At 60.6% G+C, this 56,524-nt stretch carries 54 protein-coding genes and 1 pseudogene (2 of these 55 only partly in view); 36 read left to right on the forward strand and 19 right to left on the reverse strand.

Going from position 1 to position 56,524, the window contains the following annotated elements:
• From AC07X9_RS20095 to AC07X9_RS20105, 3 genes are all read right to left on the reverse strand, one after another.
• Positions 1-477, reverse strand: partial view of a TonB-dependent receptor gene (locus tag AC07X9_RS20095; protein WP_086486077.1) — the start only. 2,097 nt of this gene lie to the left of the window's left edge; 477 of the gene's 2,574 nt are visible here — the first part of the coding sequence; it begins with the start codon at positions 475-477; the stop codon falls past the left edge of the window.
• Between the two features lie 87 nt (positions 478-564).
• Entirely contained in the window at positions 565-1,611 is a 1,047-nt protein-coding gene (locus AC07X9_RS20100) for a FecR family protein (protein WP_086486076.1), read from the reverse strand.
• Positions 1,601-2,161, reverse strand: coding sequence for an RNA polymerase sigma factor (locus AC07X9_RS20105; RefSeq protein WP_086486075.1), 561 nt, complete (start codon positions 2,159-2,161; stop codon positions 1,601-1,603). The genes AC07X9_RS20100 and AC07X9_RS20105 overlap by 11 nt, the downstream gene beginning before the upstream one ends.
• 567 nt (positions 2,162-2,728) lie before the next feature.
• On the opposite strand from AC07X9_RS20105, the gene AC07X9_RS20110 reads away from it, so the two are divergent.
• The 3 genes from AC07X9_RS20110 (at position 2,729) to AC07X9_RS20120 (ending at position 7,394) form a co-directional block, all read left to right on the forward strand.
• A complete protein-coding gene (locus AC07X9_RS20110; RefSeq protein WP_217884268.1) occupies positions 2,729-3,085 on the forward strand; it encodes a hypothetical protein in 357 nt (118 codons plus the stop codon).
• A 377-nt stretch (positions 3,086-3,462) separates the two neighbouring features.
• On the forward strand, positions 3,463-5,553 hold the full coding sequence (locus AC07X9_RS20115) for an ATP-dependent nuclease (protein ID WP_086486074.1): 2,091 nt from the start codon (positions 3,463-3,465) through the stop codon (positions 5,551-5,553).
• Between the two features lie 2 nt (positions 5,554-5,555).
• Positions 5,556-7,394, forward strand: a complete 1,839-nt coding sequence (locus AC07X9_RS20120) for a UvrD-helicase domain-containing protein (protein ID WP_086486073.1) — start codon at positions 5,556-5,558, stop codon at positions 7,392-7,394.
• Positions 7,395-7,505: 111 nt separating this feature from the next.
• On the opposite strand, the gene AC07X9_RS20125 is transcribed toward AC07X9_RS20120, so the two are convergent.
• The gene (locus tag AC07X9_RS20125; protein ID WP_086486072.1) at positions 7,506-8,480 is read right to left on the reverse strand and encodes a DUF3800 domain-containing protein; all 975 of its coding nucleotides are present in this window, start codon (positions 8,478-8,480) and stop codon (positions 7,506-7,508) included.
• 350 nt (positions 8,481-8,830) lie between these two features.
• On the opposite strand from AC07X9_RS20125, the gene AC07X9_RS20130 reads away from it, so the two are divergent.
• Together AC07X9_RS20130 and AC07X9_RS20135 are read left to right on the forward strand one after the other, a co-directional pair.
• The gene (locus AC07X9_RS20130) at positions 8,831-9,412 is read left to right on the forward strand and encodes an alpha/beta hydrolase (RefSeq protein ID WP_239018963.1); all 582 of its coding nucleotides are present in this window, start codon (positions 8,831-8,833) and stop codon (positions 9,410-9,412) included.
• A 62-nt stretch (positions 9,413-9,474) separates the two neighbouring features.
• Positions 9,475-10,071 carry a 3'-5' exonuclease gene (locus tag AC07X9_RS20135; protein WP_239018962.1) on the forward strand — a complete coding sequence of 199 codons (597 nt, stop codon included), beginning with the start codon at positions 9,475-9,477 and terminating at the stop codon, positions 10,069-10,071.
• A 202-nt stretch (positions 10,072-10,273) separates the two neighbouring features.
• Here the strand turns inward: AC07X9_RS20135 and AC07X9_RS20140 are convergent, their stop codons facing one another.
• Positions 10,274-11,449: a T6SS phospholipase effector Tle1-like catalytic domain-containing protein gene (locus AC07X9_RS20140; RefSeq protein ID WP_495197997.1), complete on the reverse strand. Its 1,176-nt coding sequence runs from the start codon at positions 11,447-11,449 to the stop codon at positions 10,274-10,276.
• A 27-nt stretch (positions 11,450-11,476) separates the two neighbouring features.
• Entirely contained in the window at positions 11,477-12,505 is a 1,029-nt protein-coding gene (locus AC07X9_RS20145; RefSeq protein ID WP_130752822.1) for a DNA/RNA non-specific endonuclease, read from the reverse strand.
• A gap of 146 nt (positions 12,506-12,651) precedes the next feature.
• On the opposite strand from AC07X9_RS20145, the gene AC07X9_RS20150 reads away from it, so the two are divergent.
• Together AC07X9_RS20150 and AC07X9_RS20155 are read left to right on the forward strand one after the other, a co-directional pair.
• Positions 12,652-13,464: a S1/P1 nuclease gene (locus tag AC07X9_RS20150; protein WP_086486069.1), complete on the forward strand. Its 813-nt coding sequence runs from the start codon at positions 12,652-12,654 to the stop codon at positions 13,462-13,464.
• A gap of 1 nt (position 13,465) precedes the next feature.
• A complete protein-coding gene (locus AC07X9_RS20155; RefSeq protein ID WP_086486068.1) occupies positions 13,466-13,666 on the forward strand; it encodes a DUF5818 domain-containing protein in 201 nt (66 codons plus the stop codon).
• A 310-nt stretch (positions 13,667-13,976) separates the two neighbouring features.
• On the opposite strand, the gene AC07X9_RS20160 is transcribed toward AC07X9_RS20155, so the two are convergent.
• On the reverse strand, positions 13,977-14,996 hold the full coding sequence (locus AC07X9_RS20160) for an IS110 family RNA-guided transposase (RefSeq protein ID WP_086485900.1): 1,020 nt from the start codon (positions 14,994-14,996) through the stop codon (positions 13,977-13,979).
• Between the two features lie 121 nt (positions 14,997-15,117).
• On the opposite strand from AC07X9_RS20160, the gene AC07X9_RS20165 reads away from it, so the two are divergent.
• The 8 genes from AC07X9_RS20165 (at position 15,118) to AC07X9_RS20200 (ending at position 21,885) form a co-directional block, all read left to right on the forward strand.
• Entirely contained in the window at positions 15,118-15,309 is a 192-nt protein-coding gene (locus AC07X9_RS20165; protein ID WP_086486399.1) for a hypothetical protein, read from the forward strand.
• Positions 15,310-15,522: 213 nt separating this feature from the next.
• A complete protein-coding gene (locus AC07X9_RS20170) occupies positions 15,523-16,278 on the forward strand; it encodes a hypothetical protein (RefSeq protein WP_086486067.1) in 756 nt (251 codons plus the stop codon).
• 185 nt (positions 16,279-16,463) lie between these two features.
• Positions 16,464-17,480 (forward strand): M48 family metallopeptidase, encoded by a 1,017-nt coding sequence (locus AC07X9_RS20175; protein WP_489009450.1) that lies wholly within the window; start codon positions 16,464-16,466, stop codon positions 17,478-17,480.
• Positions 17,477-18,076 (forward strand): hypothetical protein, encoded by a 600-nt coding sequence (locus AC07X9_RS20180; RefSeq protein ID WP_254908116.1) that lies wholly within the window; start codon positions 17,477-17,479, stop codon positions 18,074-18,076. Before AC07X9_RS20175 ends, AC07X9_RS20180 begins: the two co-directional genes overlap by 4 nt.
• Before the next feature lie 214 nt (positions 18,077-18,290).
• Complete coding sequence (gene hxsB, locus AC07X9_RS20185; protein WP_086486064.1) at positions 18,291-19,703, forward strand: His-Xaa-Ser system radical SAM maturase HxsB; 1,413 nt, start codon at positions 18,291-18,293, stop codon at positions 19,701-19,703.
• Between the two features lie 95 nt (positions 19,704-19,798).
• Complete coding sequence (hxsC, locus tag AC07X9_RS20190; protein WP_239018959.1) at positions 19,799-20,776, forward strand: His-Xaa-Ser system radical SAM maturase HxsC; 978 nt, start codon at positions 19,799-19,801, stop codon at positions 20,774-20,776.
• A complete protein-coding gene (hxsA, locus tag AC07X9_RS20195; RefSeq protein WP_165418739.1) occupies positions 20,773-21,354 on the forward strand; it encodes a His-Xaa-Ser repeat protein HxsA in 582 nt (193 codons plus the stop codon). The genes hxsC and hxsA overlap by 4 nt, the downstream gene beginning before the upstream one ends.
• 111 nt (positions 21,355-21,465) lie before the next feature.
• Positions 21,466-21,885 (forward strand): TfoX/Sxy family protein, encoded by a 420-nt coding sequence (locus tag AC07X9_RS20200; RefSeq protein WP_235209612.1) that lies wholly within the window; start codon positions 21,466-21,468, stop codon positions 21,883-21,885.
• Positions 21,886-22,024: 139 nt separating this feature from the next.
• On the opposite strand, the gene AC07X9_RS20205 is transcribed toward AC07X9_RS20200, so the two are convergent.
• A complete protein-coding gene (locus AC07X9_RS20205) occupies positions 22,025-23,383 on the reverse strand; it encodes an alginate export family protein (protein ID WP_086486061.1) in 1,359 nt (452 codons plus the stop codon).
• A 50-nt stretch (positions 23,384-23,433) separates the two neighbouring features.
• Here AC07X9_RS20205 and AC07X9_RS20210 point away from each other — a divergent pair, with 50 nt between their 5' ends.
• The 3 genes from AC07X9_RS20210 to AC07X9_RS20220 all read left to right on the forward strand — a co-directional run bounded on the left by AC07X9_RS20210 (position 23,434) and on the right by AC07X9_RS20220 (position 26,533).
• A complete protein-coding gene (locus tag AC07X9_RS20210; RefSeq protein ID WP_081764061.1) occupies positions 23,434-24,387 on the forward strand; it encodes a chromate resistance protein ChrB domain-containing protein in 954 nt (317 codons plus the stop codon).
• Positions 24,384-25,787, forward strand: a complete 1,404-nt coding sequence (gene chrA / locus AC07X9_RS20215) for a chromate efflux transporter (protein ID WP_174827277.1) — start codon at positions 24,384-24,386, stop codon at positions 25,785-25,787. Before AC07X9_RS20210 ends, chrA begins: the two co-directional genes overlap by 4 nt.
• Positions 25,788-25,858: 71 nt before the next feature.
• Entirely contained in the window at positions 25,859-26,533 is a 675-nt protein-coding gene (locus tag AC07X9_RS20220; RefSeq protein ID WP_043150357.1) for a superoxide dismutase, read from the forward strand.
• 12 nt (positions 26,534-26,545) lie between these two features.
• Here AC07X9_RS20220 and AC07X9_RS20225 read toward each other — a convergent pair whose 3' ends face one another.
• A complete protein-coding gene (locus tag AC07X9_RS20225) occupies positions 26,546-26,818 on the reverse strand; it encodes a metal-sensing transcriptional repressor (RefSeq protein ID WP_130752821.1) in 273 nt (90 codons plus the stop codon).
• Positions 26,819-26,902: 84 nt separating this feature from the next.
• On the opposite strand from AC07X9_RS20225, the gene AC07X9_RS20230 reads away from it, so the two are divergent.
• The 12 genes from AC07X9_RS20230 to AC07X9_RS20285 all read left to right on the forward strand — a co-directional run bounded on the left by AC07X9_RS20230 (position 26,903) and on the right by AC07X9_RS20285 (position 38,856).
• The gene (locus tag AC07X9_RS20230; RefSeq protein ID WP_441347669.1) at positions 26,903-28,261 is read left to right on the forward strand and encodes an MFS transporter; all 1,359 of its coding nucleotides are present in this window, start codon (positions 26,903-26,905) and stop codon (positions 28,259-28,261) included.
• Between the two features lie 67 nt (positions 28,262-28,328).
• A complete protein-coding gene (locus tag AC07X9_RS20235) occupies positions 28,329-28,724 on the forward strand; it encodes a hypothetical protein (RefSeq protein ID WP_043150358.1) in 396 nt (131 codons plus the stop codon).
• Between the two features lie 55 nt (positions 28,725-28,779).
• Entirely contained in the window at positions 28,780-30,048 is a 1,269-nt protein-coding gene (locus AC07X9_RS20240; protein ID WP_086486057.1) for a TolC family protein, read from the forward strand.
• Entirely contained in the window at positions 30,045-31,202 is a 1,158-nt protein-coding gene (locus AC07X9_RS20245) for an efflux RND transporter periplasmic adaptor subunit (RefSeq protein WP_043150359.1), read from the forward strand. Before AC07X9_RS20240 ends, AC07X9_RS20245 begins: the two co-directional genes overlap by 4 nt.
• Positions 31,199-34,426, forward strand: coding sequence for an efflux RND transporter permease subunit (locus tag AC07X9_RS20250; protein ID WP_086486056.1), 3,228 nt, complete (start codon positions 31,199-31,201; stop codon positions 34,424-34,426). Before AC07X9_RS20245 ends, AC07X9_RS20250 begins: the two co-directional genes overlap by 4 nt.
• A gap of 186 nt (positions 34,427-34,612) precedes the next feature.
• Positions 34,613-35,086, forward strand: coding sequence for a hypothetical protein (locus AC07X9_RS20255; protein WP_130752820.1), 474 nt, complete (start codon positions 34,613-34,615; stop codon positions 35,084-35,086).
• 17 nt (positions 35,087-35,103) lie between these two features.
• Positions 35,104-35,583, forward strand: coding sequence for a hypothetical protein (locus AC07X9_RS20260; protein WP_239018957.1), 480 nt, complete (start codon positions 35,104-35,106; stop codon positions 35,581-35,583).
• A gap of 15 nt (positions 35,584-35,598) precedes the next feature.
• Complete coding sequence (locus AC07X9_RS20265; RefSeq protein WP_470427316.1) at positions 35,599-35,847, forward strand: DUF4198 domain-containing protein; 249 nt, start codon at positions 35,599-35,601, stop codon at positions 35,845-35,847.
• Positions 35,848-35,879: 32 nt separating this feature from the next.
• Positions 35,880-36,260 (forward strand): hypothetical protein, encoded by a 381-nt coding sequence (locus AC07X9_RS20270; protein ID WP_043150362.1) that lies wholly within the window; start codon positions 35,880-35,882, stop codon positions 36,258-36,260.
• A gap of 10 nt (positions 36,261-36,270) precedes the next feature.
• Positions 36,271-36,999, forward strand: a complete 729-nt coding sequence (locus tag AC07X9_RS20275) for a HupE/UreJ family protein (protein WP_043150364.1) — start codon at positions 36,271-36,273, stop codon at positions 36,997-36,999.
• A 1-nt stretch (position 37,000) separates the two neighbouring features.
• Positions 37,001-37,618: a hypothetical protein gene (locus AC07X9_RS20280; protein ID WP_043150366.1), complete on the forward strand. Its 618-nt coding sequence runs from the start codon at positions 37,001-37,003 to the stop codon at positions 37,616-37,618.
• Between the two features lie 23 nt (positions 37,619-37,641).
• Positions 37,642-38,856, forward strand: a complete 1,215-nt coding sequence (locus AC07X9_RS20285; protein WP_043150450.1) for an acetyltransferase domain-containing protein — start codon at positions 37,642-37,644, stop codon at positions 38,854-38,856.
• A 279-nt stretch (positions 38,857-39,135) separates the two neighbouring features.
• On the opposite strand, the gene AC07X9_RS20290 is transcribed toward AC07X9_RS20285, so the two are convergent.
• From AC07X9_RS20290 to ku, 4 genes are all read right to left on the reverse strand, one after another.
• The gene (locus tag AC07X9_RS20290) at positions 39,136-40,029 is read right to left on the reverse strand and encodes an SDR family oxidoreductase (protein WP_086486055.1); all 894 of its coding nucleotides are present in this window, start codon (positions 40,027-40,029) and stop codon (positions 39,136-39,138) included.
• 151 nt (positions 40,030-40,180) lie between these two features.
• Positions 40,181-42,658 (reverse strand): DNA ligase D, encoded by a 2,478-nt coding sequence (gene ligD, locus AC07X9_RS20295; RefSeq protein ID WP_086486054.1) that lies wholly within the window; start codon positions 42,656-42,658, stop codon positions 40,181-40,183.
• 71 nt (positions 42,659-42,729) lie between these two features.
• Complete coding sequence (locus tag AC07X9_RS20300) at positions 42,730-43,557, reverse strand: GNAT family N-acetyltransferase (protein WP_086486053.1); 828 nt, start codon at positions 43,555-43,557, stop codon at positions 42,730-42,732.
• A gap of 18 nt (positions 43,558-43,575) precedes the next feature.
• Positions 43,576-44,463, reverse strand: coding sequence for a non-homologous end joining protein Ku (gene ku, locus AC07X9_RS20305; RefSeq protein ID WP_043150451.1), 888 nt, complete (start codon positions 44,461-44,463; stop codon positions 43,576-43,578).
• Positions 44,464-45,248: 785 nt separating this feature from the next.
• On the opposite strand from ku, the gene AC07X9_RS20310 reads away from it, so the two are divergent.
• Positions 45,249-46,187 carry a DnaJ domain-containing protein gene (locus tag AC07X9_RS20310; protein WP_161774242.1) on the forward strand — a complete coding sequence of 313 codons (939 nt, stop codon included), beginning with the start codon at positions 45,249-45,251 and terminating at the stop codon, positions 46,185-46,187.
• A 9-nt stretch (positions 46,188-46,196) separates the two neighbouring features.
• Positions 46,197-46,418: a hypothetical protein gene (locus AC07X9_RS20315; protein WP_043150372.1), complete on the forward strand. Its 222-nt coding sequence runs from the start codon at positions 46,197-46,199 to the stop codon at positions 46,416-46,418.
• A gap of 242 nt (positions 46,419-46,660) precedes the next feature.
• Here the strand turns inward: AC07X9_RS20315 and AC07X9_RS20320 are convergent, their stop codons facing one another.
• From AC07X9_RS20320 to AC07X9_RS20335, 4 genes are all read right to left on the reverse strand, one after another.
• Complete coding sequence (locus AC07X9_RS20320; protein WP_043150453.1) at positions 46,661-49,978, reverse strand: error-prone DNA polymerase; 3,318 nt, start codon at positions 49,976-49,978, stop codon at positions 46,661-46,663.
• Complete coding sequence (locus AC07X9_RS20325) at positions 49,975-51,528, reverse strand: Y-family DNA polymerase (protein WP_086486052.1); 1,554 nt, start codon at positions 51,526-51,528, stop codon at positions 49,975-49,977. The genes AC07X9_RS20320 and AC07X9_RS20325 overlap by 4 nt, the downstream gene beginning before the upstream one ends.
• Complete coding sequence (locus AC07X9_RS20330) at positions 51,449-52,180, reverse strand: ImuA family protein (protein ID WP_086486051.1); 732 nt, start codon at positions 52,178-52,180, stop codon at positions 51,449-51,451. Before AC07X9_RS20330 ends, AC07X9_RS20325 begins: the two co-directional genes overlap by 80 nt.
• Before the next feature lie 697 nt (positions 52,181-52,877).
• Positions 52,878-53,267 carry a DUF6771 family protein gene (locus AC07X9_RS20335; RefSeq protein WP_130754749.1) on the reverse strand — a complete coding sequence of 130 codons (390 nt, stop codon included), beginning with the start codon at positions 53,265-53,267 and terminating at the stop codon, positions 52,878-52,880.
• A gap of 238 nt (positions 53,268-53,505) precedes the next feature.
• On the opposite strand from AC07X9_RS20335, the pseudogene AC07X9_RS20340 reads away from it, so the two are divergent.
• Positions 53,506-53,748, forward strand: a pseudogene (locus tag AC07X9_RS20340) (GNAT family N-acetyltransferase); the annotation flags it as partial.
• A 76-nt stretch (positions 53,749-53,824) separates the two neighbouring features.
• A complete protein-coding gene (gene xth / locus AC07X9_RS20345) occupies positions 53,825-54,646 on the forward strand; it encodes an exodeoxyribonuclease III (protein ID WP_043150380.1) in 822 nt (273 codons plus the stop codon).
• On the opposite strand, the gene AC07X9_RS20350 is transcribed toward xth, so the two are convergent.
• Positions 54,616-54,945, reverse strand: coding sequence for a hypothetical protein (locus tag AC07X9_RS20350; RefSeq protein ID WP_254908115.1), 330 nt, complete (start codon positions 54,943-54,945; stop codon positions 54,616-54,618). The genes xth and AC07X9_RS20350 overlap by 31 nt on opposite strands.
• Positions 54,942-55,397, reverse strand: coding sequence for a thioredoxin TrxC (trxC, locus tag AC07X9_RS20355; protein ID WP_043150382.1), 456 nt, complete (start codon positions 55,395-55,397; stop codon positions 54,942-54,944). The genes AC07X9_RS20350 and trxC overlap by 4 nt, the downstream gene beginning before the upstream one ends.
• A gap of 202 nt (positions 55,398-55,599) precedes the next feature.
• Here trxC and AC07X9_RS20360 point away from each other — a divergent pair, with 202 nt between their 5' ends.
• Positions 55,600-55,875 (forward strand): HU family DNA-binding protein, encoded by a 276-nt coding sequence (locus AC07X9_RS20360; RefSeq protein WP_043150384.1) that lies wholly within the window; start codon positions 55,600-55,602, stop codon positions 55,873-55,875.
• Between the two features lie 114 nt (positions 55,876-55,989).
• Positions 55,990-56,524, forward strand: the 5' portion of a protein-coding gene (locus tag AC07X9_RS20365) for an SOS response-associated peptidase family protein (protein ID WP_086486049.1). Its footprint extends 128 nt past the window's final position; only the first 535 of its 663 coding nucleotides appear in the window; its start codon is at positions 55,990-55,992; the stop codon falls past the right edge of the window.

Genomic DNA, 56,524 nt, shown 5'->3' on the forward strand with positions numbered 1-56,524 from the left:
TTGCGGGATGCTGCGTGCGAATGATCCAAGGTCGCTATGGCCGAGCTCGACGATTTTCTCGCGGCTCGCCGAGATTACCGGAGATGTTGGCTTCGCGCCGCGAATGCGGGATCCGGTGACCGACAGTTCGATGTCCGTCGCGCTGGTTACCGCCTCGCGCGACGGCGCTTCTCGCCCCCGCAGGGTGATGGTGCGCTCCCTGATGTCAGCGGTGAGGCCCGAAGGCGCGAGGAGGGCGGCTACAGCGTCTTCGAGCGTGTAGGCCCCGGCGAGAGACGGGGCGCGACGACCCTTGAGCGACCGGCCGTCGGCAACGAGTTGATAATCGCTCATCCTGGCTATGGCGCGCAGCGCATCGCCAAGATCCTGCTCAGGCAGATCGTAGCTTTTGGGTGCTTCCTGGGCATGGATCTGGGGAACCAGAATGCACATGGAAAGTGCAACGCCGCTGAGAAGTGCAATTTTACCGATACGCATGAAACTTGCCCCCTTGTTCCGCAGGGCCTCTTATTGAGGCTCAGAACGGAAGACGGGCGCGTGCCTATCTAAAGCTGCAATGCGTCATTATTTTTCGGCGGTGAGCAGCAATATGTCTTTCTGGGTTCGTTCGATCTTGAGGTTGAGAAAGCCGCTCAAGGCTTGGGCAACGCGCTCAATATTGCGGATTTCGATGTCAGCGAAAATCTCGCGCGCGCCCAGGGTCGGCTGGGCCAGAAAGATCTTGGTCTCGCTATAGCTGTTTGCTTCGGCGATGACGTCGCTGATCGGGACATAATCATAGCTCTTCACGCCGCTCACCCATTGCTGCTCTGACGGTTTGGCAGAATTGACGGAAAAATCCGGGATTTGTCCAGCCTTGAGCGTCAATAGCTGGCCGGAATGCAATGTAAGGGCTTTGGGCCGCTCGCGAGAGAAAGTGCGGGGTAGTGTGACATTGACCTCGCCTTCGATGGCATGAACGCGCGTGCGCTCACGGGTCGTCATGTCGAACTGGCCGACGCCTGCCGTCACCTCAATGCCGCGGCCATGGACCATGAACGGCCTTGCCGTCTGGCTGGCAACGGTGAAGCGGGCACGTCCACGCTTGAGTTCGATCGTGCGGCGCTCGGCAGTATATCCGACCAGAACCAAGGTGTCGGTATCCAATAAGATAGAGCTGCCATCTTCAAGGCGCTCCGTGCGCACCTCGCCGACCCGCGTCTCCAGCGGCGTGCGCGCCTCGCTCTGCCCGATCAGCGAGGGAGGCCCATCGGTTGAACGCCAAAGCAGAGCCGTTGCCGCAAGAAGGCAAAGCGCCACTGATGCGGCGAGGAGAAGCCGTGGTTGACGGCTTTCCACTTTTCGCGTCTGGTGCAGGAGAGGCCCGCGCGAATGCGTTTGGGCCGCGGCTTGGCTTGCCTGCTGCACGGTGTCTACCACGCGCAGATAGGCGAGCTTACGGGATGGGTTTTCGGCGATCCAGACGTCAAAGGCACGCTGATGCGGACCCAGCCTGTCGAGATTCCTGGGGTCTGGCACGGCGTCCACGTCGGCCATGATGAGCATGGCCCATTCATGGGCATCGCGCGATCCTTCGTGGGGATCCTGATCAGCAGGCTGGTCAGTCATCATTCGCCTCGCGATAGGCTGTAACATGGCGAATGGCTTTGAGCATCTGTTTCTGCACGACCCAGAGCGGAAGATCGAGCTCCGCTGCAATCGCGACATAGGTCTGACCTTCGACCCGATTGCGCATGAAGATATCGAGCGTTTGTGGCGGAAGTTGGTTGAGGATCAGCGTCCAGCGCGCCAGATCTTGCTTTGCCTGCAACTCGCGATGGGTGTCGGATGGGGCAATTGCATGCAGGCCATCGTCGAGCGGCTTGGTGCGTTTCGACAACAGGGTCGATCCGCGCTCGACGAAATCGCGCAGCAGGTTCGTCGCGATGCGCGTGAGGTAAGCCTGCGGGCTGGCAAGCGCTTGTGCGGGCGCTGCGCGCACGAATCGGGTGAAGCTTTCCTGGGCGAGTTCGTCGGCATCGGCCTGATTGCCAAGCTGGCGCGCGAAGAAGCGCATGAGGCGGGGCTTCTCCCTTGTGTAGAATTCCGGGAAGCTGAACCTGCCGGAATCTCTGGTTATGACCGGATCGCGCAGGCGATCCTCGCTTCTGCCCTGGCTCATTCGTCGCACCTATGTCCTCTCGGGGCGACGGCCAAAGCCGGATGTTAGTAACCTGGCATACACACAGGCGCATGCGCCTTTACCGTTGCCGGCTGGACATACGCGCATGCCACCCGGCCCCAGTGAAACTGCGACCGAGCTGTATATGCAGGGGTTACTAAGCCCCACTTCTGCGCTTTCAACAGAAGCGGGGCTACCTTGCCGGATTGGCGGGGCAGCGCAACCCCCTAAGAAACCCATTATGACGTTTTTACGAAGCGAATTAGCAGCTGAAGCAGGGGGTGGGCGACTGCCCGCTGCGCGGGCATCGCGCTCGTGTCGGCACGGCGTGCCGCCGCGCCGACCGGGCTCGGCTGCGCCGATCCCGGCCCTACGGGCGGTGATCGCTGTCGCAGCGGTGAGGGCGGGGTGTGAAGCTGGGAGGTGGCGAGGAGAAAGAGGGTAGGGGACAGGCAGGACGCGTGATGCCTCCCGCACGGGAAACAGCATTTCCAGGGGTTAGAAGGGGAGGGAGAGTGGGTTGGGTGTCCCTGGAGGGACTGAACCCGATTTGCGGAGTGTCCTGATGTGACCTATCTAACTGTCCTGCGCCAGGCATTGGCGAAATTGATTTTGTGCCTTCAAAACCTGGCGGACGATGACCGTTGCTGCGCGCGGATCGACCGCTATCTCGATACTGTTGACCTGCAGATGATAGCCGAACCGATTGGCCCTGGGGGCAGCGAGGAAGCTGCGCGGATCAGGCAAGTTGTCGCCGGAATGGAGCCGCTGACGCGCGGCATACTCATTCTTGTCGTCGGACGAAAAATGAGCGTGGCCGAAGTATCACGGCGTTTTGGAATGCGCGAGGAGCGGGTGTGTCGACATTACCGGGCAGCCGTGGGCGAGGTGGCGGCGCGTTGCGAGGCGAACGGTGTGAGGTAAATCGCTGGCCCGCCTGTTGAGCAGCTAGACGGCAAGGACTGGGACTTTCCGGGCTGTCCGCTTCGGAGCGCTCCATCGGAATAAGCTGCCGTTCAGGGATCCCGTCGTGCGCATTTTTGAGGAAGAGCGTCGGGCAATTGGAGACAGCCCGGCTGAGGGTGGCTGTCGTTAAAAGGAGATATGTATCGTGGCGGCTAATCGCCTTGTCGATTGGAGATCAGACTAACACTCACCGCAGATAGCTCCAGAATGATGACATTTGCCTCCTTGTTAGACAATGATAAGCGGGCAACAATCTAGGCGCGGGCCGGTAGGAGCGATCGCTGTTTAACAGGCGGTCGAACTGCTAATATCGGGGCGCAGCACGCGGGGGGATTATGAAGCTGAGCGCCGTTTCGATACGTAATTTCCGACGCTTGGAAGCCGTCGCAATCGACATTGAGGACAAGGAGACTATCTTCGTCGGACCCAACAACAGCGGAAAGACATCGGCGACCGCGATCTTTCGCTCATTTCTCGGCGACCGAGACTTTAAAATCCACGATTTCGCGGTTGCTAGGATGGCGGATTTCGACGCCTTCGGGGCTGATGACGAAGCCACCTCGCTGCCGGAAATATCACTCGACCTCTGGTTCACGATCGATCCGAACACGATCGCCTTCGGGCGGGTTTTCACTTTGCTTCCAAAATTGTCGGACTTCACTCGGGTCGGCATCCGGCTGTCATACGGCGTCGAGGAGCCAAAAAAGCTGCGAGATCAATATTTCGCCGCTTACCCCGCCGATGCCGACGGGAGTCGGGCGAAAACGCTTTCCCAGTATCTGTCGACTGATAACAATCTGAGCCGACATTCCGCCGTGCGATATGCATCGCTGGAGGAAAGGGCCGTCGAAGGCGGCGGACTGGAGGTGCATGCTAACCAGCTGGATCCCGACGAGGGCCGTCGCCTACTTAAGCATCTCATTCGAGTCGATTTTGTCGATGCGCAGCGGAATATCAATGACGATGACAGCAGCCGTAGCAATCGGCTCTCGTCCGCCTTCGCCTCTTACTATCGAAAGAATCTGGAGCAGACAGACCATGCTGCGGAAGCGCATCGGGTCATCGACGAGAACAATCAGAAGCTCACCGAGCATTACGCGAAGCAGTTCGATCCGCTGATCAGCCTGATCAAAGATCTTGGCGTGCCGTCGATCAACGATCGCGAGCTGCGAATCATATCGTCGCTCAGTCCGGAGACCGCGCTACGCGGCAATACCGAGTTGCTCTACGTCGATCCCGGGCGCGCGCATGAACTGCCGGAACTCTACAACGGGCTGGGGTTCAAGAACCTCATATATATGGCCATTCAGGCCAGACATTTTCACTCGCAGTGGCTCCTTACCGCCGAGAATCGCCCGCTCTGTCACCTCATCTTCATCGAGGAGCCCGAGGTGCATCTCCACGCTCAGGTCCAGCAGACCTTCATTGCGAACGTGTGGAGCGTGATCGATCAATCCGCGAAGGCGGCGGGGCAGGCAGACCTCGTACCGCAACTGGTGGTCACAACGCACTCGTCCCACATTCTGGATGCGGTCGACTTCGAGAAAGTTCGCTATTTCCAGCGTTGCCATCTGAGCGGTGAGGTCGCCAATGGCGGTATTCGCAACGCTTCGGACGTTCGAAGCCTGCGGGCCTTTCAGCCCGAGGCAGAGGTCATCGACGGCATACTCGTATCACCCGCTGAATCACTGGCATTCCTGAAACGCTATCTCCGCCTCACTCACTGCGATCTGTTCTTCGCGGATGCCGCTATTCTCGTGGAAGGTGCCGTCGAGAAATTGCTCATGCCGTCGATGATCGAAGCCTCGGCGTCCCGACTGCGGGCGACATACCTGACCGTTCTGGAGGTAGGCGGCGCGTTCGCGCACCGCTTCGAGGGGCTACTGGCGTTTTTGCGGATCCCATATCTGGTCGTGACCGACATCGATTCCGTCGCGCCGACCGGTTATCCGAGTGCTTGCAGAGCCGACGTGCCCGATGCACGGACATCGAACGCAACACTGAAAAAGCTCTGCGTGCAGACAACTATCGGCGGCCTGATGGGGATGGCATCCGCCGACAAGATCAATGTCGCGCAGGATCGCTGTATCGCCTTCCAGACGGATATCACCGTCACCGACGGCGCCGTGCAGCAAGCATTGCGCCCCCGAACGCTGGAGGAGGCGATAGCTTACGAGAATTTCGCGCTCCTACGCGCGGGCACGCTTTCCGTCGGCATCGACATTCCAGAGGTGCTTCCCGACGCTTATCAGGCGATCTATGATCGCATCCGGTCGGACAATTTCAAGAAGACCGACTTTGCCATGAGTCTGTTGGCCGGTGCCACGGCCTGGAAGGTGCCGCTCTACATCGGTGAGGGGCTCGGCTGGCTTGAAACACGCCTGTGCGGGCCAGCGCCGGCACCGAATGCCCCAGCGGGAGTTTGACGATGGCGACATGGGTCGAGAGCGAAGCCGACGCCAGGGTGCGCGATTGCCTCGATGGCCACCGCAGTTTCGCACTGATTGCGGGCGCGGGCTCCGGCAAGACGAGTTCGCTAGTCGAGGCATTGGACCGTGTCCGTGATCGTGAAGGCCGCGCGCTACGGCAGAATGGCCAACGCATCGCCTGCATCACGTTCACGAAGCGTGCGGTCGAGGTGATCAAATCGCGGCTGGGTTTCGACGATCTCTATCTCGTCTCTACGCTGCACGGATTTCTCTGGGAACAGATTGGGCGTTTTCAGGACGACATTCGGGATGCGTTGCGCCTTGACCGGCTGCCGGCCCTGATTCAGAAGGAGCGGGACAAGGACAATGGCGGCAATAGCCGAACCGCGCGCGATGCGCGTGCCAAGGCTGAGCGTCTGGACGGGGAACTTGCCGGCCTCGATGAGGTGAAGGAGTTTCAGTATCGGGATGTCCGGTTCAGCGACTATCCGAAAGGCCGCTTGAGCCATGACGATGTGATCGCGATCGCATCGTATCTTCTGGCTCATAATGCCACCTTTCGGCGGATCACTGGCCTCAGATTTCCCTACATCTTCGTTGACGAAGCCCAAGACACGTTCGAAGGCATTGTCACGGGCCTCAATCTCGTTGGTGTCGGGGAGGGCCTGCCGATCGTCGGCTATTTCGGCGATCCGTGGCAGCAGATCTATGATGAAACCGCCCATTCCTTCGCGCCGCCCGAAGGCGCTGAGACGATCACGAAAACCGAAAATTTCCGGTGCTCCGAGAGCGTCATCCGGCTCCTCAACGCATATCGAAGTGACGTCGAACAATATGCTGCGGGTGACAATAAAGGACGGGAGGGCAGTGTAGAATTCAGGCTAGTCCAGTCTGAGGTGCCTGAGCTTCCCAGAAACCGATATTCTGACGCTCAGATCGAACGGGCGCTGGTCCGGATGGATGCGGCGGTTGCGGACTGGGACTGGCAGGATCGCGATGATGTGATCAAGCTCTTCCTCGTTCGACAGATGATCGCGCGTCGAATGGGGTTTGCCGAGCTCAATCGCTTGTTCAACGGCTCGTATGCCTCATCGCGCGCCGAAGACGACTTCGAAGCCGGCGAGCATTTTCTGCTTGTTCCGCTCACACAAACGATCCTGCCATTGATCACAGCGCGGGGCGATGGCGACAGCCGTGCGATCATCGATATTTTGAGACGCGATAGTCCCGCCTTTGCAGCGGACGGGCCGAACGCGCCGAACACGCTGAAAATGATGATCGACACTTCCAATGCGCTGGTTGGTCAGCTGGCTGACCTCTGGACAACTGGCACGCTCGGCGACCTCCTTCGCTTTTGTCACGAAAGGCAGATTATTCGCACATCCGACAAATTGCGCGAGCATCTCACCCGAGCCCCGCGCGCCGAGGAGTATGACGCCGATGCCCATAGCCTCGACAAGGGTGACTGGCTCGCCGATGCATTTTTCCAGATGGGCGTGGACCAGATCGCGCCTTACGCGACCTTCATCTCCCGCAATACGGCGTTCAGCACCCAGCACGGCGTGAAGGGCGAGGAGTATCCCAAGGTGCTGGTAGTTTATGATGATGTCGAGGCGAACTGGAACAACTACAATTTCACCAAGATCCTCACCCCCGCGACCGCAGGAGAGCCCACCGACGGCCAAAGAGAGCGCGGGCGGAAACTCGCCTATGTCTCGTTCTCCCGTGCGCTGGAGGATCTGCGTGTCTTGCTGTTCACACCCAACCCAGCAGCCGCTCGGACTGAGCTTCTCGAGCGCAAGTTGCTCGAGCCGGATCAAATATCGGTGGTCGAGTGATGGAGCCGATCGGGCGCGCGATCGAATTCGACCTCAAGCCGGGAAGCCTCTACCTCGGCGTCGCCTGCAAGAGCTGCGGCGGCCCGATCGTGCTCGCCCGGATCGATGGCGTTACGCCGCCGACGCCTCTCCTAGGCACCGCGTTCCAGATTGCCTGTGGAGATGGGGCCTGCCTAGCGCAGCACAGCTACGGACAAGCTGATATGTGCCGGTTCCGGTGGCCGGGAAGGAAATGAGCTCGACCGGCTGAAGGGGACGGGCCTCCGCGATCAGCTGAAGATTGGCGTAGGTCGCCATTGCCTCGAAATCCTCGCCAATCTGCTTCGCCTCATAGGGAAAGACGGTGTTAAGGCGCCGAACCGTGCCGGTCGCGACGCTCGCCAGAAACGCGAGTGTCTTCTCGGTAAAAAGATCGTGCTTGCCGGGAATAGCCACGATCGACGGACCGGCGCCCGATGCGCGGGCCATTGCGTCGGTCCCGTCACGCCACGTCCTGCGAACATGCCAGGCGATCATGTCGGCTGCCTGCAATGCGACCTCGATCTGATCGTCGGCGTGGCGCGGATTTTCGAGAAGGAATGCGGCAAGGGCCGGTTCCATACCCTGCCTCAGCGCGGGATAGGATTCCCGAAGCGCCGTTTCGTGCTCGATCTGGCGGTCGAACACGAATTCTGCGGTCTTACCAAACCCATGCTCCGCCACCAGTTTGTAAGCGGTGGCAATCGTGAGGTGGAACATCATCTGGTACGGGCGGTCCATCCAAGCCATCATCTTACCCGCAAAGATGCGTTCGTAATCGTCGTGGCGGACGATCACCGCGACAGTGGCCGTGGCGTGTGTGCGGAGGATTTCTCCGAGCCGGGCAAGCTTGGCGTCCCGCTCGCTGCGCGGAACGCCCTTGAAAGCGCCGCGCCCGGCATTGGCGTCCTTCATCTTTAAGAATGGGATCGCGGGCGGTGAGGCCAGTTCCGCTATCCATTCGGCTTCGAAGGTCGCAACCTGTTCGGCTTGAAACGCAACGCCGCCGAGCACGAAGACCGGTGGATCATTTTTCCCGCTATCGTCGATATAAAAACGAAGACTCATATCCCCTGCTTTAGCTGTTAGGCGCTTACAGCTAGCTTCCGCTATTTTAAGGCTTTGCGCGATGCCCTTTTTGGCGGGTTAGTCCCCAGAACTTGCTGGGCGGCTCACTGCGCAGACCTTGGCGTTAGAGATAGGAAAGCTGTCGGTCTGGACTGGAGGGATGAGAATTGGCGCGCGAATGGCGACGAAGGGTCGATTCACATGCCGCTGAAACTGCCCGCCATTGTCGCATCAGTGCGATCGGCTCTGCGCCAATAGGTGGAGAGTTGGCGCCGATTGGCATTCGCGTCTAGTATCGGTGGAACAGCGAGAGAATTTTTACCGCAGAACATACCGATAAGGATGCACTCTTGCTCGAAGGCCCACGCCTGAATCCGCTTTCAGGCTCGAAACCTGAAGCAACGGTCAAACTGATCCACGGCTACGGTTCGAATGGCGAGGATTTGATCTCGCTGGCAGCGATGATGCAGCCCTGGCTGCCATACGCTGTTTTCGTGGCGCCCAATGCGCCTTCGCTGCTTCCTCAAATGGCAGCGGCCCACCAATGGTGGCCTATCGAGACTTTCTCCATGGCCGAGCGCGCCGCTGGCGCAGCTGCCGCGGCGCCAGCCCTTGATGATTTTATCTCTGTAGAACTTAAGAAGGCCGGCCTGACCAGTGATCGCCTGCTGCTGGTGGGGTTCAGTCAAGGTACGATGATGGCGCTCCATGTCGGACTTCGCCGGCCGGAGACTGTTGCGGGTATTGTCGGTATCTCAGGCATGCTGGTTGCCCCGGAAAGCCTGGAGGCAGACATACGCAGCCGTCCTCCGGTTCTGCTTATCCATGGCACGCAAGACGATGTTGTACCATTCCGTTCGATGGAGTTGGCATCTTCGGCACTCGCCGCCGTTGGGAGACTCTTGCTTCGTCAGGTCTCGGCCATAGTGTAGGGCCGGACGGCCTTTCTGCCGCGATTGCGTTCGCACGTGGCGTCCTCTCCCGCTCCTGAAGGATGAAGCTTATCACCCCGTCCATCGTTTCTTCCCCTATGTTCGCCTTTCTCGACTTCGAGGCGTCATCCCTCTCCAAGCTGAGCTACCCGATCGAAGTTGCCTGGGTGTTTGAGGATGGCAGGAGCGAATCCTACCTGATCCGGCCCGCGCAGCAATGGACGGACTGGGATGTCGAAGCAGAGGCTGTCCATCACATTTCACAAGAAATGCTGCAAGAAGACGGCCTCCCGCACGACGTCGTTGCGTGGCGCATGGTTGAGCAGTTGTCCGGTCACACCCTTTTTGCAAGCGCGCCGTCCTGGGACGGAAAATGGATGAGCGCCCTTCTTCGTGCCGCCAAGCTCCCGCGCCACGCCTTACGTATCCGCGACCCCGAAGAGGCGCGCGCTGAAGCCGCCAGGCGGATACTCGCGCCGGTCGTTTCGCCCGAACGTCTGCATATAGAGATCGACGATCTGCTAAACCTGGTCGACGTCAGGCGCGAAGAGGGGGAGCCGACACACCGCGCGCTCGCGGATGCTCTGGACGAACACCGCCACTGGCTGGATGTCGTGGCCGCAGCGACAGCTCTTGCCGGAAAGGCTGAGGGTGGCTGACCATCCGGTGCCCCTGGTCTATTTCGGCGCCCTCAGCGATACGTGCGCTAATCCCGATCCGACCCTCACAAGCCGAGTAACCAGAGTGTTTCGCGACTTGGGCGTCCGCAATGTTAAAACGGAACGTCCGAACCTAGGATTCGAAACTTAATGGCTGAATGGCGACAAAGGGTTGAAGACGCTATCTAACTGGCGCAGTCGCTCATTCTTCTACGAGATAGTCGGCAGGTATGTTCCTGCTCCAGTGGCCCAGGCGGTCACGACGTTCGATGACAGATCCATGCAGGCGTGCTGTCGCGGGAATGGTGCGGCGTTCAAATAGTGGGAGGCTCAGCCCAAAAATGGAAGGACGAGATGAGCTTTTCGCTTTGCGCCGTGGTATAAATTCCAGAAGCGCCCACCCCAGGGTCATCGTTTCATGGGCTGGCCCAAGGGGATCGGGGCGTACATATTTGGAACCGGCTGGCTCACCCATCACCACCGAGTTTATACTTTGCTGCCTGAACTTCAGGCCACAGCGCCTCGCCTGCTCGATCATCCAGACCAGCGGCACCTTGCCGAAGGCGCTTTGCGTCTCGCGATAACCTCCGCCCACATCGCCATGCCCGCCAGCAAACCAGACTTCGCTCACGTCCTGCGGTCTGGCAGCCCCTTTGTTAAATGAGTTGCCCCAATATTCCTGATCGGCTGGCCAGAGCTTTGGTCGGAACATGGTGCGTCTCTCATCGATCGCGACGGCGTGCGCAACCGTTTCCACGCTGCTGTTGCGGCTGGTGAAGGCATGGGACTTGAGCCTGATGCCCAGACCGCCGCTCTCGATAACGGATGCAACGGTGTCAAAAAGACCCAGCATGCGGATCGGCGGACGGTCTGTATCAAGGATGCGCTCGTAGAGACGCATTTCTGCAAAGGCTTCCTGCTTTGCGCCTTCTCCGATGCGCTTGTACGCCCGGTAGACATAATCCAGCAGATTGAGGTTTCGTCGCTCGATCAATCCTGCTGCATGGATGAAACCTGCCAGAACTCGGGCGCTATAGGCGCCGCGGCTGAAGCCGAAAATATAGATACGGTCGCGCTCGCCGCTTCCGCCTGGTCCTTTTCTATCGTCATAATTCTCAACGAGAAAGCGATAGGCTTCCTTCACATTGTGATCGAGCCCCCAGCCGGTGGCGAGCCCCCATATCTCATGCACCTTGCGCCAGGCCCGCGACCATGCGCCTTCAGCGCCAAATGTGCCAACGCCTGGATCATAATAGACGAGCTGCTGGGCATCCTTGGTCAATATCCCGTAGAGACGCAGGATATTGGTCCGGTCACTCTCTATCTCGTTCGAGGTGCCGTCGAGCAGGATGACAATGCTTTTGGGCATGCAGGGCATCCTTTCTCAGAGTTTCGTCCAATTGGCTCAGGGATGGCTGCGCTGCCGCGCGCAAACGGCGTTACCAGAATCCCAATAACGGGTTTCCACCGGCCAGAGCGCGGTGGCCTGCGCATTGATCAGGGTGTCTCTGTCCGGCCTATCCGGAAAGAAGCGCAGACCGGTTCGCGCTTCGATCCGGGCGATCGACACAAGTTGCGGCCGGTGGTCATAGATATGATCGCGAGCCCGTGCCTGATTGCAGTTGACCCAGGCCGCGCCCGGAACAGGCTCTCCCTCTTCGTTCAGCTGGTTGGGTTGCTCGAAGACGAAGGCCAGCGTGTCGATGCCTGATGGGCTCTCGTGGATCAGGATCTTGAAGAAAGCGTCGGGTATCTCGACCGGCAACTCGCCAGGATCGCCGATCGTCAGTCCGCGAGTGGCAGGGTCGAAGATAGGACCGGTTATCAACCAGATGCTGCGATATTTGTTGGAGGCTGCGGCCGAGTAATTTTCCAGATGTTGCCATGGCCCCTGGTTAAGGTCCTTGGCCTGGGGGGAGGCATTCCAGAAATTGTGCGTGTTGCAACTCGCCTGTGCGTTGATCCGCTGGGCATGATCGCTCATCGCTAGATGGCCCCGGTTCCAGACCTCGCCCGCGCCCCGATAGCTGTCATCGATGCGGCGGTTCGTCACTCCCTGAATATTGTCGACCAGCGGCACCAGCTCGGGCGAGCTATACCAGCGATTGGGCCGTCCGATCGACACCGGCGGCTCGGCATAGTCGCCATTGGTATCGGGACCTACGCCACGAAGCTCATAGGCGACAAATTGCGGATTGAGCCGCGGGATATGCCTGGCCTCTCCATTCCTGTCTTTGCCGTCATCGAATGAAGAGTAATAAGCCGTGAATCTTTTGGTCAGGCTGCTGCCGGCCGGCGCGACACGCTGGTGGTCATGATCGGTTGTGACAAGCGCTAGATAGGGTGACACGGATGCGTTGCTGCAGGGGAAGCTCTGCGCCATCGCAGGAGCGGCCGTGCAGCCCAGAAGAATGGTGCCTATCCATAATCGCATATCGGCTTCCCCTTTCACCTCTATGTGTCTGACCCTGACTGTAAATCAGGATGACTCGCACCCCATAGCATATTCACCAATTCCTGACCCGGCCGAATGACCGAACATGACTTCACTTACCCATGTAATCGGGCCATGGAGAGCCCATGCGGACTATCGGAATCTCTCTCGCCATCGCCCTGTGTTTCGGGGCCGTCACCTCAACGGCTCAAGCCTGGGGGCCAATAGGCCACCGGGTCACCGGCGCCATCGCCGATGAGAACCTCGGCGGTGTTGCCCGCGCCAATGTGAAGATCCTGCTGGGGACAGAAGATCTGGCTGAAGCGGCGACCTGGCCAGACGACATGAAATCCGATCCCGCCAATTTCTGGCAGAAGACGGCGAGCCCTTGGCATTATGTGACCGTCCGCGAAGGGGATGACTATAAGGGTTCAGATGCGCACGCCGAAGGCGACGCGATGACAGCCCTCACGCGGTTTACGGCAACTCTGCGCGATCCAAAAGCGTCGCCCGACGACAAACGTCTCGCCTTCCGCTTTATCGTCCATATCATTGGCGATCTGCACCAGCCGCTCCATGCAGGCGGCGGCAATGACCGGGGTGGCAACGATGTGAAAGTGACCTGGTTCGGCCGGTCGACCAATCTACATTCGGTGTGGGACTCTGTGATGATCGAGCAGCGATCCCTGTCCTATTCCGAACTGGCAGGCTGGCTCTCGCGTTCGATCACGCCTGCTCAAGTCATCGCTTGGAATGACCGTGATCCTTCAGTCTGGCTCCATGAAAGCATCGCTTTGCGCAAGACGATCTATCCGACCGATCCCAATCTCTCCTGGGACTATGCCTATCAGCATCGCGCCGAGCTGGACGACAGGCTCAAACATGCCGGCATTCGTATCGCTGCCTATCTCAACTGGGTGTTCGAGCCCACCAACGCCATAGCTGCCAAGGCGAAATGAGGTGCCTAGAGGCTCACAGCATGACCTGACCGGCATTCTGCTCGGTGACGGGCCTTATCCTGTTCTGCGCGTGGATGATGGCGGGGAATGGCGTCTCGATGTGAGCGGCCGCTATCATCATCTGCTTGGACGACGCGTCCGGGTTTCGGGCACGAGGTCGGAATTCGACATGCTGGACGTCAAACGCATTGAGCCTGCCTGAGACAGGCGTTTATCCTGCGCTAGCGACTCATGTAAGAGCCTCTGTGGTTGCCGCCCGTGAGGCAAGAAGTATTTGAACCGGTGAACAGGTGATCGAGCGCGGTCTTCTGTCAGGCCTTTGATTGCAGCGTTTTCCAGAAGCCGCTGGCCGGTATGGTGATCCGCGGATCAGGTCCAAATCTGATTCACGAGCTCGAAACTCGGGACTCTTAACTGGTTTTCCTGATCCAGATCTGTTCGATCATTTTGCCCATTCGGGTCGTCGCCTTCTCACTCCCCCTTACCAGCTTGGGCCTTGCGCAGCCTTTCTATCAGGCGGCGATTGCCGTTGCCGGGGTTCGATAATCTTCCTGTTTCGTCAACATCGCCCAGATCATCCGGGCCATCTTGTTGGCCAATGCGATTGCCACCAGCATCCGTGGCTTGCGCGCCAGCATGCGGGCTAGCCACGATGTTTCTGAGATCGATTTTCGGCCCATCCAGTTCAATCGCGACATGGCGCCCATGATAAGCAGCTGGCGAATGTCGCTTTGCCCGGCTTTGGAGACGCGGCCATGACGGGTCTTGCCTCCGCTCGAATGCTGTTTCGGCACCAATCCCAGCCAAGCGGCAAAGTCCCTGCCGCATTTGAAGCTCTCCATTGGCGGGGCAAACGCTTCGACTGCCAGAGCCGTCATCGGCCCCACTCCAGGCATGGTCTGTAGCCTTCGAGCCATGTCTGCTTGCCCTGCCAGATCCTTGATCCGGCGGTCGCTTGTCGCAATCCGCACGGTCATTGCTTCGATCTGCTCCAGCAAATCGCGGCATTCAATCCGGGCAATCTCAGGCAGATCGCTGTTGGGCTCGGTGATGATCGCGGCGATCCGGGACACGTTATTGATGCCCTGCGGCACCACATGACCGAGCTCGTAAAGAAAAGCGCGCAGCATGTTGACCAGTTCGGTGCGCTGCTGAACTAGCCGGGTCCGCGCCCGGAACAGCATTGCCCGACCTTGCTGCTCGGCTGATTTTGGCTCGACGAAGCGCATTTCCGGTCTCTGGGCGGCGATCACGATCGCCTCGGCGTCTGCCGCATCATTCTTCTGCCGCTTCACAAACGGCTTCACGTATTGCGGCGCAATCAGCTTCACCTCGTGGCCCAGGCTGGTCATCTCGCGGGCCCAGTAATGCGCGCTGCCACAAGCCTCCATCACAACCACCGCACGAGGCTGCTCGGCCATAAACTTGAGGAAACTCTGCCGCGACAGCTTTTTACAAAACCGAAGCTGACCTGTCATCGACGCGGCATGCAGCTGAAAAACAGCTTTTGCCAAATCAACCCCGATCATCATATCCTTTGTCACGGTTGCCGTCCTTTCCGCTCAGTGGCCTTTCAACACCACTATCTTGGCACATTGCGATGCCGTCTGGGGAGGGCGGCAACCACCCCATCTGTTTCAAGGGATGAAGCCGATGAAGATCCTGTTCTCGTTTCTGGCCGCCGCCTCGATCGCGGCCCTGCCCGTTGTCGCTACCGCCGCCCCATGCAAGGACGCCAAGGGCAAATTCACCAAATGCCCTGAAAAGAAGGTCGCTCCCAAGCGTTGCAAGGATGCAAAGGGCAAGTTCGCCAAGTGCGGCTCACCCGGTGCGAAGCCGACTTAAGGGTAAAGCGTCATGATCGACACGGGGCGCTATATTGCTCCGTGTCGATTATGTTTTCAGCCTACATCAAAGGTCAACTTGCCAGGCCAATGGCTATCGCTGTCATAAAAGATGACAGCAATCGACATGAATCAACGACCTTCGCAGCTTGTCAGAAGTTGTTGGTAAGATTAGCACTATCCTTCTGCTACGGGGAATCAGCAGGGGGGAAATATGAATTTTTTACGTCGCGCAATCGCGGCTCTGTTGATCGCAGCGTATATAGTCGCGCCAGCAGCAGGCCAAGAGCGCACCGCAACCAAGGGCGGATTCAGTCTTGCGCCACACAGCGGCAAGACCATCCTAGTGTTTCGCCCAACGGTACGCGTCGGCGCCCAATCCACAGGCGGCATGTTCGAGCCCAACGCAGACTGGACGGATCAGGCGCGTAAGAATATCGACGACGCTCTGGCGAAACGTCAGCAGGCCTTGGGCAACGAGGTGATTTCTGCGCCGGTTTCCTATGGCGAGGATGCGCAACTGGTCGAAGAATATTCGGCCTTGTTTGCGGCGGTTTCACAGTCGGTGATCCAGTATCAGTTTTTCGTGGGCAATCGTCTTCCCACGAAAAAGCGCGACAATAAGGCAGATATATTCGAATGGTCGCTCGGCAGCGGCGTTGGCGCGCTGCCCGGCGCCAAGGACGCCGACTATGCTTTGTTCATCTATAACAAGGATGCCTATGGCTCTACCGGCCGGAAGATGCTGCAATTTGCCGCAGCGCTGGGAGGCGTAGGAGTTAAATCGGGCGAACATGCCGGCTATGCAGGCCTTATAGATCTCAAGACCGGCAACCTTCTATGGCTTAATGCGGACGGCGCGATGGGCGGGGATGTGCGAGAAGTAGACGGTGCCGACAAGCGGGTTGGTCAGTTGCTGGAGGAGTTTCCAGGAAGCGCGCAGCCTAAGCTGGCGACTGCGCAACAATGATGCAACGACCGGCCGGGTTGGTTGCGATGGCTGCAGCGCTCATGGCACCTGCGGCGATCGGGCAGAGCAAGATTGCGCCACCCCCTCCCCCTTATGCGGGCGCCTATCAGCCGCAGGGTGTAGATGAGATAGGGCTCTGGGGCGAAGGAGATGAGGACGAACGCATCCTTGCCAATTCTCCGATCCTGCTTCGGGACGAAGCGCTCAACGCCTATGTCAAAGGCGTCCTGTGCGCGACTGTTGGGGACGATCGATGCCGATCCGTCCGTCTCTATATATTGCGGGTTCCGCTGTTCAACGCGTCGATGACGCCCAATGGCACGATGCGGGTGTATAGCGGCCTGCTGCTTCGCGTCCGCAACGAGGCCGAGCTCGCCACGGTGTTAGGCCATGAGTTTGGTCACTTCGAAGAACGGCACACATTAACCGATTGGAAAGCACGAAGATCCAGCACCGATCTGCTGAGCTGGGCGGCAGTCCTGGCGCTGCTGGGCAACACATATCAGTCATATTCCAATTTCGATAGTTTGCAGCTGTCGGTTTATGGCCGCCTTTCTCATTTCAACCGCGATCAGGAGCGTGAGGCTGATGCGCTCGGACTGGGTTATCTCAATCACAGCGCCTTGCGCCCTCAATCTGCATCTGTGGTCTGGCAAAATCTGATGGCAGAACAGGAAGCCTCGTCGCTGGCAAAGGGCGTCAGGAAGCCTGACTTCAATAAAGTTGCCTTCTTTGCATCCCATCCTCCTAGTGGCGAACGCGCCGCTACCCTGGCGGCGTTCGCCGATCCGGCGGGCGCTGAACGGGACGATGGCGTTGCACGCTACGCAGCAGCTTTGGCGCCCTGGCTACCCACCTTTCTGGACGATCAGATCAAGCTGAATGATTTTGGCGCCAGCGACTATATCATATCGTCGCTGGCGCAAAATGGCTGGACCGCAGCACTCCTGGTGGCTCGCGGTGATCTTTACCGGGCGCGCGGCAACCCGCGTGATCTGGCGCAAGCTGCAGAATTTTATGGCAAAGCGGTCGAGATGGATGCCGGACTACCCGAAGCGCAGCGCGGACTAGGCTTATCCCTTTTCAAGACTGGCCGTCGCACGGAAGGGCAGGCCGCCTTGCGCCGCTATCTCGAACTCAAACCAAATGCATCGGATGCCGCCATGATCAACATGCTGGCACCCGCCGCCGGGGGGCAATGATGAAAAAAACGATGTGGACACGTGCGGCTCTCGTTGGCGTAGTCACCATGCTGTCGGTGTCGGTGGCCTGCGCCAACGGCTATCGCGAGAAGAATATGCAGGTCGAAGTCGCGAAATCGGCCATGAAGGTCACGCCCGTTCGTGACTGGAACAGCCTGTCGATCCGTCCGGGCAAAAAGGCCGAGACCTGGACGCTGGACGGAGAACAGCTAAACGACGTCACCTTTTACGGCGGTATAGTGCCGGGCGAACCGTTGATTCGCGAAACGAGCAAGAAGCATAAACCCTTGCCCAAATTCACCAGCGACACATTGCTGGTTGAGATACCCGAGCTGCTGGAAGGCACTTACCGGACGGAGAAGGGGATCGGGTCATTTTCCGTTACAAACTCGAAACCGGACCGGTTTTTGGGACAGGATGGTATCCGCTTTACATATGAATATGTCGATGCGGACAATCTTCCAAGGAAGGGAGAGGCACGGGCTGCCTTGATCAAGGGGCAACTTTATATGGCAACCTTCGATGCACCTCGGCTGCATTATTTCGAAGCAACGCTGGATGATTTTCATGCCCTCACAGACAGCGCAGCGTTGTGACCGAAGGTTTGGCACCTGATGCGACTGGGAGGACTGAAGAGCTGTCACGAGCCGCCGCCGGCAATGGAATCCCGAGCGACAATAGGGCACGATGCGATCAAATGACGAGCGTCGAAGCGTTCGATACTCTCCGAGCCTCCGTCGCCGCCTATAACGGCGTCGAGCATGCAAGAATGGCGGCTCACCGGCAGGCGATATGGGATCTCCTGCTCCAATGATCCGCTTCCCACTCCGCGCTCGCGCACGGTCGTCACAATCTTTGACGTTCGTCGGAGACGGGGGGCATTTCTTTTCGGCTCCAACAGCATTTCTTGACCGCTTGCAGAGCGACGCGCTCACCGACGCTGACATGCGATTTTTGGCTCAGGAAGGCCATGCTACCTCAGATCGGGGCGATCTGGGGTGGATTACACACGCCTATGGGGTAGCGCAGCGCTTGGCCAAAGTTGGCCCGCTGGATTATCTCATCCTCGTTCCGACCCTGCGTTGCAACCTTGATTGCAGCTATTGCCAGGTGTCTCGCGCACCTGAGCATGCAGCCGGCTTTGATTGGTCTCAAGATACGCTGGAAGCCGTTCTCGCGATGATCGATAAGCTCGACACGCAGAGCATCAAAATTGAGTTTCAGGGCGGAGAGCCTTTGCTCCGACCCGATCTCATCCATGCAGTCATCGAGCGATGCGCGCGGTTCACCGAAGCCAGCTTTGTCATCTGTACGAATTTGATGACCCTCGATGGGCCCTCCTGGGCACTGATTGACCGGCCTGACGTGCAGATCAGCACGTCTCTGGACGGGCCGTCAGACCTGCATCGGAAGAACCGCACCAGGAGTACGGAGGCGACCCACCGTTTCCATGCCAATTTGACGGAAATAACGGATCGTTATGGTCCCGGAAAAGTTTCGGCGTTGCCAACGCTGGACCCGAATGATCTGCCCGGTCCCGCCGATCTGATACAAGCATATACCGACTTTGGGTTGACCAGCATCTTCCTCCGCCCGGTCAATTTCCAGGGTTTTGCGCGCAAGCGTCATCCAGGCTCGCGCAGCTTCGACGAGCAATGGCGCACATTCTATGAGTCTTTTGTCAGCGAAATTATTCGACGAAACTGGTCAGATCGCAGCCAGGTTGTCGAGGAGAGCTATCTGAGCCTGTGCTTAAGGCGCATCTTTAAGCCTGGACTTGATCGCCATGTCGATCTTCGCAACCCTAATCCAGCTGGCCATGACTATGTCGTCGTGGATTATGACGGCGGCCTCTACCCGACCGATGAGGCGCGCATGCTCACCCGATCGAGGGTGATTGATCTGGGCATTGGTCACGTCTCAACCGGGATGGACCTCAGAGCGCGTGATGCTCTGAACGCTCATGCAACCAATAGCTTCGATCCGGCCTGCCAGCGTTGCGCCTATCAGCCTTTCTGCGGTCGAGATCTCATTGATGATCTTTCACGTTATGGTCGGGTCGATATGCCACGGCATGAGACGGCCTTTTGTCAGCGCCACCTGCACATATTCGATTTGGCATTCTCGCTGATCTTCTCGGAGGATGAGGCTACCAATTATTCCGTTCGCCGCTGGCTCGACTTGCCCGGATTACTCGGACCGATTGGCGCGCACTTGCAATGATCCCTCTCGTTCTTCCTTCGACATCGGATGCTGCCACGCCATTCGTAACGCGTCTAGGCGCGGTAAGGGGTGGCGATAATCGGGATGCGAGGCTGTTGAGCGATGCAGGTGGCATCGCGCTTTACAGCGGCGACGTTGGTCTTTTCACCATCGATCGCCCGGAAGGCATAAACCTTGAAGGTGACATAGTCCTCGTCGATCCATGCGCTGGCAGGGCCGAACGCCTGATACGCGCGGGATCCGACCATAACACGCTCCTGGTCACCGAGCGATGTGACCAGCTCTGCATCATGTGTTCACAGCCGCCCAAAAAGACCCATGATGATCGCTTCGCCGCATTTACAGACGCCTGCTTGCTCGCTCCGGAACGTTCGGTCATCGGTATATCAGGCGGCGAGCCAACATTGTTCAAAGCTGAACTGCTCGAGTTGCTGGAAACAGTCCTCGGCAAGCGGCCGGATCTGGCTTTTCATATCCTCTCCAATGGGCAACATTTCGAGCAAGACGATGTCGAACGATTACGGCAGCCCTGCTACCAACGGGTGCAATGGGGAATTCCGGTTTATTCAGCCGATCATATATCCCACGACCAGATCGTGGCGAAAGAAGGGGCATTGGCTCGTCTCGAAAAGAGCTTCTGCCATTTGCTGGCAGCGGGTGCCCGCATCGAATTGCGGACCGTAATGTTATCCGATAACTATCATGATCTGCCGCGGTTAGCGCGGTATGTGGCAACGCGCCTGCCGTTCATCGAGCACTGGTCGTTAATGCAGCTCGAAAACGCTGGCTTCGCCAAGAACCGCTGGGATGCTCTCTACGTCGATCATCAGCAGGATTTCGCGCCCCTGGGTCAGGCTCTTGACCATGCGATACTCTTGGGCCTCGACGTGCGCCTCTTCAACATTCCACGATGCAGTGTGCCACAGGAATATCGGCGGCACGCAATGGCGTCGATCTCGGATTGGAAGCGGCGATATGCGCCAGCATGTGCCCCATGCCATGAACGTGACCAATGCGGTGGATTTTTCGAATGGCATCCCAAGGATGCCGATCTCAAGGTGGTTCCCTTATGAAGAAATCGCGGTTCCTTATCTCGGGTCTGACTTTTGCGGGACTGGGCGCGGCAGAAGCCGCGCAGGCGCAATTCATGCAGGCGGTCCTCAAGGTCGACGAGCCCGGCAAGCAACCGCTGATCCAGCAATTTCGCCAAGAGCATAAATTCACCTTGGCCAGCCACAGATCCCACCGCAGCCATTCGTCTCACAGCAGCCATAGGTCTGGTTCGGGCGGCAGCATTTATCGCGCGCCTATATATACGCCAAGCTATCCCACCTCGGCACCCACTCCTACTCCGGCGCCATCGCGCTCTCGATCGACGACGAATGGGGCGTCATCGCTCTTGGATGCACCTGCCACTCCGCCTTCTCAGGCTCCCATTCCGCTTAGCGGTCGGACGGAACTCTTCACTACGATCACCAAGAGGGTGCAACTTGGGCTCCAATCCTACGGCTATTATCAGGGCGTAATCGATGGCGTTGTCGGCAAGGAAACCCGGACCGCATTGGAGAAATTCCAGGGTGACTTCAATCTGAAGGTGACTGGAACGATCACACCAGAAGTGTTGGATGCGCTGAAGATCGTGGCGCAGTGACATCATAACGCCGCGTCGATCGGCCATCGGCTTGGCCCTGCAGTGCGTTCCAAACAACTTCAATTCGCGCCGCTCGTTCTCTGAGAGGGTATCAAACCGGACCGGCCGCACTTGGGCACCGAAATTCGGCGGCTGAACGTCTTGGAAGGGTCGATTGACCCTCGACCTTTTCATCAGGACTGGCAATATCGCCTTATGGCGTCCGATCGTAAAACCGTTGAATTCCTTGTTGAGCAGATGGCAGGCGGCGGTACCGTTTCAGCCAAGGCGATGTTTGGCGAATTCGGCATTTATTGCGATGGGAAAATGGTCGCATTGGTCTGCGACGACCACCTATTCTTAAAGCCCACGATTGGAGGGCGGGCATTCGCTGCCGGTGCGGAAGAAGCCCCTCCATATCCCGGTGCAAAGCCCTTTCTCCTGATCGACGCGGAAAAGTGGGATGACCGTGAGTGGCTTGCCGAGATCGTTCGTATCACTTCTCAGGAAGTACCTGCTCCCAAGGTCAGGACCAAGCGCAAATCCGGTTGATGCAACGCCTGGCAGAAGCCCGTGTTCGTTAACCTAATGTCCGCTTTTAGAATGTGGAGGTGGCATAGTTGAATGCCCGAGAAGGGTCGACCCTCGTCAGCCAGCCTTCGCAACATCCATCAGTTAGAGCCAGAGCAGCTCAGAAACTGGCGGTCAGATTGAACGAACCATATTTGGTCCAGCGCCCCGCCGGCGCGTTGGGTGCGTCGCGCAAGAAGCGGCCCTTGGCCAACAGCAGTCCGTCAAATTCGAAGCGCAATCGCGCCGGGATGAGCCAGTAACGCAGCCGTGCTTCCAGTTGGTGGCCGGCAAAATCCCCTGACCGACCCGATGCATCGCGCACCCCGGTCCCTGCAAAACTGTCCTCGCTGGCGGCCAGCCACATCGCCCGATACACCGCAAAGGCGTCGAGGCGCTTGCTGGGCGTGACCTCCAGCCTGATGCCAGGCGTCATGATGTTCGTGCGAGCGATCGCATTGTAAAGACCCGCTGGAGCCAGATCCGCCCGGCGCATGCCGAATAGTGTGTCGAAACGCCCATAGCGTCCGCCACGCCGGTCACCGCTGGCGCGGTCGAGTTCCACAGAGAGGCGGGGCTTCCATACAGCTGCAAAACTATAGCCGATATCGGCATGGATGAAGTTGGCGCTGACCGACTGGCGCGATGCAGCAGACGCAAGCGACGCACTGATGGCGCCGGTCTGGAAAAGGGCTTCGATTTCATAATCGAATTTTCCAACGCGCGGCTCTGCGATGATGCGAACCCCGAACGTATCGAGCGATCGGTCGCGCGTCGGCCGCCCGGGCGCATCGCGTTCGCCAAGATGATAATAGCTGATTTCGCCTGTTGCCGATCCCAGGATATTGCTCTTCGTCATCAGGCCTCCCCATAGGACGAGATCGAAACTCTCCCTGTCGAGCTTGACCCTGGCGTCGCGAAGATCCTTTGGATCGTCCGGCAGCCGGACCTGCGGCAGGGTGTAGATCAGCGTCGCCTTGATCCCCTTCGGCATGACCAGATCGGCGCGCCCGCCCGTATAGCCATTGGTGGTGTTGCGATAATCATCGGCCGCGACGAGACGCCGCGATCCCAGGTTCAGCATCATCCGCCCTGCCGTCAGGGTCAGTTTCGACCCCTTGCCGAAGGGTGCCAGGATGTCGGCCGCCACATAGGCCTGGACCGGCTCCAGCGCATTCACCTCCCCAACCGTAACAGGCGTGCCGGCATCGTCACCGAACACGCGACTGTCATAGAGTTCGACCCCCAACCGCACATCGCCCGTCCTATATTCGGCGAGAATGTTTGTGCGGACATTGAGCAGGTCGTCGCTAGCGTTGAAGCCCGTGCGCGCCTGTCTTTCGATCGCTTCGTAGCGGACGCGGATCGCCCCGCTCACGGTGAGACCGTCAGGCGCATCATCGGCCATTGCGACGGACGGCAGGCTGAGCGCGAGGCAGCAAGTCAGGGCAGCAGACAATCGGACAGGCGCAAGCGGCATAAGATATATATATTCCTTTAATCCGAATCAGATGATATATATGTTCTATCATGACGACAAGCGAACCCTCCATCTGGCTGGCCCTGCTGCACCAGCTTCCCGTCAAGCCGCCCTATCTGCGCGTGAAAATCTGGCGTCGCCTGCAGGCGATCGGTGCGGTGCCGCTCAAAAATGCGGTGCATGTCCTGCCTCTCCGCGACGAGCATGAAGCGGCGTTTCGCGGTCTGATGGCCGAGATCATCGAAGGCGGCGGCGAGGCGACCCTCATCGAAGCCCGGATGCTGGGCGGCCAGAGCGACGGTGATATCCGCGCGATGTTCGACGCCGCACGCGACTCCGACTATGACGACATAGCCCAGGCCGCGCGGCGGCTGATCGACACCGGCCCTGCCAGCGGCACCGATATCGCCAAGCTCCAGAAGCGGATGGCGGATGTCGTCCAACTCGACTTTTTCGGCGCGCACGGGCGGCAGCAAGCGCAAGCCGCGTTGGCGGATCTCGACAGGCAACGCTATCAGCATCCCGATGTCAGTCGCGATGAACCGGCCGCCGACCTGCCGCGCGATCTGAGGGGCAGGACATGGGTGACGCGCAGCGGCGTCCATGTCGATCGTATCGCCTGCGCCTGGCTGATCCGCCGCTTCATAGACCCGGATGCGACCTTCCGTTTCGTCGATGGCCGTAGCTACGCGCCGCAAAAGGACGAATTGCGTTTCGACATGGCGGATGCCGAATTCACCCATGAGGGCGAGAATTGCAGCTTCGAAACCCTGGTCGCGCGCGGCGGCCTGACCGATGATCCGGCGCTCATCGCCATAGCGGAGATTATTCACGACCTGGATATTGCCGACGGCAAGTTCGCGCGGCCCGAGACGGCGGGCCTTGGTGCGATGCTGTCGGGCGTCTGCGCCTCCACCGACGACGACCTGCAGCGCATCGCGACGGCCAGCGACGCGCTGAACCAGTTCCACGCCTATTTTTCGAACCGAAAGGCAGACCGATGACCGCAACCGGCTCCATGCTCGCCGATCCATCTGGGCCGAAAGCGAGCGATCATGGCATCCCGCTTGGGGAGGCGACCCGCATCTGGGCGCGCATCGCCGCATTGAGTTTTGGCGGACCGGCCGGCCAGATCGCGGTGATGCACCGCATTTTGGTCGAGGAGAAACGCTGGATCGGCGAGGAGCGGTTTCTCCATGCGCTCAACTATTGCATGTTGCTGCCCGGCCCGGAGGCGCAGCAGTTGGCCATCTATATCGGCTGGCTGCTGCACAAGACGCGCGGTGGGCTGATCGCGGGCGCGCTCTTCGTTCTGCCCGGTTTTCTCGCCATATTGGCCTTGAGCTACCTCTATGTGCTGCTGGGTCAGTTGCCGCTGATCGAGGGCATATTCTTCGGGCTGAAGGCCGCTGTGCTGGCCGTGGTGGTCCAGGCGGTCGTGCGCGTGGGATCACGCGCGCTTAGGAATAATGTCATGCGCGGCATCGCGGTTGCAGCCTTTGTCGCGATCTTCTTTCTCGACGCACCCTTTCCCCTGATCATACTGGCGGCCGGTCTCGGCGGCTATATCGGCGGGCGCAGCGGGCTGCCCCAGTTCAAGGGCGGCGGCGGTCATGGCTCAACAGGTGGTGAGGTCGTCCATGACCGGGACACCGCGCTGGGTGAAGCCTTGCCCGACCATGCGCGACCCGATCTGGGGTGGTCGCTGCGGATATGCGCGATCCTGTCATTCCTCTGGCTGGCGCCCGTTGCCGGGCTGTTCCTGATCCTGGGGCCGGACAATGTGTTCACCCACATCGCCACCTTCTTCAGCCAGATGGCGGTCGTGACCTTTGGCGGCGCCTATGCCGTTCTTGCTTATGTGGCGCAGAAAGCGGTCGGCACGTTCGGCTGGCTGCGCCCCGGCGAAATGCTCGATGGCCTGGGCATGGCGGAAACGACGCCTGGCCCGCTCATCATGGTGACGCAATTCGTGGGATTTCTGGCCGCCTTTCGCGATGCGGGCACGATGGCGCCCCTACTGGCGGCGACGCTGGGCGCGATCCTCACGACCTGGGTGACGTTCGTGCCCTGCTTCCTGTGGATCTTCGCCGGCGCGCCCTTCATCGAGCGGCTGCGGGGCAACAAGGCGCTCTCGGCGGCCCTGACCGCCATCACCGCAGCGGTCGTGGGCGTCATCTTCAACCTCGCCATCTGGTTCGCGATCCACACCTTGTTCGGCCAGACGATGGCAGTCCGTTCGCCGACCGGCAGCTTCGACGTTCCCATTCCCGTTTCCATCAATATAGCAGCGGTCGTGCTGGCGGCCGCCGCCGCCGTCGCCATCTTCAGGTTCAAGCTGGGCGTATTGACGGTTCTCGCCGGCTGCGCGACGCTGGGCGCGATCTACACCCTTACCGTCTGACAGGATCTGTAAAAATGGTTGATGTCTCTCGTCGTACCGCCTTTCAAACCCTGGGAGCAGGCGCTCTGGCCATGGCCGCCACCGATACGGCAAGCGGACAAGTCGCCGCGCCGCCCGCCGCCTTGCCGCCAGCCTTTGCCGGCACGCACCAGCCCAAGCCGCTGCGCTTCGATCCGGCGAAGCTGGACGGGCTGTCGGAGCGCCTCATCCGGTCGCATTGGGAGAATAATTATATCGGGTCGGTAAAAACCCTCAACATGGTCGAAACCCGGCTCGCCGCCGCGCTGGCCGATGTGGACATGCCGCCGGTCCTCTATGGCGGCCTCAAGCGCGAGGAATTGCACCGGACCGGATCGGTCATTCTCCATGAGATATATTTCGATGGACTCGGCGGTAATGGCGAGGCCGCTGGCTCCATTCGCGCGGCGCTCGCCAAAGCCTGGGGATCGTTCGAGACATGGGAGAAGGATTTCCGGCGCACGGGCCTGTCGCTGGCCGGCGGATCGGGCTGGGTGATCCTCGCCTATAATCTCCATACCCGTTCGCTGCACAATCATTGGGCCTGGGACCATATGCATGGTGCGGCCGCCGGCATCCCGATCCTCGCCCTCGACATGTACGAGCATAGTTTCCACATGGATTATGGCACGCAGGCCGCCAAATATATCGACGCCTGGTTCCGCAATCTCGACTGGCAGGCGGCCGACCGGCGCTATGCGCAGGCGATAGCGGTCGGGGCCAGCTGAGGTCGGCAGCGCCTATAGATATTTCGAGATCGTGCGGAATTCTTCGACGGCCGAACCCATGCCTTCCGTCGCCTGGGTGTGGCTGAGGCAATGGTCGAGATGATCGTGGATCAGTGCCTTCTTGGCGCTGACGATAGCCTTTTCGACCGCCTGGAGTTGCTGGGCGATGTCTGCGCAGGGGCGTTGGCTTTCGATCATCTCGACGATGCTGCGCAGATGGCCACCCGCACGGTTCAGCCGCTTTACGATCGCGGGATGGCTGTCATGCCGATGCTCGATGGTCACTCGTGAAAATTCCTCAGTGTCACAGCCTTTACCTATCCCCCTGGGGAGGATATTGCAACGATCTGTATATCCCCCCTGGAGGATATGGATTCGCTGGAGTCGCCCTTGCTTTCCGTGCTCGCCAATCGCACCTATCGCCATCTTTTCTGTGCGCAGGTCATCGCATTGGTGGGCACGGGCCTTGCGACCGTGGCGCTCGGTCTGCTGGCCTATGACATAGCCGGCGGCAATGCCGGGGCGGTGTTGGGGACGGCGCTCGCGATCAAGATGATCGCCTATATCGGCGTAGCGCCCATTGTCGGCGCTTTTGCCGATCGCCTGCCGCGCCGCGCCTTTCTGGTGGCGATGGATATCGTGCGCGCCGCGGTTGCCCTCTGCTTGCCATTCGTCGATCAGACGTGGCAGATCTATATTCTGATATTCGTCCTGCAATCGGCATCGGCGGCTTTCACCCCGACCTTCCAGGCGACCATTCCCGATGTCCTGCCCGAGGAACGCGACTATACCCGCGCGCTCTCCCTATCGCGGCTCGCCTACGACATGGAAAGCCTGACCAGCCCGATCCTTGCCGCTGCGCTGCTTTCGGTCATCAATTTCCACTGGCTGTTCTCGGGAACGGCGATCGGCTTCCTTGGATCGGCGATGCTTGTCGCCACGACCGTCCTGCCCAGGGTGGCAAGCGCCGGGCCAGGACAGCGCGATATCTACGCCAGGACCACGTGCGGCACACGCATCTATCTCAAGACCCCGCGTTTGCGCGGGTTGCTTGCCCTCACGCTGGCATCGGCGGCGGCCAGTTCCATGGTGATCGTCAACACGATCGTCATCGTGCGTGACAGGCTGGGCCTTGCCCAGAGCGATGTGGCGCTGACCCTCGCCGCCTATGGCGCAGGGTCTATTCTGGCAGCACTGACATTACCCCGACTGCTCGATCGGATCGCGGATCGCACCATCATGCTGAGCGCAGGGACGGCGATGGCGTCGCTGCTCGCATTGCTGGCCGTCGCGACTTTCCGGTACGGCGCTGCGCCGGGCTTCTGGTGGGTCATCCTGGGCGGATGGTTCCTGCTTGGGATCGCCTATGCGATGAGCATCACCCCATCGGGTCGATTGCTCAAGCGATCGGCAACGGCCAGCGACCGCCCTGCATTGTTCGCCGCGCAATTTACCCTGAGCCATTGCTGCTGGCTTTTATGCTATCCATTGGTCGGGCAGCTTGGCGCCAATGTGGGCCAGGGTGTCGCTTTTCTCATGATGGCGGTGATCGCCAGTGTCGGAACGGGATTAGCCGTTTTCCTGTGGCCTGCCGGCGATCCGGACATTGTGGCGCACGATCACCCCGAGCTTGAACGCGATCATCCCCATGTCCGAGAGGCGCATGGCGATGATCGCCACCATATATTCATTATCGACGACCTGCACCAGCATTGGCCCCGCCAATGAAGGGAAAATATCGTCTGACCGCCGCAGCATCTTGTGAACTGCCTGCGCTGCCTATACTCCTTGCCGCATGACGGTCGCGCCAATCCGGCAGCGTGCTTATGCAACGCCCCACAACCCAAGGCGCAGCTTTGCGCTTCTGGGCGTGCTGGCGCTGCTTGGCATGATCATATTGTCGACCTGGCACGATGCCTTGCCGCATGTTCATGCCTCAGCGCAGACGGTGAGCGTCGGTATCGACCATCATGACCATGACGACGTGGATGACCACGCCTCTTCGGATCAGGACGATTTCTCCGACCTTGTCCATGTCGCCGCCCATGTGGTGGCTCAAACCGTTGCCGTGCCTGCGGCGCCTGTCGTCGCGCAGGCCATGATTTCGTCTGCGATGTCCTGGGGCGTGGTCCCGGTCGATGACATCGGGTCGGTCAGGCCGCAATCCTTGCTTCGCCCCCCACGAATCTAATTGCGAGCGCGTTTCGTCGCGCCCGTTTTTACGCATTCGTTCAGGGGAATATTTGATGAAAGCCTTTAGAGGCCGGCTGCCGCATTGCGCGGTATCCGGCGTGGTCGTGGCGACGTGCCTTCTGGCGGCTGCCGGGACGGCGTGCGCGCAAGTCGCGCCGCCCTATGCAACGCTATTGCGGCAGAGCGCTGACGCGCCGCGCCTTGCGCTCAGCGAAGCTGAAATCCGGCGCGCCGAAGGCTTGTCGGAGCAAGCGCGGGCGCGGCCCAATCCCAGCGTCAGTTTGATGACCGAGAATGTCACAGGGTCCTCGCCCTATCGTGGCTTTGATCGGGCCGAAACGACGCTGCAATATAATCACACGCTGGAACTGGGGGGCAAACGTGGCGCCCGGATCGAGGCTGGCGAGGCGGGTGTGACCGCGTCGAAGGCGCGCGATCAGGACGCCCGCGCTGCCTATGCCTATGATCTGGCCCTGGCCTACGCGGCGGCCGAAGCCGCAGACAGCCGAAACGCACTGGCCCAGGACGAGGTCGAAGAGGGCGAGGCCGATCTGGGCGCCGCAAGGGCGCTCGTCGATGCCGGCAAGGAAGCCAGGCTTCGGGCGCTCCAGGCAGAAACCTCACTCAACGAAGCCAAGGCCGCGCTGCACCTTGCGAACGCCAATCGCATCGCGGCCTTTGCCCGCCTGTCCGCCCTGACGGGGTCGCAAACCCCTTTTGCGAGCCTGGCCCAATCCGTGCTGGACTTGGGGGCAAAGACACCTGCCGTCGGACCGGTCGATCCTCTTGCCAGCCCTTATTATCTGGCCGCGCAGGCGGAGCGCGAAGCCGCCAATCGACGGCTGAAAGCCGAGCAGCGGCGGGCCGTGCCGGACGTCACCGCCAGTATCGGCGTTCGTCGCCTCGAATATGATAATGCCACGGCGCTGCTGGGCAGCCTGTCCTTGCCGCTCCCGATCTTCGATCGCAATCGCGGCAACATAGCGGCCTCCCGCGCGGAAGCCGACGCCGCGCAGGCGCGGCTTGCCATGGCGCAGAATGATGCGCGGGCGGAAGCGCAGGCGTCGGCTGCCCAATTCCATGCCGCCATGGCGCGCGTGACCGCCGCGCTGGGCGCGCAGGCGACCGCCGACGAGACCTATCGACTGGCCCGCATCGCCTATGAAGCCGGCAAGTCGTCGATCATCGAACTGCTCGCCGCGCGCCATGGTCTTGCGATCACGCGCGGCGGCGTCCTCGACGCGCGCCTAGCCGCTTTCGAAGCGCGCGCGCGCCTTGCCCGTCTGACGGGCAGCACCATTTCCGGAGATCCGATCCAATGACGCCTGACAACAGACTTTATGCCGGCGCCGCGGTCGGTCTTATCCTTGCCGCTCTTGCAGGCTTCGGGCTGGCGCGCATGACCGCGCCCGACGCGCCGGTCGTGCAGACCCAGGCGGCAGCGCCTGAGGCTTCAGCCGATACCGTCGATATCGATGCGGCAGGGATCAGGATGTCGGCCATCACTATCGCGCCCGCAGCGGGTACGGCGCTGTCAGGCATCATAATGTCCAGCGCGAGGGTAGAGGCGACCCCCGATGCGGAAGCCGTGCTGACCGCAAGGGCGCCCGGCACCATCACCCGCATCTTCAAGCGGATCGGCGATAGCGTCCAGGCGGGGGAGACGATTGCCCTGGTCGAAAGCCGGGACGCATCGACCATCGCGGCGGACAGGGGAACCGCCTCCGCCCGGGTGACGCTGGCGTCCCGTCAACTCGCCCGCGAACGAACCCTGCTCAACCAGGGCGTTTCACCGCGTGCGGACTTCGAAACCGCCCAGGCCAATCTTGCCGTTGCCCAAGCCGAGGCGCGCCAGGCAGAGGCCGCAGCGCGTGCGGCGCGCGTTACCGGCGACGGGCGATCCGTCGCCGTGGTCAGCGCCGTGTCCGGCACGATCACATCGGCCCCTGCAAGCCTTGGGGCCTATGTGCAGGCAGAGACGGAATTGTTCAGGGTCGCCGATCCGCGGCGCATCCAGATCGAAGCAAGCGTCCCGCCCAGCGATGCTGGCCGGGTGAAGGCCGGCGATCGGGTTGAATTGGCGACCAATGATGGCCGCACGCTTGAAGGCCGGGTCCGGTCGGCCACCGGGGTCGTCGACGCCCAGACGCGGCAAGCCACCATCATCATCACGCCCGGCAGTGGCGCAAGCATGGTCGCGCCGGGTCAACTGGTGCAGGCGCGCATCTTCGCCACGGGCGACGTCGGCGTCGCTGGCGGCGGGGTCACCGTGCCGCAGGACGCGGTGCAGACGATCGGCGACCATGATGTCGTCTTCGTCCGCACCCGATCCGGGTTCAAGGCGCAGCCGGTCCAGATCGGCAGTCGCAGCGGCGGCATGGTGTCGATCGCCGCGGGCCTCAAGGCGGGGACGCCGATCGCCACAACCAATGCCTTCCTCCTCAAAGCCGAACTTGAGAAGGAAACGGCAGAATGATCGGGCGCATTCTCAGCCTGTCCGTCAGGATGCGATGGCTGGTGGCGTTTCTCACGCTACTGGTCGTGGCCTTTGGCGGATGGCAGATCACTAAGCTGCCGATCGATGCCGTGCCAGACGTCACCAATCGACAGGTGCAGATCAGTACATTCGTGCCCTCGCTGGGGCCGGTCGACGTCGAGAAACAGGTCACTTTCCCCGTCGAAACGGCATTGGCCGGCATTCCCGGCCTTGAAATGACGCGGTCCTTCTCGCGGAACGGCTTCAGCCAAGTCACGGCTGTATTCACCGACAGCACCGACGTCTATTTTGCCCGTCAGCAGGTCACAGAGCGCCTGGCCCAGGCCAAGGACAGCCTGCCCGACGGCGTCCAACCCAACCTCGCGCCGCTCAGCACCGGCCTTGGCGAGATCTTTTTCTACTCGGTCGCCTTCCGCCATCCCGACGGCAAAGGCGTAAAGGCCATAGATGGAAAACCAGGCTGGCAGTCGGACGGCAGCTATCTGACGCCCGAGGGCGAGCGGCTGACGACCGAACTGGCCAAGGCCGCCTATCTGCGCACGGTGCAGGATTGGATCATTCGCCCGCAAATGCGCAATGTTCTGGGCGTTGCCGGCGTCGATTCCAACGGCGGTTATGTGAAACAATATCTGGTCGAGCCCAAGCTGAACGCGCTTGCCACCTATGGTCTGTCGATTACCGAACTGGCAGACGCCTTGGAGCGGGCGAATGTGTCGGCTGGCTCCAACTATGTGCGCCGCGCCGGGGAAAGTTTCCTCGTCCGCGCCGACGCGCGGCTGAAGTCGATCGAGGATATTCAGGACGCGGTCGTGGCCACCCGGGCAGGTGTTCCGGTGCGGGTGCGCGATGTAGGCGACGTCGTGATCGGCGGCGCCGTGCGCACCGGGTCGGGCAGTCGCATGGGTTCCGAAGCGGTCATTTCCACCATCTTGATGCTGGTCGGCGAAAACAGCCGGGTCGTGGCTACCCGCGTCGCCGACAAATTGGTCGATATCAACAAATCGCTGCCGCCAGATGTTTTTGCCGAGGCGGTCTACAACCGGTCCAAGCTGGTCAACGCCACCATTGCCACCGTCGAAAAGAATCTGATCGAAGGCGCGCTTCTGGTCATCGTCATACTGTTTCTGCTGCTCGGCAATATCCGCGCGGCGCTGATCACGGCTGCAGTGATCCCGATCACCATGTTGATGACGGCATCCGGCATGAACGCCCTTGGCGTATCGGGTAATCTGATGAGCCTGGGCGCGCTCGACTTCGGACTTATCGTCGATGGCGCGGTCATCATCGTGGAAAATGCGCTGCGTCGTCTGGCCGAGCGACAGGAACATGAAGGTCGTCTGCTGACGCTGGACGAGCGGATGAGCGAAACGATCGATGCGGCCAAGGAAATGGTCCGGCCTACCGTCTTTGGCCAGCTCATCATCTTTCTCGTCTTCGTGCCGTTGCTGACCTTCCAGGGGGTGGAGGGCAAGACCTTCGCGCCCATGGCGACAACCTTGATGCTGGCGCTTGCATCGGCGTTCGTCCTGTCGATCACCTTCGTGCCGGCGATGATCGCGATCGTCGTCAGCGGCAAGGTCAGTGAAACCGAAGTCAAGCCGATCCGCTGGTTTAAGGAGAAATATGCGCCGCTCCTCGACAAGGCAGTGGCGCGGCCGGTGCCGTTCGTCGCGGCCGGTGCGGGCATCTTCTTCGCTGCCGTTCTGGCGTTCGGCCTGCTGGGAGAGGAGTTCATGCCCCAGCTCGACGAGAAGGACATCACGGTCACCAACTTCCGGGTGCCATCCGCCTCGATCGACCAATCGACGCAAATGCAGCTTCAGATCGAGAATGCGCTCAAGACGCTGCCCGAGGTGGAACTGGTATTTTCCAAGAACGGCAATGCCGACCTTGGCACCGACCCGATGCCGCCAAACTCGTCGGACACCTATGTCATTCCCAAGCCGGAAAGCGAATGGCCGGCCGAGGTGACGTCGAAGGAAGATATCCTGCGACGTATCGAAGAGCGCATGAAGCCGCTCATCGGCAATCGGACGGAGATCCAGCAACCCATCCAGATGCGTTTCAACGAACTGATCGCCGGCGTGCGCGCCGACGTCGCGGTCAAACTTTATGGTGACGATCTGGAGGCGATGAGCGAGCAGGCTCGTCGCATCGCTGGCGTACTGCGCGGGATTCCGGGCGCAGGCGATGTCAGCGCCGAACAGACCGACGGCGCGCCGACGTTCGATGTCAAGATCGATCGGCAGGCTGCAGCACGTTACGGCCTCTCGGTGGAGGAAGTGGCCAACACTGTCTCTGCCGCGCTGGGTGGCCGGGAAGCGGGGCTGTTGTTCGAGGGCGATCGCCGCTTCGCGGTGGTGGTGCGCTTGCCCGATGCGCAGCGGGACGATGTCGAAACGCTGGGATCGATCCCGGTCATGCTGCCTGCGGCCGATGGTCAGGTGGCAGGCTCCATTCCGCTAAGGGAGGTGGCCCGGTTCAGCTATACGCAGGGGTTGAACCAGATCAGCCGCGAAAATGGCAAACGGATGGTGGTCGTTCAGGTCAACGTCCGTGGTCGCGACCTTGGCGGCTTCGTCGAGGAAGCCCAAAAGGCGATCGGCCAGATGCAACTCCCGTCAGGCATGTATACCGAATGGGGCGGGACGTTCGAAAGCCTGCAGTCGGCGCGTTTGCGGTTGATGCTGGTCGTGCCGATCTGCTTCCTCGCCATCTATGCGTTGCTTTATATGGCGCTGGGCGGCTTCATTCCGGCGGCGATCGTGTTCAGCGCGGTGCCGATGGCGCTGGCGGGCGGGGTGTTCGCACTTCTGCTGCGCGGCATCCCCTTCTCCATCACGGCAGCGGTCGGCTTCATCGCGCTGTCCGGCGTCGCGGTGCTGAATGGTCTGGTCATGATGAGCGCCATCGGCAAGCATCGCGAAGATGGCGCAAGCGAGGATGACGCCATTATCGGGGGGGCAATGGAGCGTGTCCGGCCGGTCCTGATGACGGCGTTGGTCGCCAGTCTTGGCTTCGTGCCGATGGCGCTCGCCACCGGCACGGGGGCGGAGGTTCAGCGGCCCTTGGCGACAGTGGTCATCGGCGGACTTATCACCTCGACCGCGCTCACATTGCTTGTGCTTCCCGCAATAACGGCGCTCGCGGCAAGGTGGCGAAGTTCTCGGAAAAAGGCCCGTTCGCAGCCGCTTGAGCCGTGAAAATGATCTGGAATCGGACGCTTGTAACGCCCGATTCCATGTCTTTTACAAAGCCTGTGAGCGAACGCCGAAAACATTCGATTTGATACGGAATATGCGAGGAATTCGGAGGATTATTCCGCGAAATGGCATTCAAACCACATCCTACGCCTCTCAATGTCGATACGAATTTGGGGAGCCAAGACAATGGCTGCACGCGAGATGGAAACGCAACGTGACCAGCGGCGCAATGGCCCCGGATTGCAAGCCGCGGGACTGTTGATCGCTGCGCTCATGATCAGCGGTTGTGGCGGGATACAGGAGAAAGCTGCTCCCGTCGTTGGATCGACAACGCATGCTCAGAGCGTCTTTGCGGCATGCTGGAAAACGGCTGGTGAAGGCCATGTGCGCGAGCGACGAGGCCCGCAGCATAGCCTTCGCTATTATTACGGCCTGCACCGGGACGCAGTCAGGGGGCAATGTCGTGCCTATGCAGACCGAACAAATGCGAGACTATGGGAGAAGATCAATAAGAAATATCCGGGGCTTTCTACTTCCCAGGCATTTGAAAAATCGTGCGGAAACGCCCTAAAAGTCGCGCATCATTACCAATATGACCTAACGCATTTCAGTGATCACTTGGCCTTGTGCCGCATGATGGCTGAAGAATTGGAAAATTGAATAGGTTGGAGACTCGTATGAGACTGGTTCGAACATTATCCGTCGCACTGGGTGTAAGCACGTTGCTGGCGGCAACCGCGCCGGTCGGTGCGCACGGCATCTGGTTCGCGCAGCGGGCGCGCCAACTGGCGCTGGTCTATGGCGTTGGCGCCGACGATCTGGACGCCGTCAAGCGCTTGCCATTGGTCAAGACGGTCACCGGCTATGACAGCGATTGGGCACCCGTCACCACCTCTCTTCGCGCCGCCGGTGCAATCCCGGTCGTCGACAGCGACGAACCGGTCGCGGCCGTCGCGGCCACCATGGATTATGGCTATTGGAGCAAGACCCCGGACGGAGAGTGGCATAACAAGGGCCGCGACGAAGTCCCCAACGCGACGCTTGCCGAGCATAATTTCAAATATGCGGTCCATCTGACGCAAGTGCCGACCAAGCCGGTGCCGCTGTTCGAGGGCCACACGCTTCAGGTCGTGCCCGCCGACCTTGCCATTCCCTAGAAAATGGGCGAGCCGATGAAGGTGCGCGTCTATTACAAGGGCAAGCCTGTCGCCGGTGCCACCGTGATGCAGGATTATGTCAACGATCCCGACGAAGTCGCCCCGGCCAAGACCGGCGCTGATGGCACCGCCACGATCAAGCTGCGCAACCAGGGCATCAACGTGCTGATGGCGATCTATGTTGGCCAGGCGACCGACAAGAAGGTCGATCATGAGGAATATCGCGCCTCGCTGTCCTTCGTCCTCCCTCACCTGCCCGAATAAGCCTTTCGGCCAATCCATTGGAGACATGCATTATGAAGATCGATCTTTTCCGCACGGGGCTTGCTGCCCTGGCACTTGCCGCGCTGCCCGCTTCCGCCTTCGCGCATGGCAGCATGAAGCCGCAACATGGCGGCCTCGTACATATGTCGGGTGAAACCCTGATCGAACTGGTGACCGGCCCCAAGGGTGTCGACGTCTATCTGAGCGAAGAAGATGAGCCGGTGCCTGCCGCCGGTTACACCGCCAAGCTCACCCAGACGGCAGGGAGCGCCAAGACCGAAGCGGCGCTCAAGCCTGCCGGGGGCAACAAGCTGACTGCTGCCGGCTTCAAGGCGGCCAAGGGCGCGAAACTCGTTGTGGCCCTGATCGACAAGAGCGGCGCGAAAATCTTCGCGACGTTCCAGACCAAGTAAAGGCGCCGACATGCACAGCGCGATCCGGTTTCCGCTCCAACCCCAGATATTGCGGCGGATCGTGCTGCTGCTTTTGGGCTTGGCCATGGCGTTCATGAGCGCGACGCTCTGGGCGCATGGCGTCAACGAGAATGACAAGGCCTTCATCGAAGGTGCGTCAGGCGTCAACATCATCCCCTATATGTATCTGGGGGCCAAGCACATGGTCACCGGCTACGACCATCTGCTGTTCCTGGCCGGGGTCATCTTCTTCCTCTATCGGTTGAAGGACGTCGGCGCCTATGTGACGCTGTTCGCGATCGGCCACAGCACCACGCTGCTGTTGGGCGTGATCTTCGACATTCGCGCCAACCCTTACATCATCGACGCGATCATCGGCCTGTCGGTCGTCTACAAGGCGATCGATAATCTGGACGGGTTCAAGACCTGGTTCGGCGTATCGCCCAATCCCAAGGCGGCGGTGCTGATCTTTGGTTTCTTCCATGGCTTTGGCCTGGCCACCAAGATCCAGGAACTGACGCTGGCCAAGGACGGGCTGATCCCCAACCTCATCAGCTTCAACGTGGGCGTTGAGATGGGCCAGTTCATGGCGCTGACCGTGATCCTCCTGCTGATGAACCTGTGGCGCATGTCGTCCAGTTTCAACCGAACGGCCACCGTCGCCAACGCCGCGCTCATGACCGCCGGCTTCGTCCTCATCGGCTTCCAGTTGGCCGGCTATTTTACCCAGGGTGCCTGACATGACCATGCAAACTGCTTCCGCACTTCCGACCTCGATCAAGCCCTCGCCTTCCACGCTTGCCAAGGCGACCGGCGGCGCGGCCATCGCGGCCGTTGCTATTCTCACCTTGTTCGTGCTGCCGGCCGAATATGGCATCGACCCCACCGGCGTCGGCACGGCGCTTGGCCTCAACGGCATGGTCACCGGCGAAGCGGCCGAAACAGCCCCCGCGCCCGCGCCGGAAGCTGCCGGCCCAACCGACATCGCGATTCCGACCAAGGCGACCATCGCCAAGTCGGCCGCATGGCGACAGGACGAGATGACCATCACTCTGGCACCTCATAGCGGGCAAGAGGTGAAGGCGCACATGGTCAAGGGTGACAGCTTCATCTTCCAGTGGAAGTCGACAGGTGGTCCGGTGAAGGCCGAAATGCACGGCGAAAAAACCGGCGTCACCGACGGCTCCTTCACCGACTATTGGAAGGAACTCGAACTTACCGGCGGTCAGGGCGACTTCACTGCGCCCTTCGATGGCACCCATGGCTGGTATTTCCGCAACAAGGGCGAAACGCCGATCACCGTCACCGTCAAGACGGTCGGCTTCTACAAGGATCTCTTCCTGCCCAAGGGTGAGTGAAGAGCCAGGCGAGGGATAATCAGATGAACAGCATTGCGGGCCAGGCGCCCCTTACAGCCCTAAACCCCGGCATGACATCGCCTGTCGCCGCTGCAAAGGCGCGCACGCGTTTGATCGCCATCGACGCGCTGCGTGGTTTGGTGATGCTGTTCATGCTGGTCGATCATGTCCGCGAAACATGGTTCCTGCATTTGCAGGTCACAGATCCCGTTGACGCGAATATAACCGATCCGGGACTCTTCTTCACGCGCCTGCTCTCCACCTTCTGCGCGCCGACTTTCGTCGCGCTGACCGGCCTTTCGGCATGGCTCTACGGCCAGTCGCATAGTCGGGCTCAGGTGTCTGAGTTCCTGCTGAAGCGCGGGCTTTTTCTGATCTTCCTGGAATTCACGATTGTCTGCTACGCTTGGCCAACACAGGCCAACACATTCCCGCCCCCCACCATCTGGTTCCAGGTGATCTATACGATCGGCATCAGCATGATCGCGCTGGCGGCGCTGCTCCATCTGCCGCGCCCTGCGCAGTTCGCTCTGGGTTTGGCGATCGTCTGCCTTCACAATCTGCTCGATCCGATTCGCTTGAGCCCGGATTCTCCCTTCTTCATTCCATGGGCGATGCTCCATCAGCGCGACAAATTCGAGATCGCCGGGATCCTGTTCAAGACGACGTATCCGGCGCTGCCCTGGATCGGCATCATCCTGTTAGGCTATGCCTGCGGTCCGTGGTTCGCGCGGGGCACCGATCCCAAGCCAAGGATCAAGCGGCTGGCTATGCTTGGCCTGGGCCTGCTTGTCGGCTTCCTGCTCATCCGCACGCTCAATTTCTATGGCGACAAGCCCTGGTTCATCGCGGACACGTCGTTGCGAACCGTCATGAGCTTCCTCGCGCTCACCAAATATCCGCCATCGCTGCTCTTCCTGATGCTGACCGTGGGCACCGGATGCCTGTTGCTGGCGCTGTGCGAGAAGTTCGAGGATAGCAAGATGATGCCGACGCTCGCCATGCTGGGCGGCGCGCCGATGTTCTACTACATCCTCCATCTCTACACGCTCAAGCTGCTCTACAATATCGCGATGCTGCTTTACGGCCCGACGAAGGGCGCCGTGTTCGGTGTCGATAATCTGAGGTGGGTATGGATCTGGGTGTTTATATTGATCCCGGTTCTCTATTTTCCAACGAGATGGTTCGCCCGGCTCAAGCAGCGCCGCAAGGATATCTGGTGGCTGAAATATCTTTGATTGCGAGATTGTAGTGAGATGCCGCTGGTTCAATGTCAGCCAGAAAGCAGCTTCGTTGCAGCATGAATCGGAGCAGCTGCCAGTCCGGCTTTGCAGCAGTTTGCGAGCTTACAAATAGAATTGCGGACGGTCTGCTGTTGCGATGAGAAATTTGGTCGCCAAACGGCTGATTCGGGTCGAGGGCAGAGATCACCTGTTAACACGGATCGCACGCGCCGGTGGCCAACCAGCTGTCAGACAATGTTTGGTGATTTGGGCACGTCGGCAACACCGCACCGTTCAGGCAATACCCGCACCACCGGTGACGCCATAGACCTCGCCGGTGATATAACTGCCCTCCTGCGACGCCAGCAGCACATAGATGGGCGCGATCTCGACGGGTTGGCCGGGGCGGCCGAACTGGCTCTGCTCGCCGAATTTCGTGACCTTTTCCTGCGGCTGACCCCCAGTGGATTGCATAACCGTCCAGAAGGGGCCGGGCGCCACGACATTGGCGCGGATGCCTTTCTCGATCAGTTGCTTGGCCAGCGCCTTGGTATAGGCCACTATCCCCGCCTTGGTCGTCGCATAGTCGAGGAGGATGGCCGATGGATCATAGGCCTGGATCGACGCGGTCGTGATGACCGAGGCACCGGCAGGCAGATGCGGCACCGCCGCCTGCACGATCCAGTGCAACGCATAGAGGTTGGTCTTCATCGTGCGGTCGAAATCATCTGAGCTCAGCACCTGCACATCGTCCCGGAACTGCTGACGGCCCGCATTGATGACCAATATGTCCAACCCGCCAAGACCGGCGACGGCATCGTCGACCAACTGGCGGCACCAGGCTTCATCCATCACGTCGCCGGGAAGCGCGACGGCTTTGCGCCCCTCCGCTTCGATCAGAGCTATCACGGCCTGCGCATCGCTCTCTTCGCTGGGCAGATAGGCAATGGCGACATCGGCCCCTTCCCGTGCGTAAGCGATAGCCGCTGCCCGACCAATGCCGGAATCGCCACCCGTGACGAGCGCCTTGCGCCCCTTAAGCTTGCCCGACCCCACATAGCTCTCTTCGCCATGGTCCGGTGTCGGGTCCATCTGCGCCGCTATGCCTGGGGCTGGCTGGGGCTGCTTGGGGAAAGGCGGTTTGGGATATTGGTCGCGTGGATCTTGCAGGGTGAGGCGATCGGCCATGATGGCTCCTTGCTGATGAATGGCGAGCGGACATTTCGCCGTCGCTCCGAAGGCTGAAGGTCGAATTACGAGCCACCCCGGCCGCCAGTTCCTGCGTTAGGCTTGGCCATGCCCCGGTTCACCGAATGACGACGTCTTTGGCCGCAACAGACTAAAGATCGGGCAGGATCTGGTCGGCTCTGCCCCAATGGGCCAGATCCTTGGAAGCGGCGCGCTTCAGCATTTCGCCTGCGTCCCCGATATGCCATTGGTCCGGGCCGTCCAGCGTGCGCAGTTCCTCCCAGCTGAGCGGCACCGCGATCGGTGCGAACGGCCGCGACCGTGCGCTATAGGGCATGACGGCGGTCGCGCCGCGCTGGTTGCGCAGATAGTCGATGAAGATCTTGCCCGTCCGCTTCGCCTTGGCGAGCGCAGCCGTAAATCGGTCGGGGTCGGCCTGTGACAGCGCGGTGGCGAAACGATGCGCGAAATCCTTGACCTGCGGCCACTCGGCGCTGGGGGTCAGCGGCGCGATCACATGCACGCCCTTGCCACCGGTCATCATCGGAAAGGTGACGAGCCCCATCTGCACCAGCATATCCTGCAGATGGAAGGCCGCCGACACCACATCCTTGAACGCCAGCCCCTCGTCGGGATCAAGATCGAACACCAGCCGGTCGGGCTTCTCGACATCCTCGATCCGGGCACCCCAGCCGTGAAATTCGATCGTCCCCATCTGAACGCAGGTCAGCAGCCCTGCGGGCGTATCGACGAACAGATAGGGTTCTTCATGGCCGTCCTTTTCCAGGATGCCCACCTGTTTGACGTCGTCGCCGAAACTGCCAGCATCATGTTTTTGGAAGAAGCATTTCTTGTCGCGGCCTTGCGGGCAGCGCACGAGGCTGATCGGCCGACTGCCTGCCCAAGGCAGCATGATATCCGCTACCGCTTCATAATAGTCGGCTAGCTCGCCCTTGGTGAGCTTGCCCTCCGGGAAGATTACCCGGTCGCGATTGCTGATCTTAACGCCGTTGGTCGCGGCGGGCTGCGTCGCCTGTTCGACGGGCGCTTCGACCTCCAGCACCACCGCTTCCGGCTTCTTGTCTTCGCGTAATCCGAGATAGCTTGAATGGCGCAGCACGCCTTCGTCGGTAAATTCCGCAAAGGCGACCTCGGCGACCAGTTTCGGTTTGATCCAGTGTGCGTTGCGTACTGCCGCGCGCGGGGCCTCGACCGTCGGCGTCTTCCGGGCTAGCGGTGCCATCAAGGCCAGCAGCCGCTCCATCTCGTCCGCTGAAAAGCCGGTGCCGACTTTCCCGGCGAACCGAAGCGTGCCTTTGTCATGGACGGCCAGCAGCAGCGAACGGAACCCGCGCTGCTTGTCCGAGGGCAACCAGCCCACAATCACGAACTCCTGACGGCGGGTGCATTTGGTCTTGACCCAGCCGCTCGATCGCGATCCGGAATAGCGGGCATCCCCCCGCTTGGAGATGACGCCTTCAAGTCCCGCGCCGCAAAAGCGCTCGAACAACTGCTCGCCGCGCCCGATGATATGGTCGGAATAGCGGATATGGCCCGCGCCATCGCCGAGCAGCGTGGCGAGCATCGCCTTGCGTTCAAGCAAGGGCCGCCCGGTCAAATCCTCGCCATTCAATGCCAGCAAGTCGAAGGCCATATAGTCGATTTTTCCGGGATCGTCCTTGAGCGCCGCCTGCAAACCCTGAAAGCTGGTGCGGCCATCGGCTAGGATCACCACGGCCTCGCCGTCAATCAGGGCGCTTGATGCATCCAGCTTTGTCGCGTCGGCGATCAACCCGGCACAGCGATCGGACCAGTCGAGGCCGGATCGTGTATAGGCGCGGCCATTGCCGCCGCCGATGGCCAGCAACGTGCGATAGCCATCATATTTTAGCTCATGGAGCCAATGACTGCCTGCAGGCACATGGTCGACAAGTGTCGCCAGTTGCACAGGCTGAAAAGGCGGCGGGACATCGCCCTTGGCATTCCCGCGCGCAGTCGCCTTCGCCTTTGCGACTTTGCGCTGGGAAATGGGTTTGCCAGCGGCGATTTCCTCCATCGTGCGGCCACTGTCGATGCTGGTGAGATGGTGACTGACCAGATCGTCCGACCCGCCGGCAAAAGCGTCGCTGACTTTGCGCAATATCCAGTTTTCGCCGCGCTCCTTTCCGCGTGGCTTGAGCCGGAACAAGACCCACTCTCCCTGCATCCGGCGGCCATGCAGGATGAAATGGAGATGCCCTTCGGCCAGTGTCTTGCACGGGTCTTTACCTGCTATCGGTTCCCATGTGCCATTGTCCCACAGCATGACGGTGCCGCCGCCATATTCCCCTTTGGGGATCAGGCCTTCGAACCGTGCATAATCAAGCGGGTGATCCTCGGTTCGCACCGCCAGGCGTTTGTCGTCGGGATTGGCGCTCGGCCCACGGGTGACGGCCCAGCTAACCAGCACGCCGTCCAGTTCCAACCGGAAGTCATAATGCAACCGCGACGCTGCATGTTTCTGGACGACAAAGCCGTTGCCGGCCGTCGGAAACTCCGCACCAGCAGGCTCGGCCGTGCGTGCGAAGTCACGCTTTGCCCGATAGAGGTCGAGACTGTCTTTAGGGCTTTTGTCCTGCGCCTTTGCCATGTTGGTTCGGTCCGTTGCTTTGCCCCTCAATCCGCAAGCGTGCCAACTCGTTCCGGGGGTATCGCAAACGATCACGCCTCCGCATCGATGGCGCGCGCGAAGCGGTAGCTGGTCTGCTCGAACGTCGAAGCCCGAAAGAAATTATGCGCATTTTTGATGTCGATGTCGCTCATCGCTTCGATCCGCGTGCATCCTGCTTCGCGCAGCGCCGTTGTCGCAGCATCCAGCATGGCAGTCGCGATGCCTCGGCGGCGATGCGCCCCATCCACCAGCAACACAGTAATCCGGCCGATCAGGCCATGGTGAAGCGTGGGTATCAGCGTCCAGCCGCAACAACCGACGATCCCCTCCAGAACAGCGACGATCGCGCCGCCTCTAGCCTTCCTGACCCGCTCAAGATTATGCGCGACACCGTGTTCATCGATGGTCGTTTGGGCAAGCTGGCGCAGCAGCACCGCCATGCCTGCCGCATCGGTCCGCTTGGCGGCGCGAATGCGGAGCGGGGCCGGTTCGGGCGTGGGCGCAGGCTTGGCCGCTATTTTCTTCGCGGGCGTTGGCGTCTGCCCGATGGAACGCCTCGCGCGCGGTCGGAGGGCGGGCTCGACGTTTTCATGCGTCGCTGTTGTCGCTTTCCTTGTCGGTGCGGCACATACAGGCATGGCGTGAGCCGATGCCTTCCAGCTGCTTGTCGCGCCCTTGCGCAGAAACGCTTCGATATCCTCCAGCGAGGCGGTCAGCCCATCATCGCCAACCCCGAGCAAAGGCTTCCCGCCCGCATCGGTGAGCCCATATTTGCCATAATCACCCGCACCAACCTTGCGCCTGCGGGACTTTACCAGCTTGAAACCACGATGGGCGGCCATTTCACGCAGCGTCTGATCCCTGGTCGCGTCACTCATGATCCAGGGACGTCCCCGTCACGCCCGCTTTTTGGCGGATGTCTTGCCTGCCGACTTCGCGTCGCTCTTGGCCGCTACCTTGCCCGCTGGCTTCTTCGCCGTCGCCTTGGCCTTGCTGGCCGGGCCGATGGATTTCTTGAGTGCCGCCATCAGATCGACGACGTTATTCCCACGTGGATCAGCACCGCCTTCATCGTCGCTGTCGATGTTAAGCGTCTTGCCCTTCTTCTTATGCTCGATAAGCTCCTTCAGCGCATCGACGTAGCGATCGTGAAAATCACTCGCGTGGAACTTACCGGTCTTCTTGTCGATCAAGGTCGTGGCGAGATCGAGCAATTCGTCATCCGGCTCGCCATCGCCGATCTCGTGGAAATAGCGCGCAGCTTTGTTGACTTCATCGGCATACCGCAACGTCTCCATCACCATGCCGCGCCCGCATGCCTTGATGCTGACGACATATTCCCGGCCGCGCATCGCGAGTTGGCCAAGGCCAACCTTCCGGCTGCGCCGCAACGCTTCGCGTAGGACGATGAAGGCTTCCTCCGCCAGGTCGTCGGCGGGCACGACATAATAGGGCTTTTCGAAATAGATCATGTCGATGTCATGCGCATCGACGAACTGGGTCAGCTCCAGCGTCTTCTTGCTCTCCAGCTTGACGCCTTCGATCTCTTTCTCGTCCAGCAGCACATATTCGCCTTTGGCATATTCAAAGCCTTTGACGATGTCGTCCAGGTCGATCGGCCCGATGCCAGGCACGATCTTCTCATATTTAATACGCTTACCCGAAGGCTCATGGATCTGGTTGAAAGCGATCGTAGCACCGCTTCTGGTGGCGGAATAGATCTCGACAGGGATGGAGACGAGCGCGAGCCGGATCTGGCCTTTCCAATAGGGTCGTGCAACCATGATCATCTCCTGTCGGTCTATGGCAACAACCCTTCGCGCATGGTCCCGTTCCGGTTGAACGCGAAGTGCCCGCTATCGGCTTCGGGGATAATGATCTGTAGCCAGCGCTGGCGTCGGTAGCCCAATACCCTTGTCCGTTTCAAGCTGTCGGCGATCTGCTTGATAAACTGGTGACGGCCAAACGTGAGAAATCTTCCTCTAAGCCGGTTCTGAACGGCGCATAGGACCGAGAGCAGACCGACGCTTGGAGCGAACGAGGCCGTCTAGGGGTCCAGAGTTCTCGCGGACAGCCGCTGATCAACCAAACCGACGACCGATGACGCATAGAATTTCGATTGGATCATGACACATAGGATACCATTCAAGGCGACGCGACCCTGCATCGGCGAATGCGCTAATGACCGGGCACCGGCTTTTTAATAAAGCCAGCGGCAGCTTCGGCTTACGTCCCCTACCACACAGTCGTCTAAAGGCCTGTCTTGCGCGTCCAGAATGGGAAAGCAGACTGACCGCACCTGGGTATGGAAAGTCGGCGACTGAGTGGCCGGAATGGGTCGGTTTTCCTAAGTGCCAAACGCCGTGTAGTGAGACAATCCTGCCATCCAGTGCCTTACTGAACGGCATCGCAGAATCACTACGAAGGGCCAGTTCCGGAACGGCGGCTCCCAAGAAGCCTGCGCCGGGTGCTAGCGTCATCGACTTCTCGGTCGGAATAGCACCGCATGATTGAGCTTTGCCTTGCTTCGACCGTGCCTCTCGTTTCATCTGCCTGAATGGGGGTGCGCGTGCCAAACTATTACGAGATTCTAGGGGTCGATCGGAGCGCCGAGCAGGAGGTCATCGACGCCGCCTACCGGGCGATGATGCGGCGATATCATCCTGACACCTTCACCGGACTGAAAGCCGAGGGTGAGCGCCGCGCAAAGCAACTCAACGAAGCTTATGCCACCTTGCGCGATGCTGAGCGTCGCCGCGCCTACGACGAGACGCTCGGGCCGGCAGCCCCAAAGACCGCGCCGGTTCGAGAGGCCTTGGCAAATCCGAACCCGCCCTCGGCTCGGCACCGGGGCTTGCTCATCGGTGGATTGGCGATAGCAGCCGTCATCACGGTTGTCGCTTATGCGAACCGACAGGCGCCACCGGCTCCCATAGCCACCGCCAGCACGCCAACGGCCTTCCCCAAGCCCGCGCCCTCGCCAGTTGCGAAGACAGCGCCGTCGCCGTCGGCATCGTCTACGACGCTCGCAGCCTGCAAAGGCATGACTTGCCGAGTGCTGACGCCGTTTGGCTGGGGCGGGATCGAGGCCGGTGTAACGACGGACAGCGCGCAGGCGGCATCGGGCCTTAAAATCGGCGACGATGGCCATTACACCGAGGCTGGCGACGGGACGTGCCTTGCCTATGAGGTAATCGGAGGACCCAAGAATCTGCAGATGCTGGTCGAAAGCGGGGTGGTGACGACGGTCGAGGCCTATCTCGATCCTCCCGCACCGACCTTCATGACTGACCGTGGAGTGAAGCTCGGCGATTCTGAGGCGGCGGTGCGCCAGGCCTATGCCGGGCTCAAGCAGCTGCCGGACATCTACTCCGAGCCGCCCGATAAAAAGCTCTTCTATTATGAACCGGGCGGAGAACGCGGCATCAAATTCTCGATAAACGGCGGGAAAGTCAGTGGGATCTCAGTTGGTTCGCCCAGCATCGAATATGTCGAGGGCTGTCTCTAGGCGAACACCATGGCACGACGAACATGCATCATCTGTGCCGAGCCCGCCGGATCGCGCGAGCATCTCTTCCCCGCCGCATTGGGTGGCCGCCGCGTTAACAAGCGCATCTACTGCGCGCACCATAATCACGCGCTCGCTGATGGCGCCGGCGTGCTGGCCGAGCAGCTACGGACAATCAACGCGATCCTCATGGTCGAGAGCGATCGTGATCGCAGCGTCCCGCATAAGTGAACGGCGTATGTTGGTCGACATCCGTCGGAAAAGCGGAACGTCTGCTGCTGGAGATAGAAAATCGGGCGCTGAGCGTCCGGCATGGGTCGACACCGGTAGGCTTCCGTATCGGGTTCTGATTAGATCGCGCGGGTCGGCAGCTACAAAAGGCTAATCAAGCAGATCTGGCGACGAGAAATCTCGCAAAACTGCTCTATCACGCCCTCCGATTTTTGTCTGAGCCGATGTCGATGTTGACATTCTCACCGAAAATTTCTTGGCTTCACCTCGATGCCCTCGGTCGGCTTCCCGGGCATGATGCCTGATCCCAGCCGCAGGTCAGGGATGTATATCTCACGCGCTTTTCGACCGAGCAATTTGCTGTCCGGGTCCCGGGGATCAGGTCCGCCGCCACTCTTCGCGCCATCGCCGCGCGCCGGGCGGAAGACGTTGGAAAGATCGCTCCGTTCGCCCACGCTTGCCAGTAATCCAGACAGATTTTCGAGCCGTTGGGCAATGACGTGAATGACCTCGCCTTCTTTCTGGACCTGACCGCGCACGCCGAGCATGGATGCGCCAAGGACAGTGCCGCGATTGGCCTCGAACACTTTGGTCCACACTACAAGATTTGCGATCCCGGTCTCGTCCTCGATGGTGATGAACATGATACCCTTGGCAGAGCCGGGCCGCTGCCGCACCATGATGATCCCTGCAAGATTGACCCAGCGACCATCGCGGATGTCAGAAAGCGCCGCGCACGGGACCATCTTCCTCGCTGCCAAATCCTCCCTGAGAAAGGTTACCGGATGGGCGCGGAGCGATAGCGCGAAGCTGCGATAGTCTTCCACTACCTCCTGGCCTTCCGCCATCGGCGAGAGCGCGACCTCGGGTTCGACCGCTTCGGCGCGGAGCTTCCCCTCGCGCTCGTCTGCTGCGGCAAAAAGGGGCAGGGGGCTGTCGCGCAACCCTTTCACATCCCACAGGCCAGTGCGACGGCTGTGCCGGAGCGAGCCGAAGCCATCAGCATCGCCGATCCGATCGAGCGCACCAGCACCCACGCCGGCTCTGCGCTGGATTTCTTCCACTGAAGCATAGGGCTCTGCGCCGCGGGCCGAGACGATCGCCGCGCCGTCCGGATTGGCAAGATCGCGGACCATACGCAGCCCAAGGCGCACGGCCTTGTACCGCCGGTTCCCCACTTCAAGCGTGCAGTCCCAGCGACTATGGTTCACATCGACCGGGCGGACCTCAACGCCATGTTCGCGTGCGTCGCGGACGATTTGGGCTGGTGCATAAAAGCCCATGGGCTGGGCGTTCAACAACGCCGCACAGAAGACATCTGGATGATGGCATTTAAGCCAGGAGGAGGCATAGACGATGAGCGCGAAGCTTGCGGCATGGCTTTCGGGGAAGCCATAGGAGCCAAAGCCTTCGATCTGCTTGAAGGTCTGTTCGGCAAAAGCCTGCTCATAGCCGCGTTCGACCATGCCGCCGATGAGCTTGTCGCGAAAATGGCTGACCCCGCCGGTCAGCTTGAACGTCGCCATCGCCCGCCGCAAAAGGTCCGCCTCGCTGGCGGTGAACCCGGCACACTCAATGGCGACCCGCATCGCCTGCTCCTGAAAGAGCGGGACGCCGAGCGTCTTTTCAAGGACCCGGCGCAGCTCCGGCCTGGGATAGCTGACCTTTTCCTTGCCTTCGCGGCGCCTTAGATATGGGTGGACCATGTCGCCCTGGATGGGGCCGGGCCGAACGATGGCGACCTCGACGACCAGGTCATAGAATGTCCTTGGCTTGATACGGGGCAGCATCGCCATCTGCGCCCGGCTTTCGATCTGGAAGACGCCAAGCGTGTCAGCCTTGCGGATCATCGCATAGGTTGCCGGGTCTTCGGCCGGTATCGTGGCTAGGTCGAGGTGGATGTCCTTCTCCTCGCGCAGGAGATCGAAGCCGCGTCGCATGCAGCTGAGCATGCCTAATGCCAGCACATCGACCTTCATAAACCCCATAAGGTCGATATCATCCTTGTCCCATTCGATGATCTGGCGATCATCCATGCGGGCAGGTTCGATCGGCACCAACTCGTCGAGCCGGTCGCGGGTCAGCACGAAGCCGCCGGGATGCTGCGAGGAATGGCGCGGCGTATCCATGAGCAGACGCGACAGCTCCAGCGTGAGGGCAAGGCGGCGATCGGTCATATCAAGATTGAGCTCGGCGACATGGCGGTCTTGCACACCCTCGCGGCTCCAGCCCCAGACCTGTCCTGACAGCGCGTCGGTGACATCGGTCGACAGGCAAAGCGCCTTGCCGACCTCACGGATCGCGCCTTTGGTACGGAAGCGGGAGATCACGGCAGTCAACGCACTATGGTTGCGGCCATAGGTCTCGTAGATCCATTGGATCACCTCCTCGCGCCGCTCATGCTCGAAATCGACATCGATATCGGGCGGCTCGCGTCGCTCGGCGCTCACGAACCGTTCGAACAGCAGTTCGGTGCGCACCGGATCGATCGAGGTGATGCCAAGGCAGTAGCAGACCGCCGAGTTCGCGGCCGATCCCCGGCCCTGGCACAAAATGTCTTTCGAGCGCGCAAAATCGACGATCGCGTGGACCGTCAGAAAATAGGGTGCGTAATCGAGCTGGGCGATGAGACGCAGCTCATGCTCCAGCTGGGCCCTTGTCTTGTCGTCGATGCCGTCTGGATAGCGGGCAGGGGCTTTTGCCCAGGTAAGGCGCTCAAGTTCCTGCTGCGGTGTACGCCCGCTTTTACCGATTTCATCGGGATATTGATAGCGCAACTCTTCAAGGGAAAAGCGGCATTGCTCGGCGATAGCGACACTTCGCCGAACTGGCCCTGTGTCCCCAAGATAGCGCACGAACAGCCGGTCCAGCTCGTCGGCGTCCTTAAGGTGCCGGTCTGCGATCTGCTCGCGTCGCTCGCCCAGATCGTCGATCGTGCATTTCTCGCGGATGCAGGTCACCACATCCTGCAGCATCCGGCGCTCGGGCGTGTGGTAGAGGACATCGCCGGTGGCGACGGTCGCGACGCGCGCCTGCTGTGCCATCTGTGTCAGGCGCCGCAACCGCAACGCATCGCCGGGTTGCCGCTGTAGGGTCAGCGCGAGGTAGCTGCGTTCCTGAAAGATCGATGAGACGCTGACGAGGTCCGCCTGCGTTTTTGCGTCATCGCTATTGGGGATAAGGATGGCGATCAGCCCCTCGCTCCATGTCGCGACATCATCCCAATGGAGTTCGCAGCTTCCTTTGCCGGCGCGCGATTTGCCGAGCGTCAATAGCCGGCAAAGGCGACCATAGGCTGCGCGATCGGTGGGATAGATAAGCAGGCCGGTGCCACAGGAAAGATCCAGCCTGCAGCCGTTGATGACGCGCACGCCCGTCGAACGGCCAGCGTCCCAGGCGCGCACCAATCCCGCCAGACTATTGCGATCCACGATGCCGATGGCAGGCATGCCCAGCATGGCAGCTGCGGTCAGCAGTTCCTCAGGCGAGGATGCACCGCGCAGGAAGCTGAAATGGCTCGTCGCCTGCAACTCGACATAGCGCTGATCGGCAAGGCTCATGCGAAGGCGCCATGGATGAACCAGGCCATGGGTCCGGTCGACGACCATTGGCCGTCGCCCAAGCGGAACAGCCAGTAGCGCCCGCCACCTTCGACCTCGACCTGGAAATAGTCGCGCACGAGATAGGGGCTGTCGGCTTCCAGGCCCTTGGCGCGCCACCATTCGCCCTGGAGGCGTTCGGGACCATCGGCCTGAACTACCTTGCGCCGCTTGCCCCGCCAGACGAACTGGGCAGGCGGATGGTCCGGCATCATCGCGATCACCTGGACCGGCTCAGGCGGGTCGATCATGCGGCCCGGGCGCGGCAGGACAGCGTTCCAGCGCCGATCCGCACCCTCGCGCAGCGCCATTGTTCGCTTGACCGTGCGTTCGGGCATGGCGGACGAGCAGGGCGTCGTGCCGTACAGCCGGTCATAGCCGAAACGGTTCGCCAGCGCGTCGATAAGGGCACCAAGGTCCGGGCCGCGATGCGTATCGCCTGCAAGATCAGCCTGTGCGCTGCGGAGTGGTTCGACGATCGGCGCGATCAGGATCATGGTCTCGATCCCAAGGCCTGGATCTATCCGCTCGATCCTGGGAACCAGGAGCTTTGTCAGATGCCGGGCATCCCTTGTAGGAGATGCCATCCCGATCCTGACGGACTGATATTGGCCATCGACCCGTTCGCAATGGAGGTCGAGGCGCCGCGCGCCGGTACCGTCCCGCATCAACGCAGCGCAAATGTCGTCGGTGAGATCGCCGATGACCTTCGCGATGGCGTCGGCCGTACCGATGGGTTCAAGAAGCCCGCGGCGCGCCTGGGGCAGTGACGGCGGGAAGATCGGGGCCATCGCCTCTGGCGCATGGCCAAGGGCCTGGTCGAGGCGGCGGTAGAGTTCATGTCCGTAGCGGCGCGCAATGGGACCGCGCGGCTCGGCAATGAGTTGCTCGATCCGGGTGAAGCCCATCTTGTGCAGATCGCTTGCCACTTTTGCCGGGATGCGCAGGGCGGCAAGGGGTAGGAGGCCGACCGCCTTCTTCTGGTCTCCAGGAACAATGATAACCGGGCGACCGGCAGGGACATGGCGCGCGACCGCATGCGCGCAGCCTGCCGTGTCAGCAACAGCGATCTGTGCTGTAAGGCCCGAGCCGTTCACCCGGCGGAACAGGTCCTTGACCAGCGCTTCCTCGCCGCCGAACAGTTCGCTGCATCCGCTGATGTCGAGCCATAGGCCATCGGGGTAATCGACCGCGACGAAGGGGGCGTAGCGCTGCCCTGCCCACAAGGCGAGCCGCTCAAGCCCTTGCGCGTCGGCCGCTTCGTCTGCATCGAGCACGTCAAGATCGGGCACCAGGGTCCTTGCCTTGGTGACGCTCATGCCGGGCGTGATGCCAAGGCTGCGGCCAAGCGCGTCCACCGCCGCGATCAGCTTGCGACCGTGCGATTCTATGGCCGTGACAAGCGGCTGCCGGGATGGCGCTGCGTTCGCCTCAGACGGCGATACGCCACGCTTCCTGCTGATCCGGTCGGTCGACCAGTATGGCAGGTAGAGCGAGACGACCCTGCGCATCGCAGGCCTCCACTATCCAGCTTTTGGGTTCTGCGCCGCGGACGCGCTGGAGCGCGACCGACCAGCGCGGGCGGGCAAGGGCAGGGATGCCCAGATTCTCGCTGGGGGACGCCGTAATGCGCCATCGTGTCTGCGCTGCTGAGCCCTCGATCAGTGCGTCCGCCTTGGCGGCGCGACGCAGGATGAACGCAGTCACCCCGGACCCTTCGGCAGCAAGCTGAAGCCGTTTCGACGCGGTCGTTGAGAGCTTCGAGACCTCGCCCACGACGCCGGCGATGCCAGCCACGCGCAGGCAATCTTCCATCGCGATCAGCGCGCCCTTGTCATCGCCAGGCTCGACGATGGTCAGGCGGTCAGGATGAAGGCCTGCAAGGTCGAGGGCAGGGGTGAACAAATCGCGCCAGCGCAGACACCAGAAAACCGGGCCTTCCATGCGCGCCAATATGCCTGCGATGAATATCGTTGCGGCTGCGTCGTCGCAAATGTCGAGAGAGCCCAGAACCTCATGCAATGCGCCGGTTGCAAGACCATTTCCGGGCAGATGATCGTCGATGTCGTCAAGGCCGAAAGGATGGACGCCATGACGGCGCCCATCGCCCGTCACATGGGCGATCGACGAACGCAAATCCTCGAGGATGGCATTGCGGGGCATTCCTTGGTCTCATCAGTCTGGCAATATGTTCTCTTTCTGTTCTCCATGACTCCCCGGACTGTCAAGTTAGTCGAGCGCATGTTTCGGGGTGAACGAGGTCCTGCTTGGGGCATCCGACGGATCCAACGTCATGGATTCCCTGAATCGTTTCGCGACGCGATCGTGAGTTCACAAAATATCGAGCGCGAGAGAAAATCGAGGGGCGATGCCCGAATCGAAATCGCCAAATCATTCGGTCGCTGTTCGCCGTGTTCGCATTCCGAATCGGGGACCATCAAAGAGAAGCAGATGTCTGTTTACCAGCACTCGAAACAGGAGAGATCAGGCTGGTGACGTTCATCCGGCGTTCCGAAGCTAGGAACCAGGCGGGTTCACCCGGCAGTTTCGAAAATCGATATCGTTATCGAGTACCAAAGCGACCATCTCGCCATCTATGATCAGGGCAGCGCCTGTTGCTTCAAACCGTCGCCCAAGCGATGAGTCCCGTGGCCTGAGCGCGACCGTCCGTCTCCCGATCGTTACGAGCGCGCCATCCCGGCTGATCTTGGCAAGGAAGGTTCGACCGCCGTCGCAATATATGGTCAGCTGCTCGCTGTCCGATGCGCAGGCTGCGGTCGGAACAGCGGCGACAAGCAGGGCAGGGAGGAGAAGGCGTCCCATCGAAACAGATGCTCCATGGGAGGGTCCCACGCGAAGCTTAACCTTCCGGCTCCAGCGGCGTTCCGTGCGACAGCGCATCGACGATCATGGCGGCGAGTGTTTCTTCGGCCCGTCCACGGGCGTTGAGGTCCTTTGACGACAGGTCGTGGCGAAGCCATTGCGGCGCGCGCGCGATGACACGCATGATGAGCTCGGAAGTCTCTTGGTCCATTTGGACCCTATGGGTGGTCGCGTACAGACAAGCAATCATCAAGGTGACACCCAAAAGGCGATCGTGATGAAAGCAGGGGACGCATAAAAAAAGCCCCGCCAGAGCAAGGCTCGCGGCGGGACCGAAGTTCAGGGAGGTGCCGCTCCAAAGGGGGGAAGAAGCGACAGAACATGAAATAGCATGTTGCGATGAATGACGGGTGAAGCTGCTGTTCATGAGCGCTGCAGCTCGGCTTTTTCCAGCAAGGCTTGTGGCTGCCACGGCATCGGAACGCAAAGGCCAGGCCACATTCGTCAGCAGACAGCTCTAGCGGAACCGCGCCATTGTCCATCTGTTCGATCTATCGACCGGCTCTGCGAAAATCGCCGATGCATATGACCCGAAAGAAAGAGGAACCGACTATGGCTGAGACGAGGACGTCCGCGATAATGAAGGCGAGAGCCGCTATGAACTCAAGGTCGATGGTAGCACGGCTATTGCGGCCTATGAACGGCGCGATGGCGCATTGATCTTCACGCACACGCAGGTTCCTGAGGCGCTGGAAGGGCAAGGCATTGCCAGTAAGCTGATCGCCGGCGCGTTGGCGGACGTGCGGGAGAAGAGATTGAAGGTCGTGCCGCTATGCGAATTCGTCGCCGGCTATTTTGATCGCCATCCAGAGGAGCAGGATTTGTTGGCGCTCGACGCGCCAGGCTGATCGCAGGGATGTGTGGATCATCCATGGCTTATAACCATTCCCATGCCTCTCCCGCGCCAGCTAGGTCAACGCAACGATGAAGATCGCCACCTATAATGTGAACGGGATTAACGGGCGCCTGCCTGTCCTGCTAAGATGGCTGGGCGAAGCCGAGCCCGACATCGTCTGTCTGCAGGAACTGAAGGCGCCGCAGGGCAAATTTCCCGAAACAGCGATCCGCGACGCAGGCTATGACGCGATATGGCATGGGCAAAGCCAATGGAACGGCGTTGCGATCCTGAGCCGTGTCGGTGATATCCATGAGACGCGCCGCGGCCTGCCCGGCGATCCGGACGATACGCAAAGCCGCTACATCGAAGCGGCGGTTGCCGGGGTCCTGGTTGCTGGTCTTTATCTACCCAACGGCAATCCACGCCCTGGACCCAAGTTCGACTTCAAATTGCGCTGGTTCGAGCGGCTTCATGATCACCTTGCCTTGCTCGTCGATCTCGATGCGCCGGTTGTGGTCGCCGGGGACTTCAACGTCATGCCAACCGATCTGGATGTTTATGCGCCCGAGCGGTGGCGGGACGATGCGCTCTTCGCGCCGGAGGTGAGGGACGCCTATCGCCATCTGCTGGAGCAGGGATGGAGCGACGCTCTGCGCGAATTGCATCCTGATGAGACCATCTACACCTTCTGGAAATATTGGCGCGGGGCGTTCGAGCGCAACGCGGGCCTTCGGATCGACCATATTCTGCTCAACGCAAAGGCACGCAGCAAGCTTGAATGGGCGCAGGTCGATACAGCGCCGCGCGGATGGGAAAAGACGAGCGACCATGCTCCAGTTTGGATTGAGCTGGCCAACAAGCCGGTGCGCAAGGCGCGTCAGTCGAGGGCTGCAAACCAGTCAGCATAGGGCGTATTGCGCGCCATATGGCGATTATAGTCAGGTGCGCCATCAGTCCACCAGACTGAGCCACGCTCGCCAAGTCCGCGTTTGGCAATGTCCGCCGCCGCATGCGCTTCACGCTCGGCCGATACATCGCCGTTTTTACGGGCGTCGCGCACGGCTCTACGCGCCTGCATCAGATCCGATACCAGGGTGGCGCGAACGTCCTCGTCCAACGCGGGATTGGCCAGCCGCCACAGGCGACCGCGCACGACGAAATAACGGCCATCGGGCGTCGCCGGGTGGGTGGCGGGCTCCCGGCTCACGCCGGTCGTGCCGCCTCGCGCGCCCATGCAACGATGGCCTGTTGCGGCATAGCGCCCGATTGCCGCGCAATTTCGCGGCCACCCCGAAACAGGATCATCGTGGGAATGGACCGGATGGCATAGCGACCCGCGATCGCTTGATGCGCCTCGGTATCGAGTTTCCCAAGGCGCATATAGGGTTCAAGTTGTCCGGCCGCGGCGCTGAAGGCGGGGGCCATCTGACGACAGGGGCCGCACCAGTTCGCCCAGAAATCGACAAGCAGGGGAATGTCGGACCGCGCGGCATGCGCGTCGAAATTATCTGCGGTCAGTTTGACGGGCTCCCCAGAGAATAGGGGGCGCTTGCATCGGCCGCAGGTTCCTCCCTTGGCCAGCCTTTCGCGGGGCAACCGGTTCGCCGTTGCGCAAGCCGGACATATGACAATCAGGGCATCATTGGGCGCCGTAGCCATTCTGGTCTCCATCATGCGTCGTCTTGGATGGCATAGATGCCATAGATGGGATCGGGCATCCCGAATGTCAGGCCCCGCAAAGGCAAGCAAGGCCTGGGAGGACGATGAAGCCAATAGACTGCCAAAAAGCGATAGCGTCCTGGCTGGACGTTGGCTTGCGCCCTCGTCTATGCCCGCCGTCCAACGACACAGGATATAGCCCATGAACAATACCGACCTCGCTGAGAAGATCGCCGGCGACAACGGCCTTTCCAAGGCGGATGCCCGCAAGCTGGTCGACGCGGTCTTCGCCGCAATCGCTGATGCTGCAGCAGCGGGCGAAGAAATTGCCCTGAACGGCTTTGGCAAGTTCAAGGTCAAGGACGCGCCAGCGCGCGAAGGTCGCAACCCCTCCACGGGCGCCACTATCCAGATCGCAGCTGCCAAGAAGCTCGGCTTCACGCCCGCCAAGGCGATAAAGGATAAACTGAACGGCTGAAATTTCGCCGGGAAACGTCCGTCCACGGCGCTTCCCGGCTATCGCCGGTTGACAATATTGTTCGCTTTATGTTCCAATCATCGGATGTCTTTCGAGTCTCCCTAGGAGCGGTCGATGTCCAGATTGCATACGACCCTGGCGAGTGTCGGCGAAGTCGCCATGCATTTCGGTGCGGCGCTGCCGCAAGGGCCTGTCCATTTTGCTCGTGAAACCACCGAGGGCGCCGACGGGCTCGTCGTCTTCGAAAGTCGGGGACGTCGGCTGTTACGGTCGATGGGATGGGGCTTCCCGCGCCTGACCCGCGAAATGCGCGAACATGGCGATGATCCTCAGCGGCTGGGGCTGGTTGCCGATCTCACCAATCCCATGTGGGAGCATATGGTCGTGGACCCGCGCTATCGCTGCCTTATCGTCCTGACCCATTTCGCCAATCCGGACGGCATGCCCGGCCACAAGACGAGAACCTGGTTTTCGGTCAAACATGCGCCCGTCATGGCCTGGGCCGGCTTCTGCAGGAACCTGCCTGATTACGGCCCTGTCTATGCGGGCATGACAATGGTGGCGAACGCCGCTGTCATGCCGACCAATGACAGGATGCCGGTTCTTCTTGATCCCCACGACTATGACGCATGGCTGCACGGAGGCATCA

Source organism: Sphingobium sp. GW456-12-10-14-TSB1 (assembly GCF_059424385.1).

Coding starts and splice junctions, on each gene's coding strand:
- AC07X9_RS20100 (WP_086486076.1), bottom strand. CDS start 1,611: ATGATGACTGACCAGCCTGCTGATCAGGATCCCCACGAAGGATCGCGC.
- AC07X9_RS20105 (WP_086486075.1), bottom strand. CDS start 2,161: ATGAGCCAGGGCAGAAGCGAGGATCGCCTGCGCGATCCGGTCATAACC.
- AC07X9_RS20115 (WP_086486074.1), top strand. CDS start 3,463: ATGAAGCTGAGCGCCGTTTCGATACGTAATTTCCGACGCTTGGAAGCC.
- AC07X9_RS20120 (WP_086486073.1), top strand. CDS start 5,556: ATGGCGACATGGGTCGAGAGCGAAGCCGACGCCAGGGTGCGCGATTGC.
- AC07X9_RS20125 (WP_086486072.1), bottom strand. CDS start 8,480: ATGAGTCTTCGTTTTTATATCGACGATAGCGGGAAAAATGATCCACCG.
- AC07X9_RS20135 (WP_239018962.1), top strand. CDS start 9,475: ATGAAGCTTATCACCCCGTCCATCGTTTCTTCCCCTATGTTCGCCTTT.
- AC07X9_RS20140 (WP_495197997.1), bottom strand. CDS start 11,449: ATGCCCTGCATGCCCAAAAGCATTGTCATCCTGCTCGACGGCACCTCG.
- AC07X9_RS20145 (WP_130752822.1), bottom strand. CDS start 12,505: ATGCGATTATGGATAGGCACCATTCTTCTGGGCTGCACGGCCGCTCCT.
- AC07X9_RS20150 (WP_086486069.1), top strand. CDS start 12,652: ATGCGGACTATCGGAATCTCTCTCGCCATCGCCCTGTGTTTCGGGGCC.
- AC07X9_RS20160 (WP_086485900.1), bottom strand. CDS start 14,996: ATGATGATCGGGGTTGATTTGGCAAAAGCTGTTTTTCAGCTGCATGCC.
- AC07X9_RS20165 (WP_086486399.1), top strand. CDS start 15,118: ATGAAGATCCTGTTCTCGTTTCTGGCCGCCGCCTCGATCGCGGCCCTG.
- AC07X9_RS20170 (WP_086486067.1), top strand. CDS start 15,523: ATGAATTTTTTACGTCGCGCAATCGCGGCTCTGTTGATCGCAGCGTAT.
- AC07X9_RS20180 (WP_254908116.1), top strand. CDS start 17,477: ATGATGAAAAAAACGATGTGGACACGTGCGGCTCTCGTTGGCGTAGTC.
- hxsB (WP_086486064.1), top strand. CDS start 18,291: ATGATCCGCTTCCCACTCCGCGCTCGCGCACGGTCGTCACAATCTTTG.
- hxsA (WP_165418739.1), top strand. CDS start 20,773: ATGAAGAAATCGCGGTTCCTTATCTCGGGTCTGACTTTTGCGGGACTG.
- AC07X9_RS20205 (WP_086486061.1), bottom strand. CDS start 23,383: ATGCCGCTTGCGCCTGTCCGATTGTCTGCTGCCCTGACTTGCTGCCTC.
- AC07X9_RS20210 (WP_081764061.1), top strand. CDS start 23,434: ATGACGACAAGCGAACCCTCCATCTGGCTGGCCCTGCTGCACCAGCTT.
- chrA (WP_174827277.1), top strand. CDS start 24,384: ATGACCGCAACCGGCTCCATGCTCGCCGATCCATCTGGGCCGAAAGCG.
- AC07X9_RS20220 (WP_043150357.1), top strand. CDS start 25,859: ATGGCCGCCACCGATACGGCAAGCGGACAAGTCGCCGCGCCGCCCGCC.
- AC07X9_RS20230 (WP_441347669.1), top strand. CDS start 26,903: ATGGATTCGCTGGAGTCGCCCTTGCTTTCCGTGCTCGCCAATCGCACC.
- AC07X9_RS20235 (WP_043150358.1), top strand. CDS start 28,329: ATGACGGTCGCGCCAATCCGGCAGCGTGCTTATGCAACGCCCCACAAC.
- AC07X9_RS20240 (WP_086486057.1), top strand. CDS start 28,780: ATGAAAGCCTTTAGAGGCCGGCTGCCGCATTGCGCGGTATCCGGCGTG.
- AC07X9_RS20245 (WP_043150359.1), top strand. CDS start 30,045: ATGACGCCTGACAACAGACTTTATGCCGGCGCCGCGGTCGGTCTTATC.
- AC07X9_RS20250 (WP_086486056.1), top strand. CDS start 31,199: ATGATCGGGCGCATTCTCAGCCTGTCCGTCAGGATGCGATGGCTGGTG.
- AC07X9_RS20255 (WP_130752820.1), top strand. CDS start 34,613: ATGGCTGCACGCGAGATGGAAACGCAACGTGACCAGCGGCGCAATGGC.
- AC07X9_RS20260 (WP_239018957.1), top strand. CDS start 35,104: ATGAGACTGGTTCGAACATTATCCGTCGCACTGGGTGTAAGCACGTTG.
- AC07X9_RS20265 (WP_470427316.1), top strand. CDS start 35,599: ATGAAGGTGCGCGTCTATTACAAGGGCAAGCCTGTCGCCGGTGCCACC.
- AC07X9_RS20270 (WP_043150362.1), top strand. CDS start 35,880: ATGAAGATCGATCTTTTCCGCACGGGGCTTGCTGCCCTGGCACTTGCC.
- AC07X9_RS20275 (WP_043150364.1), top strand. CDS start 36,271: ATGCACAGCGCGATCCGGTTTCCGCTCCAACCCCAGATATTGCGGCGG.
- AC07X9_RS20280 (WP_043150366.1), top strand. CDS start 37,001: ATGACCATGCAAACTGCTTCCGCACTTCCGACCTCGATCAAGCCCTCG.
- AC07X9_RS20285 (WP_043150450.1), top strand. CDS start 37,642: ATGAACAGCATTGCGGGCCAGGCGCCCCTTACAGCCCTAAACCCCGGC.
- AC07X9_RS20290 (WP_086486055.1), bottom strand. CDS start 40,029: ATGGCCGATCGCCTCACCCTGCAAGATCCACGCGACCAATATCCCAAA.
- ligD (WP_086486054.1), bottom strand. CDS start 42,658: ATGGCAAAGGCGCAGGACAAAAGCCCTAAAGACAGTCTCGACCTCTAT.
- AC07X9_RS20300 (WP_086486053.1), bottom strand. CDS start 43,557: ATGAGTGACGCGACCAGGGATCAGACGCTGCGTGAAATGGCCGCCCAT.
- ku (WP_043150451.1), bottom strand. CDS start 44,463: ATGGTTGCACGACCCTATTGGAAAGGCCAGATCCGGCTCGCGCTCGTC.
- AC07X9_RS20315 (WP_043150372.1), top strand. CDS start 46,197: ATGGCACGACGAACATGCATCATCTGTGCCGAGCCCGCCGGATCGCGC.
- AC07X9_RS20320 (WP_043150453.1), bottom strand. CDS start 49,978: ATGAGCCTTGCCGATCAGCGCTATGTCGAGTTGCAGGCGACGAGCCAT.
- AC07X9_RS20325 (WP_086486052.1), bottom strand. CDS start 51,528: ATGCGCAGGGTCGTCTCGCTCTACCTGCCATACTGGTCGACCGACCGG.
- AC07X9_RS20330 (WP_086486051.1), bottom strand. CDS start 52,180: ATGCCCCGCAATGCCATCCTCGAGGATTTGCGTTCGTCGATCGCCCAT.
- AC07X9_RS20335 (WP_130754749.1), bottom strand. CDS start 53,267: ATGAACAGCAGCTTCACCCGTCATTCATCGCAACATGCTATTTCATGT.
- xth (WP_043150380.1), top strand. CDS start 53,825: ATGAAGATCGCCACCTATAATGTGAACGGGATTAACGGGCGCCTGCCT.
- trxC (WP_043150382.1), bottom strand. CDS start 55,397: ATGGCTACGGCGCCCAATGATGCCCTGATTGTCATATGTCCGGCTTGC.
- AC07X9_RS20360 (WP_043150384.1), top strand. CDS start 55,600: ATGAACAATACCGACCTCGCTGAGAAGATCGCCGGCGACAACGGCCTT.